The 57,671-nt window shown below is 64.8% G+C and carries 36 protein-coding genes, 2 pseudogenes and 1 riboswitch (1 of these 39 running past the window's edge); of the genes and pseudogenes, 12 read left to right on the forward strand and 26 right to left on the reverse strand.

From position 1 onward, the window contains the following. Positions 1-559: 559 nt before the first annotated feature. Both LL972_RS11920 and LL972_RS11925 read left to right on the forward strand, forming a co-directional pair. The gene (locus LL972_RS11920; RefSeq protein ID WP_228327779.1) at positions 560-2,578 is read left to right on the forward strand and encodes a M2 family metallopeptidase; all 2,019 of its coding nucleotides are present in this window, start codon (positions 560-562) and stop codon (positions 2,576-2,578) included. Between the two features lie 131 nt (positions 2,579-2,709). Then, entirely contained in the window at positions 2,710-4,878 is a 2,169-nt protein-coding gene (locus LL972_RS11925; RefSeq protein WP_228327780.1) for an XVIPCD domain-containing protein, read from the forward strand. Here LL972_RS11925 and LL972_RS11930 read toward each other — a convergent pair. Both LL972_RS11930 and LL972_RS11935 read right to left on the reverse strand, forming a co-directional pair. Continuing rightward, positions 4,764-5,165, reverse strand: coding sequence for a hypothetical protein (locus LL972_RS11930; protein ID WP_016901679.1), 402 nt, complete (start codon positions 5,163-5,165; stop codon positions 4,764-4,766). The two genes, LL972_RS11925 and LL972_RS11930, sit on opposite strands and share 115 nt — an antisense overlap. Before the next feature lie 16 nt (positions 5,166-5,181). Further along, positions 5,182-6,435 (reverse strand): multidrug effflux MFS transporter, encoded by a 1,254-nt coding sequence (locus tag LL972_RS11935; RefSeq protein ID WP_228327781.1) that lies wholly within the window; start codon positions 6,433-6,435, stop codon positions 5,182-5,184. A 255-nt stretch (positions 6,436-6,690) separates the two neighbouring features. Continuing rightward, positions 6,691-6,805, forward strand: a riboswitch (glycine riboswitch). A 98-nt stretch (positions 6,806-6,903) separates the two neighbouring features. On the opposite strand from LL972_RS11935, the gene gcvP reads away from it, so the two are divergent. From gcvP to LL972_RS11955, 4 genes are all read left to right on the forward strand, one after another. Next, positions 6,904-9,837, forward strand: a complete 2,934-nt coding sequence (gene gcvP, locus LL972_RS11940; protein ID WP_228327782.1) for an aminomethyl-transferring glycine dehydrogenase — start codon at positions 6,904-6,906, stop codon at positions 9,835-9,837. A gap of 365 nt (positions 9,838-10,202) precedes the next feature. Beyond that, positions 10,203-11,894, forward strand: a complete 1,692-nt coding sequence (locus LL972_RS11945) for a carboxylesterase/lipase family protein (RefSeq protein WP_228327783.1) — start codon at positions 10,203-10,205, stop codon at positions 11,892-11,894. A gap of 21 nt (positions 11,895-11,915) precedes the next feature. Continuing rightward, positions 11,916-12,770: an aldo/keto reductase gene (locus LL972_RS11950; protein ID WP_228327784.1), complete on the forward strand. Its 855-nt coding sequence runs from the start codon at positions 11,916-11,918 to the stop codon at positions 12,768-12,770. Positions 12,771-12,975: 205 nt separating this feature from the next. Continuing rightward, a complete protein-coding gene (locus tag LL972_RS11955) occupies positions 12,976-15,084 on the forward strand; it encodes a catalase (protein WP_228327785.1) in 2,109 nt (702 codons plus the stop codon). An 828-nt stretch (positions 15,085-15,912) separates the two neighbouring features. Here the strand turns inward: LL972_RS11955 and LL972_RS11960 are convergent. Next, positions 15,913-16,638, reverse strand: coding sequence for an AraC family transcriptional regulator (locus tag LL972_RS11960; protein WP_104582401.1), 726 nt, complete (start codon positions 16,636-16,638; stop codon positions 15,913-15,915). Between the two features lie 125 nt (positions 16,639-16,763). Then, on the reverse strand, positions 16,764-17,231 hold the full coding sequence (locus LL972_RS11965) for a hypothetical protein (protein ID WP_104582400.1): 468 nt from the start codon (positions 17,229-17,231) through the stop codon (positions 16,764-16,766). A 274-nt stretch (positions 17,232-17,505) separates the two neighbouring features. Here LL972_RS11965 and LL972_RS11970 point away from each other — a divergent pair. After that, positions 17,506-17,700, forward strand: a pseudogene (locus tag LL972_RS11970) (hypothetical protein); the annotation flags it as partial. Between the two features lie 475 nt (positions 17,701-18,175). Here the strand turns inward: LL972_RS11970 and LL972_RS11975 are convergent. The 17 genes and pseudogenes from LL972_RS11975 to lexA all read right to left on the reverse strand — a co-directional run bounded on the left by LL972_RS11975 (position 18,176) and on the right by lexA (position 44,931). Beyond that, entirely contained in the window at positions 18,176-18,394 is a 219-nt protein-coding gene (locus LL972_RS11975) for a hypothetical protein (protein WP_228327786.1), read from the reverse strand. Positions 18,395-18,627: 233 nt separating this feature from the next. Continuing rightward, positions 18,628-18,928 (reverse strand): annotated as a pseudogene (locus LL972_RS11980) (transposase); the annotation flags it as partial. A 15-nt stretch (positions 18,929-18,943) separates the two neighbouring features. Then, positions 18,944-19,447 carry a hypothetical protein gene (locus tag LL972_RS11985; protein ID WP_228327787.1) on the reverse strand — a complete coding sequence of 168 codons (504 nt, stop codon included), beginning with the start codon at positions 19,445-19,447 and terminating at the stop codon, positions 18,944-18,946. Beyond that, positions 19,444-22,578 carry an RHS repeat domain-containing protein gene (locus LL972_RS11990; RefSeq protein ID WP_228327788.1) on the reverse strand — a complete coding sequence of 1,045 codons (3,135 nt, stop codon included), beginning with the start codon at positions 22,576-22,578 and terminating at the stop codon, positions 19,444-19,446. The genes LL972_RS11985 and LL972_RS11990 overlap by 4 nt, the downstream gene beginning before the upstream one ends. A gap of 87 nt (positions 22,579-22,665) precedes the next feature. After that, positions 22,666-25,407 (reverse strand): RHS repeat protein, encoded by a 2,742-nt coding sequence (locus LL972_RS11995; RefSeq protein ID WP_228327789.1) that lies wholly within the window; start codon positions 25,405-25,407, stop codon positions 22,666-22,668. A 433-nt stretch (positions 25,408-25,840) separates the two neighbouring features. Next, positions 25,841-27,961: an alpha/beta hydrolase family protein gene (locus tag LL972_RS12000; protein WP_228327790.1), complete on the reverse strand. Its 2,121-nt coding sequence runs from the start codon at positions 27,959-27,961 to the stop codon at positions 25,841-25,843. A 174-nt stretch (positions 27,962-28,135) separates the two neighbouring features. Next, positions 28,136-28,390, reverse strand: a complete 255-nt coding sequence (locus tag LL972_RS21645; RefSeq protein WP_323134214.1) for a carbohydrate porin — start codon at positions 28,388-28,390, stop codon at positions 28,136-28,138. Beyond that, positions 28,339-29,418: a carbohydrate porin gene (locus LL972_RS12005; protein ID WP_266104599.1), complete on the reverse strand. Its 1,080-nt coding sequence runs from the start codon at positions 29,416-29,418 to the stop codon at positions 28,339-28,341. The genes LL972_RS21645 and LL972_RS12005 overlap by 52 nt, the downstream gene beginning before the upstream one ends. Positions 29,419-29,652: 234 nt before the next feature. Then, positions 29,653-32,079: a glucose/quinate/shikimate family membrane-bound PQQ-dependent dehydrogenase gene (locus LL972_RS12010; RefSeq protein WP_228327791.1), complete on the reverse strand. Its 2,427-nt coding sequence runs from the start codon at positions 32,077-32,079 to the stop codon at positions 29,653-29,655. A gap of 301 nt (positions 32,080-32,380) precedes the next feature. Continuing rightward, entirely contained in the window at positions 32,381-33,226 is an 846-nt protein-coding gene (locus tag LL972_RS12015) for a transporter (protein ID WP_228327792.1), read from the reverse strand. Between the two features lie 599 nt (positions 33,227-33,825). Then, the gene (locus tag LL972_RS12020) at positions 33,826-35,796 is read right to left on the reverse strand and encodes an OPT family oligopeptide transporter (RefSeq protein ID WP_228327793.1); all 1,971 of its coding nucleotides are present in this window, start codon (positions 35,794-35,796) and stop codon (positions 33,826-33,828) included. 153 nt (positions 35,797-35,949) lie between these two features. Then, the gene (locus LL972_RS12025; protein ID WP_228327794.1) at positions 35,950-36,438 is read right to left on the reverse strand and encodes a hypothetical protein; all 489 of its coding nucleotides are present in this window, start codon (positions 36,436-36,438) and stop codon (positions 35,950-35,952) included. 151 nt (positions 36,439-36,589) lie between these two features. Continuing rightward, entirely contained in the window at positions 36,590-38,182 is a 1,593-nt protein-coding gene (locus tag LL972_RS12030) for an alpha/beta hydrolase family protein (RefSeq protein WP_228327814.1), read from the reverse strand. 642 nt (positions 38,183-38,824) lie between these two features. Further along, on the reverse strand, positions 38,825-42,076 hold the full coding sequence (locus tag LL972_RS12035; protein WP_228327795.1) for an error-prone DNA polymerase: 3,252 nt from the start codon (positions 42,074-42,076) through the stop codon (positions 38,825-38,827). 166 nt (positions 42,077-42,242) lie between these two features. Beyond that, positions 42,243-43,661, reverse strand: coding sequence for a Y-family DNA polymerase (locus LL972_RS12040; protein ID WP_228327796.1), 1,419 nt, complete (start codon positions 43,659-43,661; stop codon positions 42,243-42,245). Positions 43,662-43,670: 9 nt separating this feature from the next. After that, on the reverse strand, positions 43,671-44,324 hold the full coding sequence (gene imuA, locus LL972_RS12045; RefSeq protein ID WP_228327797.1) for a translesion DNA synthesis-associated protein ImuA: 654 nt from the start codon (positions 44,322-44,324) through the stop codon (positions 43,671-43,673). A 1-nt stretch (position 44,325) separates the two neighbouring features. After that, the gene (lexA, locus tag LL972_RS12050) at positions 44,326-44,931 is read right to left on the reverse strand and encodes a transcriptional repressor LexA (protein WP_228327798.1); all 606 of its coding nucleotides are present in this window, start codon (positions 44,929-44,931) and stop codon (positions 44,326-44,328) included. A gap of 161 nt (positions 44,932-45,092) precedes the next feature. On the opposite strand from lexA, the gene LL972_RS12055 reads away from it, so the two are divergent. Both LL972_RS12055 and LL972_RS12060 read left to right on the forward strand, forming a co-directional pair. Further along, positions 45,093-45,314, forward strand: coding sequence for an AbrB/MazE/SpoVT family DNA-binding domain-containing protein (locus LL972_RS12055; RefSeq protein ID WP_228327799.1), 222 nt, complete (start codon positions 45,093-45,095; stop codon positions 45,312-45,314). A gap of 9 nt (positions 45,315-45,323) precedes the next feature. Then, positions 45,324-45,749, forward strand: a complete 426-nt coding sequence (locus LL972_RS12060; protein WP_228327800.1) for a type II toxin-antitoxin system death-on-curing family toxin — start codon at positions 45,324-45,326, stop codon at positions 45,747-45,749. Positions 45,750-45,836: 87 nt separating this feature from the next. Here the strand turns inward: LL972_RS12060 and LL972_RS12065 are convergent, their stop codons facing one another. From LL972_RS12065 to LL972_RS12085, 5 genes are all read right to left on the reverse strand, one after another. After that, entirely contained in the window at positions 45,837-47,141 is a 1,305-nt protein-coding gene (locus LL972_RS12065; protein ID WP_228327801.1) for a jacalin-like lectin, read from the reverse strand. Between the two features lie 110 nt (positions 47,142-47,251). Next, complete coding sequence (locus tag LL972_RS12070) at positions 47,252-48,571, reverse strand: histidine-type phosphatase (RefSeq protein ID WP_228327802.1); 1,320 nt, start codon at positions 48,569-48,571, stop codon at positions 47,252-47,254. A gap of 277 nt (positions 48,572-48,848) precedes the next feature. Next, positions 48,849-51,746, reverse strand: a complete 2,898-nt coding sequence (locus LL972_RS12075; protein WP_228327803.1) for a TonB-dependent receptor — start codon at positions 51,744-51,746, stop codon at positions 48,849-48,851. Positions 51,747-52,131: 385 nt separating this feature from the next. Then, positions 52,132-53,154, reverse strand: a complete 1,023-nt coding sequence (locus LL972_RS12080) for a FecR domain-containing protein (RefSeq protein WP_228327815.1) — start codon at positions 53,152-53,154, stop codon at positions 52,132-52,134. A 65-nt stretch (positions 53,155-53,219) separates the two neighbouring features. Then, positions 53,220-53,744 (reverse strand): RNA polymerase sigma factor, encoded by a 525-nt coding sequence (locus tag LL972_RS12085; protein ID WP_228327804.1) that lies wholly within the window; start codon positions 53,742-53,744, stop codon positions 53,220-53,222. Between the two features lie 248 nt (positions 53,745-53,992). Here LL972_RS12085 and LL972_RS12090 point away from each other — a divergent pair, with 248 nt between their 5' ends. The 3 genes in view from LL972_RS12090 to LL972_RS12100 are tightly spaced (each overlapping or abutting the next) and all read left to right on the forward strand, a layout consistent with a single transcriptional unit that may run on beyond the window. Further along, positions 53,993-54,568 carry a (2Fe-2S)-binding protein gene (locus LL972_RS12090; RefSeq protein ID WP_228327805.1) on the forward strand — a complete coding sequence of 192 codons (576 nt, stop codon included), beginning with the start codon at positions 53,993-53,995 and terminating at the stop codon, positions 54,566-54,568. After that, the gene (locus tag LL972_RS12095) at positions 54,541-55,629 is read left to right on the forward strand and encodes an FAD binding domain-containing protein (RefSeq protein ID WP_228327806.1); all 1,089 of its coding nucleotides are present in this window, start codon (positions 54,541-54,543) and stop codon (positions 55,627-55,629) included. Before LL972_RS12090 ends, LL972_RS12095 begins: the two co-directional genes overlap by 28 nt. Further along, positions 55,626-57,671: the 5' portion of a xanthine dehydrogenase family protein molybdopterin-binding subunit gene (locus LL972_RS12100; protein ID WP_228327807.1), read on the forward strand. Its footprint extends 252 nt past the window's final position; the window shows 2,046 of its 2,298 coding nt (coding positions 1-2,046); its start codon is at positions 55,626-55,628; its stop codon lies beyond the right edge, outside the window. Before LL972_RS12095 ends, LL972_RS12100 begins: the two co-directional genes overlap by 4 nt.

Consider the following 57,671-nt stretch of genomic DNA (forward strand, 5'->3'; position numbering starts at 1 on the left):
CTGCTGACCAGCGGCCGGCGCTCCCGTGCCCGGCTTCCAGAACGGTCAGAACCCCCTCCAACAACACAGTTGCTACAGGGACGTACTTGCGGCGTGTCCTGCGATGGTGGGCGGGCAAGGGCCCTGCAGCAAGGCCACACATCACCCGCTCTACATCGGATCTATCCGTAAAGCCGTAGATCGGACACTCTGCCATGCGGCACGTTCCGCGATGGTGGGCGGGTAAGGGCTCGTCAAAAACCCCGCAGATCAGCCGCTCTGCAACTGATCAACATGCACCGTTCCATCAATCCACTGCATCCGATATTTCCCGGTCTTAAAGCAGCTGACAACACGTCGCGAGCAAAATCAGCAAACAGGAGTTGAGCCGTCTTATCCGCGAGTTACATGCCGCACCAAGTATCGGCCGCGCCCGGCTGCGGTGAACATGAAATGTGCGCGCTTATTCCGATAAGCACACCTGAATTTGCAGCCGCCCGCGTCGCGTGCGCAGTGACAGTGCTTGCGGTGAACCCCGACGCGCTCTAGCCTGCGTCGGACTTCACCGCAAGGACCACCTGTGAATCCTCGTTTGTTGTGGCTGGCACTGGCCCTGGCTGCCGGCACGCTGTCGTTGTCGGGCTGCCGTCAGGATGCGGCGGTACCGGCCAAGCCCGCTGCGGCCAAAACCGCGCCGGAAGAAAGCGCCGACCAGTTCGTCGCGCGCATCAGCGCCGAGTACAAGGCCGCGTACCCGGAACTCACCGCCGCGCAGTGGTTGTCTTCTACCTATATCAACGGCGATTCGCAGCTGCTGGCCGCCAAGGCCAACGAACGCTCGCTGGCACAACTGGACCGCTGGATCGAACAATCCAAGCAGTACGCCGGCACCCCGATGTCGGCCGACAGCGCGCGTGCATTGCAACTGCTGAAACTGATGAGCGCCCTGCCCGCGCCACGCGACCCGGCCAAGCTGGCGGAGCTCACCCGGATCGCCGCCAAGATGGAAGGCGACTACGGCGCCGGCAGCTATTGCGTGGGTGATGGCGAGCAACGCCGCTGCCGCCAGCTCGGCGAGCTGGAACAAGTGCTCGCCAGCAGCCGCGATTACGCAGAGCAACTGGATGCCTGGCAGGGCTGGCATGGCACCGCAATCCCGATGCGCAAGGACTACCAGCGATTTGTCGAGCTCGCCAACGAGGGCGCGCGCGGACTGGGCTTTGCCGATGTCGGCGTGCTGTGGCGCAGCGGGTACGACATGCCGCCAGCGCAACTGGCCAGCGAAACCGACCGTCTCTGGGAACAGGTCAAGCCGCTGTACGCACAACTGCAGTGCTATGCGCGCGGCAAGCTCGATACGCAGTACGGCAAGGACAAGGGCGAACTCGCCGGTGGCATGTTGCCCGCCCATCTGATGGGCAATATGTGGCAGCAGGACTGGAGCAATCTATGGGATCTGCTGCAGCCGTATCCGGGCGCCGGCGATCTGGACATCACCGGTGCGCTGGAAAAACAGTACCAGGGCAACCTGAGTGCGGTGCTGGCACGCAACACGGGCACAGAAGGCGGCAGCGGCGCACGCTTCCAGGCCGAACGCGAAGCGCAACTGCGCACCGCAAGACAGATGACCGAACGTGCGCAGGATTTCTACACCTCGCTCGGCATGCCCAAGCTTCCAGACACCTACTGGCAACGCTCGCAGTTCATCAAGCCGCTGGACCGCGACGTGGTCTGCCATGCCAGCGCCTGGGACATGAACATGGGCGGCGAGCCGACCCAGAACACCGGCGCGGACGTGCGCACCAAGATGTGCATCAAGCCGACCGAGGAAGACTTCACCACCATCTATCACGAGCTCGGCCACATCTATTACGACCTGGCCTATAACCCGCTGCCGCCGCTGTTCCAGAATGGCGCCAACGATGGCTTCCACGAAGCGATCGGCGACACCATCGTACTGGCGATGACGCCCAGCTATCTGCAATCGATCGGCATGGTGGGCCAACAGCAAGCCGGCCGCGAGGCGCTGATCAATTCGCAGATGCGCATGGCGCTGAGCAAGGTCGCCTTCCTGCCGTTCGGCTTGATGATCGACCGCTGGCGCTGGGGCGTGTTCGACGGCTCGATCACCCCCGAGCACTACAACCAGGCGTGGTGGGAGCTGAAAGCCAGGTATCAGGGCGTGGCGCCGGTGAGCGCACGCGGCGAGGAGTTCTTCGATGCCGGCGCCAAATACCATGTGCCCGGCAATACGCCGTACACCCGGTATTTTCTTGCGCACATCCTGCAGTTCCAGTTCTACAAAGGCCTGTGCGAAGCTGCCGGCCATCAAGGCCCGTTGTACGAGTGCAGCTTCTACGGCAACAAGGACGCCGGGCAGAAGTTCTGGTCGATGCTGCAACGTGGCTCAAGCCAACCCTGGCAGACTACGCTGAAGGAACTCACCGGCGACGAGCGCCTGGACGCCGGCCCGATGCTGGAATATTTCGCACCGATGAACGAGTGGCTGAAGCAGCAGAACCAGGGGAAATTGTGCGGCTGGCAGGCGACCGCACCCGCTGCCGCCAGCAACGCGCCGCCGCCTGCCGCGATGCACTGACGCGCCGCTTTCCCTGCGGCATGCGGCGGCCGTCACCTCGGCCGCCGCATAACATTGATTTGATAAACGCCAAAAACGCCGGCGATATACTGCGCGCCCGCTGCACCGGCGCAGCATGCAGGACGCATCCAATGAACAACGCCTCCACCGGCCCGGACCCGCGCGACGCGGACACCAACAAGCAGGTCATCGACGACGCGAACGACCGCGCGTTCGACCCGACCTACAGCAGCAAGAACAGCGACTATTCGGCGAAGCTGGGTAGCAGCACCATGGAGTTCAGCCCTGAAGAGGGGTCGATCAAGTATTCACACACCAGCGAGCAGAGCAACGGCAGTAAAACGCAGCCACTGGGCGAGAACAGCCTGCGCACCAGCAACTCGCTAGCCTTGGGCAAGCTCAGCGACTCCGACGCAAAGACCACCACCTTCAACCTGGAGGCCGACGCGCGCACCGGCCAGCAGCAAAGCCTGCAGACCAAACTCGGCGACGGCAAGTTGAACATCGAAACTGGCGTCAGTACCGGGCAGCGCATGCGCTACGCACTGACGCTGCCCGGTGCCGACCAGCCTGCAGAGGCTGCCACACGCGTCAATCCGCTGCAGCCGGAGAGCCTTCCGATCGGCGCGCGTGCGGTGATGGACACGCAGACCTACACCCAGCGCGATTCCTCGGCGAGTCTGCAACACCTCAGCATGCAGAGCGAGATCACCGAAGCCAGCGGCCGCAGCTACCTGATCGAGCGCGTGGACGAGCGTCACGTGCGGGTGGTGACCGGGCCCAACGCAGCCATCGAGGCAGTGAACGCCGTTGGCCTGAAGGTGGGACCGGCGCAGGCCCTGCTCGGGCGCGCCGACTCCCTGGGCCAGTCGCGTGTGGAGAGTGCACAATTCGACCTGGCCGATCCGCGTGCGCTCGCGGCCATGGGCCAGTTCGTGCGCGAGGGCACGCTGGCACCCGGCGTGCCCGGCGTCGACGAACAACAGACGCTGGAGCGCATCAACTTCAGCTCGCAGCAGCGGCTGCAGCTGGAATTGGGTCCGCTCAGCGCCGATGTGGCCGGCAACCGCAACCAGGGCAGCCAGGTGCGCATCAGCACACCGGGCCAGGACGGCTACACCGTGGTGCAGCAGCTGCAATACGGCGACAACGTGCCGCTGACGATCGTGCGCCAGTACGACGGCAACGATACCGAACGCGTGCAGGAACGCAGCTACCGCTTCGAGATCGATGGCGACGTTGCCGCGCCGGGGTTGATGCAACGCCTGGGCGGGCGCAACGAGGCCAGCGAGGAAAAGGCGATCGCGCAGAATCTCAACAGCGCGCTGAGCGGCGAGATGGCGGGCACCGGTGCGATCGCGCCAGGGCAGAAGACCACGCTGGCCTTCAGCGAGGCGCAGATGCAGGCGCTGATGGAGCAGACCCAGGCCAGCGTCGAGGCCAGCAAGATCGGCGGCAGCTCGCTGAGCTCGCTGGTCGGCGACCGCAACGCCGCGCCGCAGTCACCCGAACGCTTCGCGCTCGCGATGGCCCGCAATGTGGGCGGCACGCCCTATCCATTCGTCGAGCGGCTGCAGCGCATCGCCGACGGCGCCGATGGGACATACGACGGCCAGTTGCAGCGCATCAATGCCGAGGTCCTCCCGCGTCAGGCAGCGACGGCGACCGCCGCCTCGGATCCGCGCAATCCGGCCAGTCCGGACCATGCGCTGCTGAGCCAATGCACCGCAGCGGTAGCACAGCTGGAGACCGCGCGTGGCCGTGTGCCCGATGCGGACAGCGAGCGCCTGGCAGCCGGCGCGCTGGTGGCCGCGCGCCAGCATGGGCTGCAGCGCGTCGACCACGTGGTGCTCGGCCGCGACCCGGCGCAGGGCTTCGTGGTCCAGGGAGCGCTGGATTCGCCGGCGCACCTGCGCGGACCCTTCGATGCCCAGGCCGCGCAGCAGACGCCGGTGGACCACAGCCTGCAGCGCGCGCAGGCAGTGGCGCCGAGCAGGATCGCAACGCCGCCACGCAGGAACAGGCGCAGCAGCAGGACGTCCAGCGACAGGCACCGGCGCGCTGATTCATCGCACTGGCTGGTACGCAGCCAAGCCCTGGCGCAATTCAGCCCCAACACGGCCCATCCACGCGGAATGGGCCGTGTTCGGAGCCGGCGTCGCCGACACCGCTGCGTTGCATGGCCTCAGTTGGTGCGCGCGGGCACCAGCTTCTGCGCGAACTCGATCCGGAACGCCTCGAAATCCCTGCCGTCGGCGGCGGCCTCGGCATGCGCCGCGTCCTTGAGTGCGTCCGAATAGGTCAGCCGCACCGGCGTGCCCTGGCGTTCGTGCAACTCGGCCGCGCGCATGATCAAGGCCAGCACCTGGGCGGCGCTGGTGCTTTCGCCAGCGATGCGGCCGTCCATGCCGAGCACCCATTCGCCATCGCGGCGGACGATGCCGGCCAGGAGCGTGCGTTGCTGGTCGCGCAGTTCGGCATGCGGCTCGATCGGCGAGACCGGCGCGGGATTGGCGGCGGCCTGGTTGCGCTGGCGCTCGGCGGCGCGCTTGCGGGCGTCGCGGCGCAGCTTGGAATCGGTGGACATGCAGGCTCCTGTGAGGTCAGAGATGGTCGGCCGGCTCCAGAGGCACGGCCTCTTCGGCCTGGCGGCGGCGTAGACGGCGGCCGCTGCGGCGTTCCCAGCGCCAGAATAGCCAGCCCAGCAGGAAAAAACCGGTCATGCCGATCGCTAGATGGCGCGGGTGTTCACTCAGCAGCGGCGACAGCACCCCGGCCACCAGCGTATTGATCATCAGCTGGGTGAAGGCTTGCAGCGAGGATGCCAGGCCGCGCTGATGCGGGTACATGTCCAGCACCGCCAGCGCCAGGATCGGGAAGATCAGCGCCATGCCCAGGCCGGCCAGGAAGATCGGCAGCACCGCCCATGGCAGCGCGATCTGCGCCGCCGTCATGGTGTAGCCCAGGTTCGCCAACGCCGCTACGCCGCAGCAGATGAAGCCGATGCGGATCTGCCGCACCGGGTCCATGCTGCCGGCCATGCGCCCGGACAGGAACGAGCCCAGGGTCATGCCACCGATGGTGGGAATGAACAGCCAGGCGAAGTCGCCCTCGCCCAGGTGCAGGTGGCGCATGATCAGCACCGGCGCCGAGGCGATGTACAGGAAGATGCCGGCGAAGTTGAACGCACCGGCCGCGGCCAGCCGCTGGAAGCGCGGGTTGAAGCCGATCCGCACGTAGTCGTGCAGCAGGCGCTTGAGCTGCAGCGGCGTGCGCGCGTCCACTGGGTGGGTCTCCGGCAGCCAGGTCAGCGTGGCCACCAGCAGCACCAGCCCGAACGCCACCAGAAACCAGAAGATCAGCGGCCAGCCGGCACCGCTGAGCAGGATCCAGCCGCCGATGATCGGCGCGATCGCCGGGGCGATGCCGAAGATCATCGACACCTGGCTCATCAGCCGTTGCGCGTCCGGGCCCTGGAACAGGTCACGGATCACTGCCCGCCCGACGATCATGCCCACGCCTGCCGACAGGCCCTGCAGCGCGCGGAACGCCAGCAGGGTGGGCAGATCCTGCGACAGCGCGCAGCCCACCGAGCCGGCGATGAAGAGCACCAGCCCGCCCAGGATCACCCGCTTGCGGCCCCAGGCATCGGACAGCGGGCCGTGCGCGATGCTCATCAGCCCGTAGACGAGCAGATAGACGCTGATGGTCTGCTGGATCGCCACCTCGTCCACCGCCAGGCTGCGGCTGAGCCGCGAGAACGCCGGGAAGATGGTGTCGATGGAAAACGGGCCGAACATCGCCAACCCGGCGAGCAGCAGCGCCATGCGACGGGTGGAAGGCGTGGTGGGGGTCATGCAGGGATCCGAACGTGGTGCATCGGGGGACGCACGCCGGCGCCGCCCTGGGGGCGGCGTCGGGATGAGCACAAGGGCGTCGATGATAGGCGCTCGCCGTTGCAAGGTTAAGCAACCCCGAGTGCATGAGCCTGCCGCATGCGCTCCGGCGCGTGCGCACGCAGGCTATAATCGGCCGGCAACACGGTGGGAGAAGCGGCATTGCCGCTGCCGAAGGCGCAACAGCCCGTAATCGCTCAGGCCCGATACCATCCGCAGTACAACTCTGGAGAGACCGGCCGATGCCGGCGCCGAAGGGGCACGGAACGCAGGCAGGCCCAGCGCCATGCCGCGTTCTTAAACTCTCAGGCAAAAGGACAGAGGGGCGCGAGGAAGACTGTCGCTGCGACAGGAGGTGATGCGCTGCGCGCGTCACGCCGGTCCGGTGGCCGTCGACCATTCGTCTGCCCCCTGCCCCGGATGCCCGCCATGTCCCAGACCACGTCTTCCTTGCGCGACCTCGAACACCACAGTGCGTTCGTCGAACGCCATATCGGCCCCAACGACGCAGAAATCGCACAGATGCTGGAGGTGGTCGGCCACGCCTCGCTGGATGCGATGACCGATGCGATCGTGCCCGGCAACATCAAGTCGCCAGCGGCGCTGGCGCTGCCCGAGGCGATTACCGAAGAAGAGGCGCTGGCCAAGATCCGCGCCATCGCCAGCAAGAACCAGGTGCAGCGCAGCTTCATCGGCCAGGGCTATTACGGCACCCATACGCCGAAGGTGATCCTGCGCAACATCCTGGAAAACCCGGCCTGGTACACCGCCTACACGCCCTACCAGGCCGAGATTTCGCAGGGCCGGATGGAAGCGCTGATCAACTTCCAGACCCTGTGCGCCGACCTCACCGGCATGCAGATCGCCAACGCCTCGCTGCTGGACGAAGCCACTGCCGCGGCCGAAGCGATGACGCTGGCCAAGCGCTCGGCCAAGTCGAAGTCGGACACCTTCTTTGTGCATGACGCGGTGCACCCGCAGACGCTGGAACTGCTGCGCACCCGCGCCGAGCCGCTGGGCATCGTGCTGCGCGTCGGCACGCCGGAGGAAGCGCTGCAGGCCGAGTGCTTCGGCGTGCTGCTGCAGTACCCGGACAGCTTCGGGCATATCGGCGATCACGCCGCGCTGGCCGATGCGGTGCACGCACAGGGCGGCCTGGTCGCGGTGGCGACCGATCTGCTGGCGCTGACCCTGATCGCCGCGCCCGGCGAATGGGGCGCGGACATCGTGGTCGGCAATTCGCAGCGCTTCGGCGTGCCGTTCGGTTTCGGCGGCCCGCATGCGGCCTTCATGGCCTGCCGCGATGCCTACAAGCGCTCGATGCCGGGCCGGTTGATCGGCGTGTCGATCGATGCCGCGGGCAACCCCGCCTATCGCCTCACCCTGCAGACGCGCGAGCAACATATCCGTCGCGAGAAGGCCACCTCCAACATCTGCACCGCGCAGGTGCTGCTGGCGGTGATGGCCTCGATGTACGCGGTCTACCACGGCCCCGCGGGCCTGACCCGCATCGCGCGGCGTACCCATCGCCTGGCCGCGATCCTGGCCGCCGCCCTGCGCGGTGCCGGCGTCACGGTGGGCGAGCAGTTCTTCGACACCCTGCACGTCAAGGCGATCGATGCCGAGGCCATCCACACCAAGGCCCGCGCCGCCGGCATCAACCTGCGCGCGATCGACAGCGAAGCGGTCGGCATCAGCCTGGATGAAACCAGCACGCGCGCCGATGTGGTCGCGCTGGCCGCGTTGTTCGGCGCGCAGGCAGATGTGGACGCACTCGATGCCGCCACCGCCGACGCGTTGCCGCAGGGCCTGCTGCGCAGCACGCCCTTCCTGACACACCCGGTGTTCAACACCCACCACAGCGAGCACGAACTGCTGCGCTACATGCGCTCGCTGGCCGACAAGGACCTGGCGATGGATCGCACCATGATCCCGCTGGGCAGCTGCACGATGAAGCTCAACGCCACCGCCGAGATGATCCCGGTGACCTGGCCCGAGTTCGGCGCGATCCATCCGCTGGCGCCGGCCGAGCAGTCGGCCGGTTACGCGCAGCTGATCGATGAGCTGGAAGCGATGCTGGTCGAATGCACCGGCTACGACGCGGTGAGCCTGCAGCCCAACTCCGGCGCGCAGGGCGAGTACGCCGGCCTGCTGGCGATCCGCGCCTATCACCGCGCGCGCGGTGAAGCGCATCGCGACATTTGTTTGATCCCCGAATCCGCCCACGGCACCAACCCGGCGTCGGCGCAGATGTGCGGCATGACCGTGGTCGTGACCAAGTGCGATGCCAACGGCAATGTCGATGTCGACGACATCCGCGCCAAGGCAGAGAAGTACTCAGAGCGCCTGGCCGCGTTGATGATCACCTACCCGTCCACCCACGGCGTGTTTGAAGAGGACGTGGTGGCGATCTGCGAAGCGGTGCATGCGCATGGCGGCCAGGTCTATACCGACGGCGCCAACATGAATGCCCTGGTCGGCGTGGCCAAGCCCGGCAAGTGGGGCTCGGACGTGTCGCATCTGAACCTGCACAAGACCTTCTGCATTCCGCATGGCGGCGGCGGCCCGGGTGTGGGTCCGTGTGCGGTGAAGTCGCATCTGGCGCCATACCTGCCTCGTGCCGGCATCCATGCCGGCGAAGGTCAAACTGCCGCCATCCATGGCGGCGGACTCAACTCCGAAAGCGGGAGTGGACACTTCTCGCGCATCGGCGGCATGGTCAGCGCGGCGGCCTACGGCTCGGCCTCGATCCTGCCGATCAGCTGGATGTACGTGACCATGATGGGCAGCGCCGGCCTGCGCAAGGCGACCCAGGTGGCCCTGCTCAACGCCAACTACATCGCCAAGCGCCTGGCGCCGCACTACAAGACGCTGTACACCGGCCGCAACGGCCTGGTGGCACACGAGTGCATCCTCGACATCCGCCCGCTGGAAAAGACCAGCGGCATCGGCGCCGAGGACATCGCCAAGCGCCTGATCGACTTCGGCTTCCACGCGCCGACCTTGAGCTTCCCGGTCGCCGGCACCCTGATGGTGGAACCGACCGAAAGCGAATCGCAGCATGAGCTGGACCGCTTCATCGACGCGATGATCCAGATCCGCGAGGAAATCCGCGCCATCGAAGACGGCCGCCTGGACCGCGACGACAACCCGCTCAAGCACGCCCCGCACACCGCCACCCAGGTGTCGGCCAGCGAGTGGACCCACGCCTACCCGCGCGAACTGGCCGCCTTCCCGCTGCCCAGCCTCAAGCTGCAGAAGTACTGGCCGCCGGTCGCACGCGTGGACAACGTCTACGGCGACAAGAACGTGATGTGCGCCTGCATCCCCGTGGATGCCTACAAGGAGGACGTGGAGGCGTAAGCGCTGCCCTTTCGCGTTGGCGTGTGCATTGAAACCCAGCCCGAGTAATCCCGGGCTGGGTTTTTCGTTTTTAGCGGCTGCAGTGCATCGCAGTGTTCTGGACGCATCGCGCGTTGGTGGCAAGCGCCTGCGCCGTAGGCCACCACAGCTCGGGTTGGGAATATCAAACGACGCTCACGCTCACTACCCAGATCGCCTCGCGAGGTGAATACACGGCGTGGAAGCGTCAGTTGCAGAGAGGATGATCTGCAGCCTAGCGCAGGCTCTTGCCCGCCCGCCATTGCCACGGCATTCGAGAGCGTTTGTCAGTCGCTCTTAATCAGGCAGCCTCCTCGTTTTCCTTCCCTACACGTGCACTCGCGATGATGTGCGTCTGGGATAGGACACAACCGACAGTGATCAAGCGCGACAGAGGTTCATTGAAACGCAACCTGGCCTGCCTGCTGCTTGCAGGCCTTGCGTTGACCGCGTGCGCACCACGCCGCCCTGGCGAGGTGCCGGCGCTGGTGCACGCGGCCGATGCGCAGGCCGAGGTGGTGCAGACCGATGCCGGTGCAGTCCGCGGCGTCACAGGCGCACAGGGGCGGGTGTTTTTGGGCGTGCCGTTCGCCGCGCCGCCGGTAGGCGCGTTGCGCTTTCGCGCCCCGCAAGCTGTGCCAGCCTGGAAGGGCGTACGCGATGCCACGCAGGCCGGGCCGGCCTGTCTGCCGCGGTATCGCTTCGGGCAGAAGCAGATATCGGAGGATTGCCTTACCCTCAACATCTATGCGCCGCCCGACCCGGCGCCGGCGCATCCACGCGCGGTGATGGTGTGGATCTACGGTGGCGCGCTGGAGCTGGGCAGCAATGTCGATTACGACCTGAGTGCCTTGGCGGCGCGGCAGGACGTCATCGTGGTGGCGCCCAATTACCGGCTGGGGGTGTTCGGTTTCTTCGCGCATCCGGCGCTGCGTGGCGAAGGCGAAGGGGCCTATGCATTGCTCGACCAACAGGCCGCGTTGCGCTGGGTGCAGCGCAATATCGCCGCCTTCGGTGGCGATGCCCACAACGTCACCGTGTTCGGTGAATCGGCCGGCGCCTGGAGCATCTGCTATCAGCTCGCCTCGCCGGGCGCGGCCGGTCTGTTCCAACGTGCAATCCTGCAGAGCGGCAGCTGCCTGGCCAGCGATTCCAGCGTGCCGCGCGCCGAGGCCGAGCGCGGCGGTGCGCGCATGGCGCAGACGCTTGGCTGCGCGCATGCAAGCGATGTGGGCGCGTGCCTGCGCGCATTGCCTGCCGATACCGTGGCCGATGCCAAATCCCAGCGCCGTGGCCTGACCGGCAGCGATGCCTGGGCGCCGATGTCTGGCGGTGACGTCTTGCCGTTGCCGCCCGCCGAGGCGATCGCCAACCTGCACCATGTGCAGGTGCCGGCGCTGATCGGCACCAACCGCAACGAGGGGCGGCTGTTTGCGCAGTTGCTGTCCTACGTCGGCAAGCTCAACCTGCGCAGCGGCTATGAAGCACGCCTGCAGCGCATGCATGCCGACCCGACAGCGATCATGGCGCGCTATGCAGACGTTGCCGGGCAATCGCGCTGGGATGCATTCGCCGACATCGTCACCGATGGCGGATTCGCCTGCCCGACGCGTCGGCTGGGCCAAGCCTTGCGTACCCGCACACCAGTGTATGCGTACGAGTTCGACGACCCGCAGGCGCCGTACGGCCTGTGGCGCCTGCCGTTCTCACATCCGCTGGGCGCGTATCACGCCTCCGAACTGGTGTACCTGTTCCAGCGGCCGTGGGTGCTCAGTGGCGAGCCGGCGTTCACTCCGGCGCAACAGGCCTTCGCCGATACGCTGCAGGATTACTGGGGCGCGTTCGCACGCACCGGCGATCCCAATGGGGCTGGGCGTCCGCCGTGGCCACGCTTCGATGGCGACGCTCCGTTGACGCTGTCGCCCGGCAGGATCGGCGCAACGCCCGACTTCGCGCAACGGCATCGCTGCGCATTCTGGGATGCACAGGCAACATTGCCGCACGCGGCAGCGACCTCGGCCCAGTCACCCTCGCATTGATCGCATCATCAGGAGCCCTCCATGTCCGTTTCCGCCTCATCCCCCTGCCCCACGGTGCGCCTGCGCAACGGACGCAGCGTGCCGGCACTCGGGCTTGGCTCATGGAATCTGGGCCAGGGCCGACACGCGCCGCAGCAGGAGATCGATGCGCTGCAGACGGGCCAGCAATTGGGCATGCGCTTGATCGACACCGCCGAGATGTACGGCAATGGCCGGTCGGAGCAACTGATCGGCCAGGCCATGGACAGCGTGCAGCGGCCTTATCTGGTGTCGAAGGTCTTGCCGAGCAATGCCAGCGCACGCGGCATCGCGCGTGCCTGCGAGGCCAGCCTGCAGCGGCTCGGCGTGCGCACACTGGACCTGTATCTGCTGCACTGGCGCGGCGGCAGCGATCTGCGTGAAATGGTCGATGCCTTCGAGGCCCTGCGCGATGCCGGCAAGATCCGCGATTGGGGCGTGTCGAATTTCGATGTCGACGATCTGCAGGATTTGTGGCGCATCGATGGCGGGCAACACTGCCTGGTCAATCAGGTGCTGTATCACGCTGGTAGCCGCGGCATCGAGTTCGATCTGCTGCCGTGGTGTGCAGAGCACGAGGTAACGGTGATGGCGTATTCGCCACTGGGCAGCCGCGCATTGCTGGATCATCCCGTGCTGCACGCGATCGGCGAGCGACGCGGCGTGGCCGCAACCGCCGTGGCGCTGGCGTGGGCGATCCGCAGCGGCCAGGTCATTGCCATTCCCGAATCGGGGACGCCTGCCCATGTGCGCGCAAATGCAGCGGCATGCACGCTGCAACTGGACGCGCAGGATCTTGCCGAACTGGACCGTGCGTTCCCGCCGCCGACACGCAAACAGCCGCTGGACCTGCTGTAGTCAGCTTGCAATGGTTGCGTTCGCTGCCTGCAATTACAGACGGTGATCGCTGCATTGCGTGACCTACGCATCAGCCCGCTGCGATCCAACGCAAGCTTTCGGCTGCATGTGAGTATTCGTTCGCATGCAGACACGTGCATTTAACAGCGCCACTCCCAGGCTCAGCGGATCAGCCCGCATCTCAAGCCCGCCAGAGTGGAGTCCCATGCCCAAGTCCCCCAATAAGTCCGCGCAACTTCCTCCCACCGCTGCTGTCAGCGCAACTCCCGAGACGTTGCGCGGCACGGGCGACGAATTGCATCAGAAGGCCGGCGGCACGCGCCCGCAGCTGACCACCAACCAGGGCATTCCGGTTGGTGACAACCAGAACTCGCTGCGCGCCACGCCGCGCGGACCGACGTTGCTGGAAGACTTCATCCTGCGCGAGAAGATCACCCACTTCGATCACGAGCGCATCCCCGAGCGCATCGTGCATGCACGCGGTAGTGCGGCGCACGGCTATTTCGAGCTGACCAAGTCGTTGAGCCAGTACACCACCGCCAAGATCTTCACCGAGGTCGGCGAAAAGACCCCGTTGTTCACGCGTTTTTCCACGGTCGCCGGTGGCGCCGGCTCGGTGGACACGCCGCGCGACGTGCGCGGGTTTGCGGTGAAGTTCTATACCAAGGAAGGCAACTGGGATCTGGTGGGCAACAACATCCCGGTGTTCTTCATCCAGGATTCGATGAAGTTCCCGGACCTGATCCACGCGGTGAAGATGGAGCCGGACCGCGGTTTCCCGCAGGCTGCCAGTGCGCACGACACCTTCTGGGACTTCATCTCGCTCAGCCCCGAATCGATGCACATGATCATGTGGGCGATGAGCGACCGCACCATTCCGCGCTCGCTGCGCATGATCGAAGGCTTCGGCATCCACAGCTTCCGTTTCCTCAATGAAAAGGGCGACAGCACCTTCGTCAAGTTCCATTGGCGCCCCAAGCTCGGCCTGCAGTCCACGATCTGGGACGAGGCGGTGAAGATCGCCGGCGCCGACCAGGACTTCCATCGTCGCGATCTGTTCGAATCGATCCAGAGCGGCGACTTCCCCGAGTGGGAGCTGGGCGTGCAGCTGTTCACCGAGGCGGAAGCCGATGCATTCCCGTTCGATCACCTGGATTCGACCAAGGTCATTCCGGAAGAACTGGTGCCGCTGCAGATCGTCGGCCGCATGGTGCTCGACCGCTGGCCGGACAACTTCTTCGCAGAGACCGAGCAGGTGGCGTACTGCCCGGCTAACATCGTGCCCGGCATCGACTTCAGCAACGATCCGCTGCTGCAGGGCCGCCTGTTCTCGTATCTGGATACGCAGCTAAGCCGCCTGGGCGGGCCGAACTTCCACCAGATCCCGGTCAATGCACCCAAGTGCCCGTTCGCCAACAACCAGCGAGACGGCCATATGCAGATGGGCGTCCCCAAGGGCCGTGTCGCCTACGAGCCCAGCTCGTTGCAGGCCGATGCACCGCGTGAGGCGCTGCGTGGATTCCCCAGCCATGCGACACCGGCCGAAGACGGTGCCAAGGGCCGCGTACGCGCAGCAAGTTTTGCCGATCACTACAGCCAGGCACGCATGTTCTTCCGCAGCCAGACCGCACCGGAACAGGCGCATATGGCATCGGCACTGGTGTTCGAGTTGTCCAAGGTGGAGACCGCGCACGTGCGCGAAGCCATCGTCGGTCACCTGCGTCACATCGACCCGACGCTGGCACAGCGTGTGGCCGATGGCATGGGCATGACCACGTTGCCGCCGGCACCGCCGGCTGCGGTCGCACCGACCGACATGCCGCTGTCGCCCGCCTTGCAGCTGATCGGCAAGATGAAGGACACCTTGCAGGGCCGCACGGTCGGCATCCTGATTCACGACGGCTCCGATGCAGCGACGATCAAGGCCGTGCGCAAGGCCGCCGAAGCCGCCGGTGCCACGGTCAAGATCGTCGCGCCGAAACTGGGCGGCGCCAAGCTCAGCGACGGCAAGCAACTGGCCGCCGATGGTCAGCTGGCCGGCACGCCGTCGGTGATGTTCGATGCGGTGGCGGTGCTGCTGTCGTCGGAAGCAGCCAAGGCGCTGACACGTGAATCGGCAGCGCTGGATTTCGTCAGCAATGCCTGGGCCCATCTGAAGGCGATCGCCTTCGACGACGGCGCGCAGCTGCTGTTGAAGGCCGGCAATGTCGGCAAGGACGCCGGCGTGATCGCGGCAGCAGATACCAAGGCCTTCATCACTGCCGCCAAGACCCGCCAGTGGGCACGCGAACCGAAGGTGCGCATGCTGGCGTAACCGCATCCGCATAGGCTGCACAGGCTTGGGCGCGAACGACTTCTACGTCGTTCGCGCCCAAGGCGTTTTATGGGGGCAGCAAAGTATCCTCAACAGAAAACCAGCGCATCCTCTGCTACGGCCAGCCTTCAACCCGTCTTTTGGCCGCGTCTCATAAACGACGCTGCGATTTGGAATCCGGCTGTCTTTACGTTGTTGCGCGGCCGTGTCTTTGGGGTGTCGGCGCGCGCGGCCAGGTCGGCATAGAGCCGCGGGCTGCGGTTTGGCTGCAAGGCCCTTGCCCGCCCACCATCGCGGGACACGCCGCAAGTACGTCCTTGTAGGCTCTTACGCGGCATCCATGCCGCGTAAGGTCCCGCGACGGTGGGCGGGCAAGGACCCCTCAAGATGGTCGGTTTGTATGGTTGCAAGCAAGAGCATGAGGTGCGCTGGGCGGATTGCCCTGGGTCTGACCAGCTATTAAAGAATCTCCGTTGCAAGCGGAGTAGCCGACAGGCTTTCAACACGTGACCTACCAACTTCTCTTCTGCCCAGGCTGAGCAACAAGCTTTCAGGAAAACAGCCGACCAACTGTCTGGTGCGGTGCCCTCGCCGATTGCGGGACCGTGTGGCGGCATGGATGCCGCCACCGAGCCTCCATGGACGGATTCACGGCGTGTCCCGCAAGCAGTGAGGGCGCCGCACATTCGACGACCAGGCTTTTGACTGCATCTACCAAACGAAACTGCAACCCGGAATCTCGATGGATTCACGCAGTTCCCCGCAAGCATTACAGAGGAGCCGTGCTCGACCAACTCAGCAACTGAGCAGTCGTCTTGCTCAGTCGCGCTAAGCCGGTTCGGCAGGAAACTGCGCCGCGTTCGCCAGCGCGCGGTACTCGCGTGGCGTCATGCCGACCGCCAGCTTGAACTGCCGTGCGAAGGCGCTCTGATCGCTGAAACCGCAGGCATGCCCGATTTCGGTGAGGCTCTTGTTTCCGTGCAGCAGATGCATCGCCATCTGCAGGCGCAGCTTGGCCAGCACCTGTTGCGGGGTGAGTTGGAACACCTTGCGGAACGAGCGCTGCAGCTTGGACATCGAAAACCCGGTGATCTCCACCAGTGCCTGCATGCGTACGTTCTGCGCGTAGTTGGCGTTGAGGTACGCCAGCGCGAGCCGCAGTTTTTCGTACTGCGATTCGTGCCCATCCTGCGGCCCCAGATCACGCGAGATGCCGATGATGCCCTGCACCTTGCCGTCGACCAGCAGCGGACGTTTGCAGGTCAGGCACCAGCCCGGTTCGCGGTTGGCGAACAGATGCAGTTCCAGCAGGTTGTCGATCACCTCCCCGGCCAGCACTTGCTCGTCCTGGTTGGCGTAGTTGGTGCCCAGACCGCTGGGATAGACCTCGGCAACGCGCTTGCCGATCAGGTCCTTGCGCGATTTCAGTCCCAACCGCCGCAGCATGGTCTGGTTGACGTGGGTATAGCGGCCCTCGCGATCCTTGACGAAGAACAGCACGTCCGGCACCGCATCGAACAACGCTTCCAGATCGGCAGGATCGATGCTCTTCATGCAGGAAATCATGCAGGACTCGGGATCAGGAAAGACGCAGCTGGCGATGACACCTGCCGCCGATGCAGGCCGTAGCGCATGCAGCGCCATGATACGCCGCGCGCATCAGACGCCGCCGCCCGCGCTCAGCGCGGGTTGTCGGCCACGTTGGCCGCGGCCGGCGCGGCCTTGCTGTCCACCGCCGCAGCCGTCGGATTGCCGATGCGATCCAACGGCACCTGCTGCGCGCGCCAGCCACTGACCACCGCCGCACCGGACTGCGAGCCGACCTGCACCTGCAGGCGTGCACTGCCGCCGGGCGCGATGAACTCGACGGCGCAATCGCCGGCGGCCATGCAGCTGTCGGCGGCAAGCGGATCCACCAGCTGCCAGCCCTGCTCCATCACCGCCTGTGCGAATGCGCGGTAGCCCATGCCGGACTTCAGCGTGGCCGGCAGCGGCACGCTCGGGTCGCTGGCCGCGTCGGTACCGGCGACAGTCGCGGGTGCCGAAACGGGCGCACGCGCGGGCACCGTGGGCCGCGATGCGGCATTCAGGGCAGGACTACAGACTAGGGCGAGCGCCCACAATGAGGGGCGGAACAGCGTGCGCATGCGAACGGTCCTTGCGGCCTGCAGGGAACTGGGGAAGTTAAAGAATCGCTATTTTGACATGGCGCGCGTGCGCTGCGGCACTGCTGGCGCCGGCCATTCAGCCGGGCGCAGTGATCCAGGCCAAGTCTATCAGCCACAAGCGGACTCATCCTTCAGGCGTCATCGACCTTGACGCCTACCTGTGAATATCGTCCGGCAGGCAACGCGCGACTGCACTTGCGACGGGGGGGAGATCGAACCATCCCATCCAGGGCGGGCACCGCGCCCGGTCGCCATCCTTGCGAGCGCGTTGCATCGTTGCGGTTTGCGCGTGGAGTACCCGATGCCCGATACCACCTCTCCCGCCTATGCGGTCGGCCAGCTGTGGCGCTGCCGTGGGCGCACCGCGACGGAGACGCCGTTGCTGCTGATCAACCAGATCGATGTGCATCCCCACGGTGGCCAGATCCTGCACGTGAGCATCAGCGACAAGCCATTTTGATCGAGACCAGAAAATTCTTAATAGGCCTTCAATCCCTAATGATGGCAACCACTTCACCCACTGCAACTTTTCGCCCCTCCCACAAATATATTTCCGCCCCGACAGCCAGCCTTGGAATCGCTAGTTCACTATAAAGGAACCTAATTGGCACCTCATAAGTCTGCCCCAACTCAATGCGCCTGCCACTTAGTAAAAGCCGACAGTCGAACGCTTCATTGTTGACAAAAATCGGACAAGCGTACGACTCTCCTTCGACGACCGTTTTACGACCACCCTTCTCAGCCGTGAGGAAACAAACCTTGATTATGGCATCCGGCTTCATTTTCAAAACCCAGTGGGAGGTAGAGGCGAATTATTCATTATACGAGGAACCAATCCAGGTAACCGCTCCGTTGGTATCACCCAGGTTGGTATACGCCAACCTGCTCAAGAAGCTTTTAATGCTTTCGCAAAGCGTTGCAGGCTAAGGCGACATCCCATCCAATTCAACGAGGCATATCTGGTTAACATCGAAAATCATATCCTCACGCCCGATGACTGTTTGAAGCTCAAACTGGTAGCCTACTGCGTCAAGCACCAAATAATCGGAAATATCAGGCAGCTCGACATGACCCAGAAGATGTTGACTGGATGAAAATACGGAGATATCTCCTCGATCTATTAGGAAAAGAGGCATTTTCATCAGAAGCGATCCCAGAACGGTTTATCTGGTGATTTTTTTCGGCTGGCCTGTGCCGCCCGACACCTTTCGCGACCCGACCTATCATTAAAAAGATTCATTTTGTCTCTCCGCTCAGATTTCTGCCCCAAGCCTCATGATTATCCCCAACAAGCGACGCTTCTTTCACACCAATAGAACGCGACCGTATGCAATTTTTATACGCATCGGCAGCCCCATTGTGCAACCTTGGCAACCCCCTTTGTGGTCTGATTCATTTTCAGGTCGCGCGCGCGAACAGCATTTTGTCGAACTAGTCGCAGCTATCAGCCTCGCATCTACGATCGTGCCCTACCGCAAGCTCTAGCCATTGCACGCCAGATGCGCGTCGACCGCCACCAGCATCCGCGCGGCAAGGACATCGATTTTCAGCAGGCGACGAAAGTTGAGAATCATAGTCTCGTCCGGAACGTTGTCCAAGCCACGGAGATGGGCAAAACGCCGCAAGGTCGGAATCTCGTGCAATGCTTATTCCATCGCCGGATCGCTTAACGCATGGCAAGCTCTACGCCTTCACGATAAGCGTTTTTTGACGCCCATAACTACGGAGTATATGTAGCGTTCGCGGGCTGTACTCTGACTTCGTACCAGTTCAAGCAATTTATCAACCTCACTTACAGCCTGCTCCCCAGCAGTAGCAGCATATATAAACATTGCAGGCTCATAGTATCCTGATTTACGACGCATCATCTCATAACACTCTTCAACTTCGAAATGACCGCCCAAGTCAGCCCATGCAATATACTTCACCCAAAAATTAAATTCCGGCTCTCCCGAAAAATTAGATGGCATATCACCCAACATCTCTGCAAGCCTATTTCCTGCGACTAGAACGAAGGAAGCTGGCAATCTCGACGATAAAGAAAATCCATAATCCGTTGATTGCCAATATAGAACTAGAAGATTAATGAATGCCCCCAAATCTTTCGGGCACTCATTTAAGACTCGCTCGTAACACTCTGCAGCTTTGGTAACTTCATTAATACGCTCGAATTCTACCGCTTCATTAAAACTCATTTAACTGCTCCTGCTGGATTAATACCTGCGTTCATAACTTCACCATTACGGACAGTTACCCATATCTGCTGCCCGTTTCGAGCGCTAAACGTGTATGCCGAAACGCCGGCATCAGCAGCCTGTTGACTGATTAAACCTGCCTGAACGGCGTCACCTCGAAGATAATTCGGGTTTGAAGATACTGCTTTAAAAATTTGAGCAAATCGCATCTGAGATGATAAGGTCGAAGGGTTAACATGCCCAGATGCGGCCCTGAATATATGCCCCGTGCGTGCCCAATTAAAAGCCGCACCGACGGGAACAGGTAAAAATTTGAATCCTGCCGAAAAAGCTCCACCTTGAGGCGAGTTAAGAAGAGGAATGCCAACATCATGAGCAATAGCTCCGAAGTCGGTAAGGCTACCTGCACCTGTAAACCAATTTCTCTCACTAATATTTCGATCAAACCAAGTTCGTTCACCAGCTTGATCAGGGGCAGGCGTAGTACCGCCGTATGAAGCGCTTGGTGCTGTTGGCACAGTGGAAGAGCGTGCCGACGTCGCTTGAGTTGTAAGCCCGCCTGTACTCTTACATAATCCATCGCTACCTTCTATGCGCGACCCTGTGCATCGCCCATCAGGATCAACGAATCGATAAGGATTATTTGCCGCGTACATATAACGATTAAACAACGCGCCATTATTTATATCAGCATCTACCGGATCCACGCTCTGGAATCTTCCGGCGCTTGCATCGTAATACCGCTGCTGCATATAAATCAGTCCGGTCCCGCCATCCATTGCATGGCCGGTGTAACCCACGCCATCGACCGTCTTGCCGATCGCCGCGCCGTAGGGTTCGTACTGGGTGCGCTCGACGACTTGGCCTGCCGCGTTGGTCGTTGCCACCGGGCTGCCCAGCGCATCGGTGTGCTGGTAGGTCACGGTCTCGGCGCCGCCCGTGGCCGGGCGGGTGCGCAGGGCCACGACGCTGCCGGCCAGATAGATGTAGTCAGTGTTGATGCCGTTTCGGGCGTCTTGCGTGTAGAGCAGCTGGCCCAGCTGGCTGTACAGCTGGTAATTGCAGGCCGCACTGCCGCAGGCGATCACCCGCCGGCCGTAACCATCGTAGGCGTACCACTCCTTGCTCGCCACCGAGCGCAGCCGGTTACCCTGCGAGAAGGTGTAGGCCTGGCCGTTCTTGTTGGACAGGTTGCCCTGCACGTCGTAGCTCAGCCCCACCACGCTGGCGCCGGTGGCGACGTTCATCAGGTTGGTCAGGCGGTTGGCGCCGTCGTAGTAGTACTCGTAGCTGGTATCGCCAGTGACATGCGTGCGCAGGTTGTCTTGTGCGTCGTAGGTATAGCGATGCGCGCCGCTGCCGCCGAAACTGGGCGATGCGGCCACCCGCAACCGGTCGCGCGCGTCGTACTCCATGGTGCGGCTGTAAGCATCGCCCAGGGTCTGGTCGAGAATTGTGCTGACGTTGCCGTTGGCGTCGTATTGGTACTGGTACTGCTGCGCGCCCGAGTCCGACACCATCGCCGGCAGCTGCCGCGCGTTCATGGCCATGCTGTGTACAACCCCATTGCCATAGCTGAACTGCGCAATTGCCCCATTGGGGTGATAGCTGATTCCTGTGGCATAGCTGCCGACTCTGGTCGGCTGCCCAAGCGCATTCGGGGCGTAGTCCACCGACAGGCCACTTGGATACAGCTGGCTCGCCAAGGCGCCGTTGGCGTCGTAGCTGTAGCCGACGCTCCAGCTTGTCCAGCCCGCCGTTCCTTCACTGGTCAGCAGACGACGGCGGTTGTACTCGTAGGTGTTGACCACCGTGTTGCCGCCACCGTCGGTCGTGGTGGTCTCGATCCTGGCGGGCAGGCCGTCGGGCGTATAGGTCCAGCGCTGGTCTCCATTACTGTCGGGGAAGGAAAGCCAGGACAGCCGGTTGCGTACATCGTAGGTCCGCAACACCACGCGCCCCGAAGCCAGTGCCTCTTCGCGGTTGCAGCTCTGCGCATCCGGTAGCGACAGGCCACTGGCGGTCCAGCTGATGTTGCCAGCCGCGTCGTAGTCGACCACCGTGGCGCCTGTTTCCGGTTCGATGGTCTTGCATAGCCGCTGATACTCGTCATAGACATAGCGACGCGCGATCGACACCGGCGGCGGAACGCGGAACGTGCCGGAGTTGGAGATCAGATCGCTTGCCGCACCGACTGGCGAAATCCCGTGGATGTAGATCAATTGATTGGCATAGCCCTGGCGTGCTGCAGCATCCAGTGGAATCGAAAAGCGGTAGGCAGCTCCCTGGGCGCGACACGTGCTGGCCACTCCAGCTTCACTGGCCTGGTTAGCACTGGCCGCAGCGAAGAAGCTACCGCTGCCTGAAGGTCCGCCAAGATAGGCGTGTACGTCAATCGATGCGTTACGCCCGGTCGAGCACGCCCAACCGGTAATGAGATAGGTGCTGCCCTCGCCGGACGCCACCGCCTCGATATTGCCCACGATGACGGATTGTTCGACAGTGACCGTCAGCGGCGCGGAGGTGGCCTGCTTGCCGTTGTTGTCGGTCGCACGCGCGGTGATGCTGTGGTTGCCCACTGGCGCTTCTGCCCAGGCGATTGCGTAAGGCGCAGTGCCACTGCTTCCGATCGCAGCACCATTGGCGAAGTACTCGACCTGGGTGACGCTGCCATCGCTATCAGACGCGTTGGCGGAAAGACCTACCGTGGCCGGCGCAAAAAAAGGTGCGCCGTTCGCATCATTCAGACTGATACTCGGTGGATTATCCCCCGCAGCCACGACCGTGACCGCAGTTATCGGGGTCGTCGCGGTTCCCCCAAGATTGCTGGTGGCGCGTGCTGAGAACTGATGTGTGCCGGCCTGTACTCCATCGACGACAAAAGAAACACTCTCCTGGCCATTGACGCTCGCGATGACGCCGCCATTCTGATAAAGCGTGATGCTGGAAACACTGACACCGTCGTCGATGGTGCCGGCAGAAGCGCTGACCAAGATGCTTGCGGGCGCGGTCAGCGTCGTGCCTGCTGCTGGAGCATCCAGTTGCACCCAGACATAGGGATTTGCTTCTTGCGCATGGACGGCCGAGGACAGCAGCATCCAGCCGCACAGGGTATAGAGAAAACGCAACATTCGGCTCGCCTTCAATGTATGGCCAACGCGCACCGTTACGCCCATCCAGGCCTAACGGCATCCTGATTCATTTCGATTGCAGCCTTGCTAAAGACCGGGCCCTGAGCGCACCAGCTCCAGAGGTTTGCCGAAGACGTCACGGGTGATCGTGGTCGAAACGCCTTCCGGCTCGTCGATCCCTACAGGTGCTGCATAGCTGGGTTGACCGAAGACCTGGAAGCGTTCGGTGGTCGCGTTGCCGCGCGGATTCGTGGTTTTGCGCTGAAATCCTGAGAGGTATTCGGTGGTGGTTGCCAGCACACCGCCTTCGGCATCGTGCTCCACACGTACCGCCCGTCCCAATGCGTCGTACTGGGTTCGCGTGCCTAGGACGGACTGGTTGTAGGCGGAGATGCCGCGTTGCGGATAGGACTGGAAGGCCAGGCGGCCCGCGCGGTCGTAGCGCTTGACGACCTGCACCGATGTCCCGGCCGGATCGGCCTGATCGACCGTCTCCTCCAACACCGGACGCCAGAGCGCATCAAGATAGCTGGTGACACGTTTATTTCCCTGCGTCGTGATGACGCGCCAGTGCCCGGCAGGAAGTCCCAGCTCGACGCTGCCGACACTGCGGAAATCCGACGCCACCGGATTCCACTCGATACCATCGCCAGCAGGATAGCCGAGACGTGTCAATCGACCCATCGCGTCATAGCTGTAAGAAGCCGAGTAGCCGTTTTCATCGGTGGTTGAATTGATCCAACCCATGTCGTCAACTGCCGCCGACTCGATTGTACCGTCCGCGTAGCGAATGGATTCTGGAATACCGCGCTTCCACGACGGAATCGCCGTCGTGTTACCTGCACCATCGGCCACGCTCGCCACCATGCCGTTGGGGTGGTAGGCAAACGTCTGCTGGAGCTTGCCGAAAACGTACTGTCGTAAGGGCAGCGCAGTGGCGGTGTCGTAGTCCGTATTGCTGGTGACTCTTCCGGTACCGTCATTGCGTTGGCTCAGCACTTGACCCATGACCCAGAGCGAGGGTTGATCCTGGTAAGTCACCGTGTCCTGGCGACTGTATCCCAAGCTACTCCATTGAGTTGTCGTCAATGGGCGAGCCATCACATCGAACGTGTCCACCCTACGATTGAAGACCACGCCATCCAAGGACACGCTCGCTGCATTTTCCGGCCGCAAGTACTCGGAAGAGAAACCGTCGCCCCGGTCTTGCTGCGTGCTTCCGATTCTGGCAGCGAAGGGTTGCCCTTCGAACGGCCACAGGTAGCTGGTCGTTTCGACCTGCTGGATGGCTGCAGGTCCCGAGCCGCGCTCCACCTTGAGAAGCTTTCCTTCGTTGTAGCGGTAGCTATTGCCGAAGGTGTAGCGAACCCAAATGTTTTCCGGCTCGCTGACTTCGGTCACCTGGGTGCCGGAACAGCTCTCCGACTTGCAGACCACGGCTGCACAATCGCCACTGGTGCAGGTGGGACCGGTGCCAGCGGCAAACGATGCGACACCACCATATGCGTAGCTCCATTCCGCCGGATCGATACCAGGGCCGGTCAAGCGCTTTTGGGTAAGCGCGAAACCGTCGTAAGTCATCGCATAGCGCGCGATGTCGTCGTTGGGATTGTTGTTCGGGGTGGTGTAGTTGTTGCAGACACGCGGCACATTCGAACGCCCCCTACCGACCACCGATACCGTGAATTCGCCGACCGCACCTGAAGGGTGAGTCATTGTTCCCTTCGCGTCCGGAGGGCTGACGATAAATCCGGGGTAGCCGCAGGTACGCACGATATCTTCAGGAGAGACAGCCTGCTCGTACCAGATCGCTGCCGACGCCAGTGCTGCCATGTCGAGAGACCAACGACTACCATCCGGAAGATCGATCGCGCTCAGATGGCCGGCTTGAGCCGACGGATACGTGTAGTGGTACGTCCACGTTTGAGTTCCACTGGTGATGCGGGAAATATGCCCACGCTCGTTGTAGGCCAATGCAATCGATCGTCCATCGCTACTTGAGACAGCGTCAAGCCTTGCCGGCGCGTTCGCAGCATTGCTATAGCTATAACTGACCCAGTTACCGAACCGGTCTTCGACACGGGTGGCGTACAGGACTGCCTGCCGCCGTCCCAATGTGTCGGAGCTGCCGCTCGAATCGGGACGCAGCAGGACCGGTTCACTATATTGTGATTGCCAGTCAAACCAATACTTCACACCATCCTGCGTGATCGCCAGGAATCCCTCGCCAGATGCATTCTTCTGTGCGGCGATACAGGAAAAATAGGTGAAATCCGGTGCTATCCAGGTATAAGGCCCCCCATTGGTCGGCCTGGGCAAACTGGTGTTATCCGCCACAAGCATGTCTTGCCTTCCCCGGCCAGGAATGATCAGCTGATTGCCGTGCCAGTACTCGCTGGCAAGGAACAGAGCGCCGTTGTCCGACGTTGCCGTGGCCGGTTGACCGTTTCCGTTATGGGTACATGCACTCGCCCAGCCCGTTGTGTTGGCGAAGACACCAGACAGACGTGGAACTTCGAGGTCCCAGTCGGCAAATGGCAGATCGTTGATGACATAGCCTTGCCGATTGGTAATCGCCAGGCTGCGGCCCAAGCTTAGATCCAACGCATTTCCCGGCAAGCTGACATCGACGGTGGAAAAGCTCAGCGCCCCGCTGTAGAGATCGACTTGGTCGCCGAACAGCGTTGGCCCCAGCGCTGTCACTGCCTGACGGTTGTGAATCAGCTTGTCGTACTCTTCCCAAGGCGCTTTGGCATTGGATTGGGCGCTTGCCCATCCAGAGAAGAAAATTCCCAAGACCAGCGCAATCCCTGCCCGGCTGACATTCATTACGAGCCTCTGACGGCGTCCCTGTTTGCCCGATCATCCAAGCGAAAGATGCACGCTGTCAAGGCATTGCAGATAGACCTTAAATCTTTATCGCGCCGCCGCAGAAACCAAAAAAATGCCGGAAAACACTCCAACTGCGGACAGGAAATATCTTAATCTCTGCGACACCAAGAGAATTCAGCTATTTCAACTGAATTCGCCGCGCAGTGGTTTTTCTTGTTTATCTAGACCTACCAGATCCTATGACAGGCTTTACTTGCGCACGATGGACACATCCACGGGTACGCCAGATGGCGCTGCACCAGACATCACTCGCTTGGGCGTACAGCAAACCAAACGTACTCCGCTCTTTTCAGTCGTTCCCGATCAGTCTGACCCCAGGGTTGCTCCGAGCAACCGGCACGCCGCTCCAGGCGGCGTGCCGATCGCAACTTCACTGGCCGATATGCTGCTTCAGCCAGCCGTTGACGGTGTCGTGCCACAGCACGCTGTTGTCCGGCTTGAGCACCCAGTGGTTCTCGTCCGGGAAGTACAGGAACTTGGAGTCGATGCCCTTGCGCTGCAGCGCAGTGAACGCGGCCAGGCCCTGCTCGACCGGGATGCGGAAATCCTGCTGGCCGTGGATGACCAGCATCGGCACCTTCCACTTGTCCACGTGTAGCACCGGGTTGAACTTCTCGTAGCCGGCCGGGTTCTGCCACGGCGTGCCGCCGTTTTCCCATTCGCTGAACCACAGTTCTTCGGTGGCGTAGCCCATGGTGCGGTTGTCGAACACGCCATCGTGGTCGACCAGGCACTTCCACGGCTGGTTCCAGTTGCCGGCCATCCAATAGACCATGTAGCCGCCATAGCTGGCACCCAGCGCGCAGGCCTTGTCGCCATTGAGGAAGCCGTACTGCTTCTGCGCGGCGGTCCAGCCCTTCTGCAGGTCTTCCAGCGGGCGGTCGCCCCAATGCTGGCTGATCGCGTCGGTGAATTCCTGGCCGTAGCCGGTGGAGCCGTGGAAGTCGATCATCACCACCGCGTAGCCCTGCCCGGCGTAAGTCTGCGGATTCCAGCGGTTGCTCCAGCCGTTGCCGAAGCTGCCCTGCGGCCCGCCGTGGATCAGGAACGCCACCGGGTAGGTCTTGCCTTCCTGGTAGTTGTACGGCTTGACCACATAGCCGTGCACGGTGTCGTTGTTCCAGCCCTTGAACTGGAACTGCTCATAGTCGCCGAACTGCACGTCCGGCAGCAGCTCGCCGGCGCTCTGGGTGATCGCACGCAGGCCCTGGCCCTGCACGTCGCTGACAAACACCTGGTCGCCGCTCTTGAGCGAGTTGCGGGTGAACGCCAGCGTGGTGCCGGCCAGCGTCGGTGCATGCACAACGCCCTCGCCGACCAGTTTGGTCGGGGTGCCGGTGGCGATGTCGATCTTGAACAACGGATGCTCGCCGAGGTCGTCGGCGCTGGTGTAGATGCTGGTGCCGTCATCGCTCAACACGATCTCGCCGGCCGAGCGGTCCCACTTGGGTGCGATCTCGCGCGTCTTGCCGCTGGCCACGTCCATCGCCATCAGGCCGAAGCGGTCGGCTTCGAAACCGGGGCGCTTCATCGCGCGGTAGTACAGCGTCCTGCCGTCGCTGCTGAACACCGGGCCGGCATCCCAGGCCGGGGTGGCCGCGGTCAGGTTGACCGGCGCTGCCTTGCCGGCCGCATCCAGGCGGTACAGGTCGAAGTTGGTCTGCCACGGCTCGTCGTTGCCGGTGGACTTGCCGGCGGCCTTGGCGTTCTTGCCCGCTTCCGGGCCATGTGGCTGCGGGATGCGCACGCTGGCCACCACGCTGGCACCATCGGGCGACCAGGTGTAGTCGTCGTTGCCGCCGAACGGCTTGGACGGCGCATCGCCGGCCAGCGTGGCGCTGATCGCCGAGGCGCCGGCCACGGCCTTGGCGCCGGCAGCCGGCAGCTCGGCGACGAACAGCGTATTGCGGCGGCCGTCGTTCCAGGTATCCCAGTGCCGCACGAACAACTGGTCGTAGACCACGCCGCTGGCCTTGGCGTTCTTGACGCTGGCGAGTTTGGTCTTGGTGCACGCCAGGTCCGAGCCGCAGTCCTGGAACACGCCGGCACTGAAGGCGATGCGCTTGCCATCGGGCGAGAGCTTGTAGCTGTCCACATCCACCGCGAACGCGGTCACTTGCTGCGGCGCGCCGCCGGCCAGCGGCTGTGCGTACAACTGCTGCGTGCCGGATTTACTGCTGAGGAAGTACACCGTCTTGCCGTCCGGCGACAGCGCCGGGCTGTTGACGTTCCAGCCGTCGGGCGTGAGCCGCCTGGGCGGCGCGGCATCGCGGGTACGCAGATTGCGCGTCCACAGGCCGGTGGCCGGCTTGCCGTTGCTGCTCTTGGCCTGCCGCTTGGCAAACACCAGCACGCTGCCGTCGGGGCTGAGCGTGGGCGACGACACCCGGTCCAGCGCGACCATGTCGCGCACATCGAATCCGCGCGCAGCGGCAAGACTTGGCAAGGCGGCCAGCAAACACAGGGGCAATACGGCGTAACGCAGCTTCATCGAGAGTTCCCGCAACGGCAAAACGTCGATGGTAGGCGTTGCTGCAGCGCACGCGCAAAGGTAGGAGGTCATGCGCGCGCAGGCGCCGCACGTTGCTGCGCCCGGCAGCGGCCCGATGCGCGCCGTGCATTGGAGGTTTGGCAACGGCGCACCACGCTGCAGCGCAGCTTGCGCTCAGAAGGTGAGCTTGGCCTGCAGTCCGACCACCAGTGCGTTATGCGTGCGGGTATAGGCGTAGGTTCCGGGGTTGACGATGTATTGCACGTCCGGGCGCAGCATCAGCCACGGCGTGATCTGCGCGCTGTAGGCGAGCTCGTAGAGCTCTTCGGCAGCGCTCAGGCCGACCAATGGCGAATCGGCCGCCACGCCGGCATCGATCAGTTCTGCTCGGCGTGCATCGAGCAGCCGATGATTGATCCGGCCGGCCACATAGCCCAGTGCGATGCGGTCCTGCGTGCGCCAATGCCCTGGTACACCCCACCGACCGAATACCAGCGTGTCATCAACGCACTGTCGTGGTCGCTGGCCATGTACTGGGCGAATCCGGTCAGGCCGATGCTGGCGTCCGCTCCGGGAGTGACCAGCTTCTGTTCGACCAGCAGATAGGCGCCGTCGCGTCCGGTGCTGCGGCTGGTATCCAGCCCACGCCTGGCGACCGTCGAGGAGTCGTAATAGCCACCGAACTTGTACACGCCCGGATAGCGCGAGGCGGCCGGCTTCCAGGTGAATTCGAGCGGGAAGATCGCACCGGTGGTGCCGCTGGCGAACGGCTTGAACGCGTAGGTGTCGCGGGCGCCGAAGCCCAGATTCGGATTGACCTGGAACCAGCCGGCATGCAGGTTGAGCTGCGGGGTCAGCTGCTGCGCCCCTTCGATGCCCCAGCGCGCGGCCGGGTAGTTGTACCAGCCGCTATTGGCCGAAAACGCCAGCGGATGCGCGCAGAACGCGGCATTGACGAAGTTCACCAGCAGCGTGTGCGAGGCGAACTGGTTGCCCATCGCATAGAAGCCCAGTTTCAGATACGTGCCGCCCTGGTGGAAGCTGCGGTCGTAGCTGAACTCGCTCAGGCGGGTGTACTGGCCCCCGTACACTTCCTGGATGGGGAAGCGGTTGCCGACCAGGTCGGCGGAGGTGCTGCGGCCGCGGCGGTCGTTGATGGTGACATGCAGGCTGCCACCGTCCCAGCCGGCGAGTTTGGCCATGTCCAGATCCACGCCCACCCGCAGTTGCTGCGCATAGCGCGCACTGTTTTTTTCGTAGCCGCCGTCCACCACGCCGAACGTCTCGGACACGTAGTCGCCGCGAACGCTCACTCCGTGCTCGGCCCAGGCGGACCGACGCTCGCCCCAGTCGCCGGTCAGCGTGGTGTCGCCCGCGGCGACTGCGGTGGCCGGCAGTGCCAGCAGCAAGGCGTAGCCCAGCGCACTGCGGCGCGGGAAAAAAGTCAGACGATGCATCGTGGTTCTCTGAGTCGGGGCAGCGTGCACCGCCGGCGGTGGCAATGCAGGGCGGTGATGTCCAGGCGCCGCTGCGGTAACGGGACCGTTGGCCGGATGCGCCAGGCACCCGGCCGTCGGGTTGCGCCAAGCGCGGCTGACACGCCGGTGCGCAGCCGTCAGGCGCGCGCGGTGTGTTGGCCGCTCCAGGACCACGCGAGGCAGATGCCTGCATGGTCCTGCGTGGGCGGTGGGTCAGTGCGCGTCGGGCAAGGTGTAGGCGATGACGTTATCGCCACGATCGGGCGACTGCCGCGCACCGCCGGCACTGATCACCACGTACTGTTTGCCCGTCTTGTGCGAGACGTAGGTCATCGGCCCGCCCTGACTGCCGACCGGCAGGCGGCCCTTCCAGAGCTCCTTGCCGGTGCCGCTGTCGAACGCGCGCAGGTAGTAGTCCTGGGTGCCGGCAATGAACACGAGTCCGCCCTGCGTGGACAGCGTGCCACCCAGCGTCGGCATGCCGATCGGGATCGGCAGATGCATCTTGATGCCGAACGGGCCGGTGTCCTGCACCGTCCCCACCGGCACCTGCCAGGCGATGCTGCGCGTCTTGAGGTCGATCGCGCTGAGCGTGCCGTACGGCGGCGCCTGGCATGGAATGCCCAGCGCCGACAGGAAGCGGTTCTTGTTGACCGCATACGGCGTGCCCTTCAGCGGCACGGCACCCATGCCGGTATTGACCGCCTCGTCACCACCGGACGCCTCGGCCTTGCGGGTGTCGGCAGGAATCATCTGCACCCACAAACCCAGGCGCATGTCGTTGGCGAAGATGACGTCATGCACCGGGTCGGTCGACAGGCCGCCCCAGTTCATGCCGCCCAGCGAGCCGGGAAAGCTCAGCGAGACATCGGTGCCCGGCGCGGTGTACAGGCCTTCATACCGCATCTGCTTGAACGCGATGCGGCACAGCATCTGGTCGATCGCAGTGGCGCCCCACATATCCGATTCGGTCAGGTGTTTGGTGCCGATCTGCGGCATGCCGACCGACAGCGGCTGGGTCGGCGCGTACTGCTCGTGTGCAATATCCGAGCCTTTCACCGGCACTTCCCTGACCTCGGTCAGCGGCTTGCCGGTGGCGCGATCGAGCACGTAGATCTGCCCGGCCTTGGTGCCGATGACCACGGCCGGGGTGTGGCTGCCGTCCTGGTTGGGGAAGTCGATCAGGCTGGGCTGCATCGGCAGGTCGAAGTCCCACAGATCGTTGTGCACGGTCTGGTAGACCCACTTCTCCGCACCGGTAGTGGCATCCAGCGCCAGCACCGAGGCGCCGTAACGGTGATCGAGCGCGGTGCGCTCGGCGCCGTACAGATCGGTCGACGGCCCGCCCAGCGGCAGGAACACGGTGTTCATCGCCGCGTCGTAGGACATCGGTGCCCATACGTTCGGCGTGCTGCGCACATAGCTGCTGCCGGCGGCCGGCGCCTGGCGATCGCGCGGATTGCCCGGGTCGAAGGCCCAGCGCTGCGCGCCGGTGACCACATCGAAACCGCGCACCACGCCACCGGGCATGTCGGTCTGCACGTTGTCGGCCACGCGCCCGCCCACCACCACGGTGGTGCCGGCCACCAGTGGCGGCGAGGTCAGTTGGTAGAACGGATCCGGCGCAGCGCCCAGGCCGGCCTTGAGATCGATCTGGCCATTGCTGCCGAAGCCCTGGCAGAACGCGCCGGTGTCCGCATCCACCGCGATCAGGCGACCATCGATGGTGTTGGTGAACAGGCGGCGATGGCAGTTGGCATCCTGCGCCACCGTCACTGCGGCGATCGGCGAGGGATTGGCCACGCTCGGCGCCGGCAACGCGGCATCGGCGTCGAAGTAGCCCAGGCCACGGCAGCGCTGCCACACCGACGAGGTCGCATTGATCTCGCGCCGCCACAGCTGCTTGCCGGTGCTGGCGTCGAGTGCAATCAGATTGTTGTGCGGCGTGCACAGGAACACGGTCTCGCCCACCTGCAGCGGGGTCAACTGGTCTTCGGCACCGTTGCCGTCGCTGTTGGCGATCTCGCCGGTGTGGTAGGTCCAGGCGACCTGCAGTTTGCCGACATTGCTGCGGTTGATCTGGTCCAGCGCAGCGAAGCGGCTGCCGCCATCGGTATTGCCGTAGGCGGACCAGTTTTGTTGCACGCTTCCAGGCGGCACCGCCGTCATGCCCGGCCCCGCGTTGCCTGCGACCGGCGGATGCGGCACGAACATGCCGCCGATCCCGGCCACTACCGCCAGCGCCAGCACCGTCGCCACGCCATAGGCCGTGCGCCCGGTCGGCAACGCCCGGCTGCGCCGCAGCGCTGGCCAGGCCAGTGCCACCAGCACGGCGAACGCCGCAGGCAGCATCAGCCGCGAGACCAGCGGCCAGAACTCCAGCCCCGCATCCCACAGCGCCCACACCAGCGTCAGCGCGAAGGCGACGCCGTACACCAGCGCACCGGCCGGCCGACGCAGCACGATCAAGACACCGGCCACGACGGTCGCCAGGCCCATCAGCAGGAAGTACCAGCTGCCGTCCAGGCTGGCCAACCTTGCGCCACCCAGCAGAAAGATCAGCCCCACCAGCGCGATCAGCATGCCCAGCACCAGCAGCAATGCCCGGCCCGGGACCGGCAACTTCGATTTCGTTTCCACGTTGCAACACCTCGATCAGGAGATTCCGCCCTGCACTGCGCCCGGCATTCCGATCTGGATGCTACAAGGTGCCCGCACGACGGCCAGTAGAGGCAGCATCACTGCCCACTTTCTGTCACTCCCCTCCCCGGCCCGCGTACCTCTGGCGAGACCGGCACCGGCATGCCCGGCAGACTGACGACATAGTGTCGCACCGCGCCGGGTACTTATTACATATCTGAATCGTTTGCCTGCAGAACACTGCAGTCCGCACAGGCGCGGACCGCAGCGGCTTTTGTGTGCGCAGCGCGCGGTGCGCGCATCAGAAGCGGTGCGACATGCCCACATACACCTGCGCGTCCGGGGTGCGGTCGTTGAGGCCGAAGTTTGCGCCCACATCCAGCTGCAGCAGCGGATTGAGCAGGTACGCAGCGGCGATGTCGGCCGAATACTGCTCGATGGTCTGCGCCGGGTCGCGGTTGATCGAGGACCACACTTCCACCGCCATCGACAACTTCGAGGTGAGCGGATGCGCCAGGTTGATCGCGTTGACGATGGCGACATGGTTGCCGCTGCCATCGCTGTCGGCCAACCAATCCACCTCGGGCCCGAAGGTCAGCGAGAAACTATTGGGCAGGGCGAAATTGATCGGCAATGCGACGCCGCCTTCCCACTCGTCGTTGCCCAGGCCAGTGCGCGCGGTCGGTGCCTTGACGAACGGCAGCAACGCCACGCTGGCGGTATCGCTTTCGTAGAAACGCGCCTTCATGCGCAGGAAGATATCGCCGCCGCCACTCAGGCTGCTGCGCGCACCGGTGGCGCGGTCGGTGGTCTTGACCTGCAGCTGCGGCGCCCAGTTGAGCTGCAGATCGATGCGGTCGCTGACGCCGTATTTGAGCGTGGGGTTGGTGAAATAAGAGGTTTCGATGCGCGTGGCGGGCTGGCTGTCGCGGGTGTAGCTGCCGATATCGGTTTCCAGCTGCCAGGCGCCGGTTGGCACGGTACAGGTGGAATTGGCCTTGGTCGGGCGATCGGTACACAGCGCCGCTTCGGTGGCATCTTGTGCCTGTGCCTGCAGCGCGAGGCTGCACAGCACACCGGCCAGGGCAATGCTCAACGAGGGGACGCGGTGTGCGCGGGGGGAAAGCTTGGAGATGGCAGTCAGCATTGCAGTGGTTTCCATGGCAAGACGCTGGACAGGTCGCGTGAACGGTCAGCGTTAGGGAGGGGGGAATGCGCGTGGATGTAGAACGACTGCATGGCCGCCTGACGGGCGGCGTGTTGCCCATCGATCTTATAGGCGTCGGCAGGTCCAAAGTCGCTGCCGGTGACAAAAGCGACCTCAACAGCGCGCGAATGTTGCACAGCGTGATCCGGGTCGCTTTTCACACCCATGGTTGGTGGGGGTTTACGCAGGGTAAGAACGTGCCTCTTGGCGCGTCATCGGAATCGATCGAGGCATGCGGTGGCCGTGGTGCACCCATCGGTGCGGGAGACGGCACGATACGGAGCAGCGGCATAAAGTCGCTATGCACGCGGCCTGCGCGGGGCGTAAAGCCGGCGCAAAGGCACTGCGATGGTGCAGCCGCGATGGCCTGAACGTTGTTCGTGCTTCGCCTGAGCGGCAGGCGCTTGATGCGTCATTCGATTGCAGCCGGCGCAGCGGCACTCCGGTCGCAGCGCCCCAACGAAAAACGGACACGCATCCAGCGATGCGTGTCCGTCCAGAGGCGGCATGCAGGCGCATGCCGCATCGATACATCATCCTCAGGCGGTCTGTTCGCCGCGCTTGCCGACCCGATACAGTAGCCAGCCGACCAGAGCGAGGATCGCCAGTCCGAACCATTGGTTGAGCTGCAGGCTGGCCGGCAACGCCAGCACATCGGCGCGGCTGGACAGCACGATCGGCACCGCGATGGCGATCCCCATCAACGCCTCGCCGGTGATCAGCCCGGCGGCGAACAGCACGCCCGGGCGGTGCACGCGATCGCGGCCGTCTTCGTCCTCGGCACGGATCTTGTGGAAGCGCTCCACCAGGTGCGCGATCAGGCCACCGATGAAGATCGGCACCATCAGCTCCAGGGGCAGATAGATACCAATCGCCGCCGCCAGCACCGGCACGCGGAAGCGCTTGCCGGTTTTCTTCAACCACTCATCCACAGCAATGATCACCGCTCCCACACCTGCACCGATAGCGATCATCGACCACGGCAGCTGCCCGCCGAACAAGCCCTTGGCGACCGAGGCCATCAGCGTGGCCTGCGGCGCAGCGAGCGAATTGGGATGCTGCGGCGTGGCCGGGCCGATGCCGTAGGCCTGCGCGAGCAGGTTCAGCACCGGCGCCATGATCAACGCGCAGGAAAATGCGCCGATGCCCAGCATCAGCTGCTGCTTCCACGGGGTGGCGCCGACCAGATAGCCGGCCTTGAGATCCTGCAGATTGTCGCCGCCCACCGCTGCCGCGCAGCACACCACCGCGCCGATCATGATTGCCGCCACCGCGCCCAACGGCGCGGCGCCGATGCCGACCGGCACCAGACCATCCTTGCCGAGCAGCAGCACCAGCACCGCCGAGGCGAACAGGATGGTGGAGATGGTGATGCCCGAAACCGGGTTGTTGGACGAACCGATCAAGCCGGCCAGATAGCCGGACACCGACACGAACAGGAAGCCGGCCACGATCATGATGATGGTCATCGGGATCGACACGTGCCACTGCTGCACGATCGCCTGGTACAGGCCCAGCAGCGGCAAGGTGCACAGCACCAGCGCCACCAGCATCCACTTCATCGGCAGGTCGCGTTCGGTCTCGGCAACCACGCCGCCACCGCTCTTGCGCGCAGCGGCAAAGCCGCTCTTGACCCCGGACAACAGCGACTTGCGCAGCGAGAACAGCGTCCACACACCGCCGATCAGCATCGCGCCGACACCCAGGTAACGGATCTTCGCGCCCCAGATGGCGAATGCCGCATCGGCCGCCGGCGCACCGACCAGGCTCTGCGCCAATGCCGGGTCGCTGCCCATGAAAAACTGCTGGTACAGCGGAATGGCGATATGCCAGGACAGGATCGAACCGGACAGCACCACGATGCCGACATTCAGCCCGACGATGTAGCCCACGCCCAGCAGCGCCGGCGACAGGTTGGTACCCAGATAGCCGACCAGGCGGCTGCTGCCCAGGTAGGTGGCCTGCGCCCAGGTATCCGGGATCACCCGCAGGCCGCTGGCCGCACCCAGCTTGACCAGCGCACCGATGGCGCCGGACATGGCCAGGATCTTCAGGCCCGGGCCGGGATTCTCGCCGGCCTTGAGCACCTCGGCCGCGGCCTTGCCTTCGGGGAACGGCAGCGGGTCTTCGACAATCATCGAGCGCCGCAGCGGCACCGAGAACAGCACCCCGAGCAACCCGCCCATGCCGGCGATACCGAGCACCCACCAGTACTTGAAGTCCGGCCAATAGCCCATGATCACCAGCGCGGGAATGGTGAAGATCACCCCGGCCGCGATCGACGAACCGGCCGAGGCACCGGTCTGGACGATGTTGTTTTCCAGAATGGTGCCGCCGCCGAGCAGGCGCAGCACGCCCATCGAGACGACCGCAGCTGGAATTGCGGTGGCGATGGTCAGGCCGGCAAACAGGCCCAGATAGGCGTTGGCGGCCGAAAGCACCACCGCCAGCACGATGGTCAGCACGACGGCGCGGAAGGTGAGCTGGCGCGGCTGCGCGTCATGGCTCATGGGCAGTTCCCCTGTGGCAAAAAATCCGGACCACGCTAGCGCCTACACGGGGTTCCGTCCAGCTGCGCCGCGGCGTGACAGTGTGCGTGATGTGGCGGCAGCTCGAACCCGGCGCGGGAGTGCGTGAGCAAGGCCTGCGTGCTGCGGCTGCTTCTACTTCTTGACGCCCTGGGAAAAGGAGACCGTCCCATCGCGTTCGATGAACTGCAACTCGGGTTGGCCTCGATAGGTGCTCAACATGGCCGCTGCACCATTTTGATGCGTGACGACCAGGGTCGCACCTGCCTTTTCGTTGGCCACCACCTTGAAGACTTCCCTGCCATTTCCGGCGCCGTCCAGGGTGAGCAGGGCTTCATCCCCATAATCCACGGTGAGATAGCCACCGCGCTCATTACCATCCGGTCCATTAAGCAAAATGCCGGACGCCGGGGCGATGCGTTTCTCGCGTTTCCCGAGGATCATCGGGCCATCGACTGGCGCGCCGATCTCGACGCGCGGCACGCCAGACGCATCCCGGATCACCAACCCTCGGGCCTGTACAACACGCGATGGGTCATCCGCCTGGTCGGCCTTGTGAAGCGCCAGGCCTGCTACCGCCAGCGCGGCGAGCGAGATGATCGTGTTTAGCGAAATTCCCTTCATTTAATTGCTCCTGATCGATCAGCAAATCGTGGAATACGGGCTACGCGCTATCACTGCCACGATAGCGGTGGCAATGGCCGGCCGGCGAACAGGCCGAGATAGGCATTGGCAGCCAACAACACCGTCGCCGGCACGGTGGCCGCTGCGCGGGCTACCTGGCCTTGGCACCACCCAACGAGGCAGACAGGAAATCCAGCAACTGGGTGTAGAAGGCGCGCCGGTGTGGCTCGGTGTAGAAGCCGTGCCCCTCGGTGTCGTAGTAGAGCGTCTGTACCGGCACGCCCGCCCCGACGAGGGCGGCCTGCATGCGCTTGCTGTGCTGGATCGGCGCGCGTTGATCCTCTCCTCCGGCCGCCAGGAAGACCGGCACCTTGATCTGCCCCGCCAGGTTGACCGGTGAGCGCGCCGCCAGCGAGGCCGGGTCGCCCAGCCACTCTTTCAGGAAGTACTCACCGGAGCGCACCTGCTGGATGTCTCCGCGGTTGTACATCATCGGTAGATCGTAGACACCGACGTAGCCGGCTGCACAGGCGTACAGGCCAGGCTCCTTGGCCACCCCCATCAAGGCTGCGTACGCCCCATAACTGGCGCCGAAGATGCAGATGCGACGGGCATCCGCATAGCCTTGTGCGATCGCCCAGCGCGTGGCGTCGGTCACATCGTCCTGCATGGTGCCGCCCCACTGACGCGCACCGGCCTGTTGAAAGGCGCGCCCGTAGTTGCCGGAGCCCCGGAAGTTGACTTGCAGGACCGCGTAACCGGCCTGCGCCAGCAACTGCGCATCGTCGTCGAATTGCCAACTGTCGAAGATGCCGAAGGGTCCGCCATGCGGCAGGACAACCATCGGCAGGTTCTTCGCGGTACTGCCATGCGGAAGCGTCAGGTAGCCGTGCAGCGGCAGTCCGTCACGGGCCTGCAGTGCGATCGGCTGCACCGTAGCCGTGCGCTCTGGGTCGAACCACTCACGGCGGCTGATGACGTGCTGGGCTTTTTTCTCCTGCGTGTCGAAAACGTAAAAATCGCCGGGATTGTTGCCAGCATCGGCCTGCACCATGACGTAGCGGCCATCCTTGGTGCCGGAGCTTACACGCACAGTATTCCCGGCAAACGCGGCTTCCAGACTATGGTAGATGCGCGCTTCGGCGCCCTGCTCGTCGAAGAATCGGCTACGTGGACGATCGGCCATGAAGATCGCACCGACCGGCACAGAGGTGCCGTTGCGATAGATGATCTCCAATGGATCGGCGACTGCATCACGCAGCACCTGCTCGTGCCGGTTTGCCGCCACATCCCAGGCCACGATCGCATCCGGGCCGGTGGCGCTTTGCACGCGCAGATAAGCGATCCTGTCGTCCTGCGAAAAGCCGATGGGAGTCTCGATACGCCCGCTGATGCGCTGATCGTTGATCAGGCTCCAATCGGCTCCGTCAGCGGCACGGTGATACAGCTTGCTGACATTATCCGCTCCTGCTCCCAGCGCAAATCGCACCTGGCCGTGATGATCGGTGGTGAAGGCCGCCCGCTGGACCGGTGCGCGCGCCAGCGGGATCCGGTGGCCGTTGGTCACGTCCAGCTTTTCGGCGCGGGTGTAGGGCTCGTTGCCGGACAGCGGCCAGATGCCGACAACAACATTGCGGTCGTCCTCTGGCAGCGTATCGGTGAGGTAGGCGGCCACCGCCTCGGTCTTCTTGACCTTGATGTTGGTTCCCAGGCCGCTTCCCTTGGCGCGGTATCCCACCAGCAGCTCGACGCCGGAACCATCAGCATTGATCGCGTAAAGCTCGCCGGTGGGTTGGGGCTTGTCGAGCAGGCCGAACTTTTCGGCGATGGCGATCACCACGCGGGTATCGCTGACCCAGGCGAATTCGCTGACGTAGGTATTCTTGCCGAGCAGGAAGGTGGCACCTACGCTGTTGTCGGCGCGGCGCATGATGGCAAGCGCGGTCTTGTCTTCCATCGGCACGGTTGCGGCAAAATACTCGCCGCCGGGCGAGAGCTTGATATCAGTGAACTTATCCTTCCGGATGAAGGCACCAACATCGACCTGTGCGGCCGCATTGCCCAACGACAACAGCAGCCCCAGGGCGACCGGAATGCTCCATTTCCGCATTGCATCTTCCATGTTTACGCGATGTCAGGCTGCAAGTTAGCAGCAAGTCGGGTTCTCGAGAAAGCCCTTGCGCAAGCGCACTTCACAGGATAAGCCGCTGCGGCCAGCAGCTCAGGGCGCACCAGTCAACGACCGGCAGTCCAGGCACGGCATCTGCCGGATAGACATCTGCGTGGGCAGCGCATGCCGCGCGGTCGGCAAGGGCCCTGGCACTGCACGGACGCCAGTGGGCGGGCATGCCGGCGTGGCAAGCCGACCGCCACCTGCCCCGCCCGCTCAATGAAAATCGCGCGAGGGCAGCTGCATCTCGCCGAGCAGGTCGCTGAGGTCGTACAGATCGCCGGCAATCAGATGCTCCACGCCGTCCACGCGTTCCCAGCGGCCACGCACGGCCAGCAGGCGCGATTCCAGCAGTGCGCGGCGGCGGCGTAGCGCCAGGTGCGACCAGACGATGACGTTGATCATGCCGTGCTCGTCTTCGAGGGTGACGAAGATGGTGCCCTTGGCAGTGGCCGGGCGCTGGCGCTGGGTGACCAGGCCGGCGACATGCACGCCGCTGCCGTGGCGGCGGCCCTGCAATTCGCGCAGGCCGAGGATGCGCCGTTGCCGCATCTGCGGGCGCAGCAGCGCCATCGGATGCTGGCGCAGACTCAGACCGACCGAACGGTAATCGGCCAGGATCTCCTCGCCTGCGCGCGGTGCTGCGAACTCCACCTCGCGTTCCTGCGGGCTGCCCGGCAGCAGCGGCCGGCGCGCTTCCACGCCGGCCATCGCCCAGCGCGCGGCGTTGCGGTTGCCCACCATGCCCTGCAAGGCGCCGGCTTCGGCCAATGCCAGGCGTGCCTTTTCGTCGAGTGCGGCGCGCAGGCATAGATCGCCGATATCGGCGAAGGCCTGCTGCGCGCGTGCGGCGACAATGCGATTGGCCACCACGTCCGATAACCCGGCGACCTGGCGCATGCCCAGCCGGATCGCCGGTTGTTCACCCGGGTCTTGGTCGCTGCGCCAGGGCCGGCCACCGACCAGCGTGTTGTCCCAATCGCTGTGCAACACATCCACCGGCAACACTTCCACGCGCGCGCGCTCGGGACTGCCGCGGCGCGCGTCCTGCACGATCTGGCTGGTCGAGTAGAAACCCATCGGCTGCGCATTGAGCAGCCCGCAGGCGAAGGCCGCCGGCTCGTGGCGCTTGAGCCAGCAGCTGGCGTAGACAAGCTTGGCGAACGAGGCGGCGTGGCTTTGCGGGAAGCCGTAGGAACCGAAGCCCTTGATCTGCTCGAAGATCTGGTCGATGAAGGTGGAGGCGTAGCCTTTGCCCTGCATGCGCTCACGCACCCGCGCGCGGTGCTGTTCCATGTCGCCGCCGCGCCGCCAGGCCGCCATCGAGCGGCGTAGATTGTCCGCTTCGCTCTCGCTGTAATCGGCAGCGTGCATCAGCAGTTCCATCACCTGTTCCTGGAACAGCGGCACACCGAGCGTCGGTTTGAGGATGTCCTCCACCTCCGGCGAGGGATAGTTCACCTCCTCGCGGCCCTGCTGCCTGCGCAGATACGGGTGCACCATATCGCCCTGGATCGGCCCGGGACGCACGATCGCCACTTCGATCACCAGGTCGTAGAACACCGCAGGCTTGAGGCGCGGCAGCATCGCCATCTGCGCGCGCGATTCGATCTGGAACACGCCCACCGTGTCGGCGCGCTGGATCATCTTGTAGGTCGGCTCGTCATCGCCTGGCAGCGTGGCGATGGTGTAATCGCGCCCGCGATGGCCCCGCACCAGCTCCAGCGTCTTGCGGATGCAGGTCAGCATGCCCAGCGCCAGGCAATCGACCTTGAGCAGCTTCATCGTTTCCAGATCGTCCTTGTCCCACTGGATGATGGTGCGGTCGGCCATCGCGGCGTTTTCCACCGGCACCAGCAGCGACAGGGGTTCGTCGGAGATGACGAATCCGCCGACATGCTGCGACAGATGGCGTGGGTGATCGCGCAGCTGCTCGGTCACCGCAAGAATCTTGTTGATCAGCGGATTGGCCAGATCGAACCCGGCCTCTTCGATGCGCTGTTCCATCGGCGTTTCGCCATTGCCCCAGCCATAGCAATTGGCCAGCAACGCGATCTGGTCCGGCGGCAGGCCGAACGCCTTGGCCACATCGCGCACGGCGCTCTTGCCGCGATAGCAGATCACCGTCGCCGCCAATGCCGCGCGTTCGCGGCCGTACTTGTTGTAGACGTACTGCAGCACCTCCTCGCGGCGTTCGTGTTCGAAATCGACGTCGATGTCCGGGGGCTCGTCGCGTTTTTCGGACAGGAAGCGTGCCATCAATAGACGCGTTTCATCCGGGTTGACCGCGGTGATGCCCAACGCATAACACACCGCCGAGTTGGCCGATGAGCCACGGCCCTGGCAGAGAATGTGCTGCTCGCGGGCGAAGCGCACCACGTTCTGCACGGTGAGAAAGAAGGCCTCGTAGCTCTTATGCGCGATCAGCGCCAGTTCCTTCTCGATGTCGGCGCGTACCTTTGCCGGCGTTCCATCCGGCCACCGCTCACGCATCCCCTCCTCAGTGAGCTGTCGCAGATAACTCGCCGGCGTATGCCCTTGCGGCACCAGTTCGCGCGGATAGGTGTATTCAAGCCTGGAGATATCGAAGCTGCAGCGCTGCGCCAGGTCCACCGCGGCCTGCAACAGCGCATCCGGGTAGATGTTGCCCAAGGCACGCCGCGTGCGCAGATGGCGCTCGCCGTTGCGGAACAGGTGCGCGCCGCACTCGGCCAACGGCAAGCCGTGGCGGATGGCGGTCAGGGTGTCCTGCACGATGCGCTCGCGCCGCTGCGCCATATGCACATCCCCGCTGGCCAGAGCGGTCATGCCCAGTTGCTGCGCCAGCAGCTGCAAGGCGAGCAACCGCGCCGCATCGTCCTGTTCGCGGTGCAGTTCCACCGCCAGGAATGCACGCTCGCCGAACACCTGCTGCAGCCAGGCGCCCTGCTCGGCCTGTGGCTGCGCACCGGGCAACCACAGCGCAAACACGCCGGGTTCCACAGCGCGAAACTGCGCCTCTACCTCGGCACGCCCGAGCCGATACGCGCCCTTGCTTGCCGCACGCCGCGCGGTGGTGATCAGCGCGCACAGCTGCGGATAGCCGTGCGCGTTTTCCACCAGCAGGACGAAGCGGGTGCCATCGACCAGGGTGAATTCGCTGCCGACGATCAGGCGCACGCCGGTGGCGCGCGAGGCTTCCAGGCCACGCACGATGCCGGCCAGCGAACACTCGTCGGTGATCGCCAGGGCACTGTAGCCGCAGTGTTGCGCGCGCGCGAACAACTGCTCCGCGCTGGAGGCGCCACGCATGAACGAGAAGTCCGACAGGCAATGCAGCTCGGCATACGCGGGCAGCCCATCGGCAACCATGGCATGGGCGATGTCGTCGTTTGCTGCGCGCAACCGCGCGGCGACCGTCCAGCCGCGCGGCATGCGTCCACCGGGCGTATCGCGGTCCACGCCATCGACGGCGTCATCCCAGCTCATGCGCGCACACCGTCAACTTCGCGCTGCCACCGCACGGGTTTTTCAGTGCGCTGCAGGTCGATGCGTTGCCGTTGCCGCTTCGCTGCGTGGCATCGGGCGCCCGCGCCACCGCTGCGATGACCAGCCCGGCAGGCTATGCGCCAATGCTGCAAGGGCATGCGACCGATCATGCAAACCATCCGTGCAGCATCCAGCCATCGACACGGCCTGGTGCGGCAAACACCCAGGCCTGTCGCCCGCGTGCGGTCTCCACCACGTAGTAATCGCGACGCGCCTCGTCGTCGTCCCACCAGCCGCTTTCCAGCCGCTCCGGGCCGGAGACGATGCGCAGCTGGGTCTCGTGCAGGGGCACCGGTTGCGGCAGCAGCCAGGTCGGGCGTGGCGGACGCGGCGGCGCATCGGTTTCGCGCACCGCATCGCCGATGGCGCGCCGCCAGGCGCGTTCCGGGCGCGGGTCGTCGGCCGGCAGTACGCGATACACCGCCTCATCGCCCAGCCGCGCGCGCAGGCGCTCGCGCAATTGTGGCCACTCCACCGATTGCTGCGCACTTTGATCGAACAGATCGCGCATGGCCGGCACGAACGGTGGCAGCTGCCGCGCCAGCAGGCGCATCGCCACCACCGGCCGCGGGATCTCCACCCGCTCCAGCCGGTTGCGCGCAAGTTCGAACAACAGCGTCGGCGCGCGCTCCGGGGTGAGCAGGCCGATCTCGACATCGGTGGCGCCTTCTTCGTGTTCCAGCCGCAGCAGGAACCGTTGCACGCCGCCATCGCGGATGGACAGGTAGGTGCACAGATCGCCGATCAGGCGCCGCAGCGGGAACAGCAGCGCCGGATGCATTTCCACCTCGTAGCCGAGTTCCACACGCTGGTCGAAATGGTCCGGCGGTGCGTAACACTCCAGGGGGTCGTCGACCTGGCCATAGAGGCGGTCCAGATGCTCGAGCAGGCCCGCACCGAACCGCCGGCGCAGCCCATCGCGCGGCAATGCGCGCACTGCCGCCAGCGTGCGCACGCCCATGTGCTGCAGGCGCTCACCGGCATCGCCCGGCAACGCGGCGCGGCGTACCGGCACCTGGTCCAGCGTGGCGTGCAAGGCCGGCAACTGCGTCACCACCATGCCGTCGCGCAAGCCGGCCAGCACGCGTGCCGCACGTGGTGTGGGCGCCAGTGCAAGCCGGTGCTGGAAGCCCAAGGCCTGCAGTTCATCGCGCAGGCGGCGCTCGAAACGCGGCCACGGCCCGAACAATTGAAAGCTGGCACCGGCTTCCAGCACGATGGCGCGCGACCACTGCTGGCTCACCAGCGAACTGTGCCGGTACGCCCACGCCGCGAGAAACCGCTGGGTGCGCGCCTCGGCCTGCGCCTCGTAGTCGATGGTACGTACATTGGCCAGCAGCGCATGCGCCGCCGACAGCCGCATGCCGGCTTTCAGACCGGCGGCGGACGCCGCTGCATTGACCGAATGCAGGCTGCGCAACTGCGCCGGACCTTCCACCAGCACCAGCGGTGCGTCCGGCTCTTCCAGACGCCGAAGGACGGCGTCCATCGCCAGCTGCGGCAGCAAGATGCAGGCCCACAACATGCGCGCGCCTCAATGCGCCAGCCGCAACGGCTGCGACGGGATCTGCCCGCCGCGGCACTTGCGCACCTGCCAGGCATCGCGCTCCGGCAGAAATTCCAGCCGCAGCGCGGCCGGCGATGCATTGACCGCATGCTTGCGATCGCGCAATGCGAACGCACAGCAGTTGCCACTGTCGGCGGCGACCTGCAGCCGCCGCAATGCGCGCGCATCGCCAGTCTGCGGCCAGCCCAAGACCGCCGCGCACGCGCCACTGCGCAGGCATTGTTCGAACGCCCACAAGGCATCGCGCGGCTCGGCCTGCACCACTTCCAGATGTTCCAGCACCACCCCGCCCGCCTGCCAGGCCGGCGCGTAGGGAATGAACGGCGGCGCCACCAGCACCACCCGGCTGCTGGCGCCGGTCATGCGCGCCAGCGTGGGCAACAGCAGCGCGATCTCGCCCACGCCGTGCGCGGGCAGCAGTAATTCGGTGAGTGCCCGACGCGGCCAGCCGCCATCGGGCAGCAGCGCATCCAGTGCCGCATGCCCGGTAGATTCGCCGCCATGGGCGATGGCGGTGCCATGACCGGCGCGCCATACCGTGCGTGCGGCCAGCAGGGCATCCAGCGGCAGGGCGACTGCCGCGTTTCCGTCCTGCCTGATGCGCGCGGGCTCCTGACTCATCTCAACCCTGCCGGATCAGACCGCAGTACAGTCCTTCGATCGCGAAGTCGGCATCGGCCGCCACCACGATCGGCGCATGCGCGCGATTGCGCGGCAGCAGGCGAATGCGTTCGGCACCACGCTCCAGTCGCTTGATGGTGATCTCGCCATCCACCCGCGCCACCACGATCTGCCCATCGCGTGCATCGTTGCTGCGATGCACGCCGACCAGATCGCCGTCCAGGATGCCTTCGTCGATCATCGAATCGCCTTGCACCTGCAACAGATAGTCCGGGCGCAACGAGAACAGCGTGCGGTCCAGCCACAACTGCCGGTCCAGGCCGATATCCGCCCCGATCGGCACACCGGCCGCCACCCGGCCCAGCACCGGCAAGGCCAGCAAGGCATCGCGCGCGGCCCCGCCCGGCATGCGGATGCCACGCTTCTGATTGGGCAGCAGCTCGATCAACCCGGCTTCGGCCAGCGCCTGCACATGCTTTTGCGCGGCATTGCGCGAGGCAAACCCGAACGCCTGCGCAATCTCGGCCAGGCTGGGGGATACCCCTGCACGGGCCTGCTCCTGCAGGAAAGCCAGCACCGCCTGACGCTTGGGGGAGAGAGATTCCATGGGAGTGCAAGGGCCGGCCGGGACAAGGTGTACATTTGTACACCCGTCGGTCGCAGCAGGCTAGATTGGCCCATGCAGGTTGCTGAGCCGCTTCAGCCAGGACGGGCTTGTGATCGGCTGGAGACGGAGTTATAACTTACGTACTAACGAGGGCGTGGACCATGAAGCTCAAGATCACCTCCATCGGCAATTCCGCTGGCGTCATCCTGCCCAAGGAACTGCTCGCCCGCCTGCGCCTGGGCAAGGGCGACGAACTCTATGCACTGGAAACGCCCGACGGCATCAAGCTGACCGCGTTCGACCCGACCCTGGCCGCGCAGATGGATGTGGCCGAGCAGGTGATGCGCAGCCGCCGCGCGTTGCTGCACAAGCTGGCGCAATAAGGCTCGACCATGATCGTCTGGATCGAGCGGCCACTTGTCCTGGCCATCCACGATCGCCAGCTGGCCGAACACGGCGGCGGCAGCGGGGTGCGCGACGACGCCTTACTCGACTCTGCGCTTGCCAGGCCAAAGCAACTGCTGTCCTACGGCGAGCCGCCACCGGACCTGGCTGCGCTTGCCGCCAGTCTTGCCTACGGATTGGGCCGCAACCATCCGTTTGTCGATGGCAACAAGCGCACCGCTGCCGTCGCTTGCGAAACCTTCATCGTGCTCAACGGTGCGACCTTGGTCGCCGATGATCTTGAACTCTACGGCTTCTACATCGGTCTGGCCGATGGTTCACTCGATGAAGCGGCCTGCGCCGCGTGGTTGCGCTCACGCCTGCACTTGCGGCATCCAGATCGCGTGCACGAATCGGCGCCGTCATATGGGTGACTGGTAGCCCGGCAAGCCTACAGTGCAGCAGCCATCCATGGCGCACATCGCTGCCCTGCCCACTGCCACTGAAAACAGCGTCAGCATCTAGTCCTTCGCATACACCACACCCAACTTGTCGATCTCCTCACCCGCGCGACCGGTGAAACCGGCGATATGCCAGCCGCTGGGAGCGGTCAGCGTGTAGCTCTCGCTGGTCGGGCTGCCCACCTGCACGCTGCGGCCTTTGTTGGTGCGCAGGCTCAGCGAGAACAGGCGGGTGCGGTCGTTGTACTTGCCCACTGTGAAGGTGGCCGAGGACAGCGTTTCGTTGGCACCCAGCGGCAGTGTGGTCGTCTGCCCGCCGCTGCCGCCATGCGCGAGCAGCTTGCCGCTATCCAGGATCACGCCAACGCCATCCAAGCGCGCACCGCCACGCAGGGTCACCCCACTGAGCGGACGCACGCCAGGGTTGCCAGCCAGATCGTTGAACGGAACACCATGCGGCCCACCGAACTGGTCGCTGGTGCGCAGCTGATCGCCCACGGCCCAACCGAATTGCGCATGCAGCGGATAGTGGTCGGACAATGGCTTGCCGGCGCTGTCGTAGAAGCCGCCGCCATCGAGCTGGTAACGGTTGGCCACCAGGGTCAGTTGCGGCGCATCCCGGTACAGGATCTTGTCGACCACTTCGCAGCTGTTGGTGGGCGGCGTGCCGCACAACAGCGGTGTGGCGCCGGCTGCCGGTGCTGTGCCCTTGATCAATTCCAGCCATGGGTCGGTCAGGCCGTTGGAGGCGATCAGCTCGCGGATATTGTCGTCGCTGCGGGTGTAGCGCGTGTTGGAATCCATCATCACCAGCACCGCATTGCCGGCCGACCAGGTCTGGATGAACTGCGAGAGCTGGCCGATATTGGCACGGCGTGCAGACAGATCGCCCGCTTCCACACCGGCATTGGGATGCGCGTTGTAGACGTCCAGCAACACGCCGTCGGCCAGACGCACGCGCATGTAACTGAACCCCTTCGGGGTCAGGCAGTCGGTGCCGTTGCACTCATTCCATTTGACCCGGGTGAAGTCGCTGAAGGGATAGTTGCTGAGCGTGTTGAGCCCGTCGCCGAACGCGGCACCACCACTGGTGGCTGTGCGGTAGGGATGCGCGTCGCCGGCGTAGAGCGTGGCGTGGTAGTTGAAGTCTTCCTGCACGTTGACCAGCCCGTAAGGCGCCAGTTTCGGTGCGAGCAGTGCGGTGTTGGTGGCCGGCGTTCCGCTGGACAGGCCTTCGGGCAGGCCGGCGACGTTGTAGGTCAGTACGTCGAGTACGCCGACGTCCGTTTGCGCCTGGGCGATGCCTGCGCAGGCAAGACCGAGAGTGATTGCGAGACTGACGAGAGTACGTCGCTGGTGGAGCATAAATCGCCTCTTGCAGTGATGAGAAACAGCGGCTGGCACGGTGGCCAGGGAAACGGCGCCGGATGCGCCGATGCAACCACACGCGCCGGTCGCGGCCGGCGCGCGCGGCGTCATTCGCTCAGGTAATGCGGGTCGATTGCGGCGTCGATCAATGTCGCCAAAGTTGGTAGCGGGCAGTCGTACTCCGGGGTGGCGCTGCTGCAGCCGGGAATGAACACCGGCGAGGACGGCGGCGGCGCCTGCGGCGTCAGTGCGCGGCGTTCGCGCAGTTGCGCCAGGGTCTGCGCGGTATAGCGCAGGCGGATCACACGCTGCCCATCGCTGCGGCGCCAGCGCTCAAATACCAGCGCGCCACCGGGCACGGTCTGGTCGGGTTGGTAACCCGGCAATTGCCAGTGCAGATCGAACATGCCGGCCAGCAGGGTCAGCGTGCCATCGTGACCGGACAGCACGACCAGCCTTGCATCGCCACCGATCGGCGTGGCGTGCGATGCATTGCTACTGCCGCTATTGATATTGCTGCCTTGCTGCAATGTCGCCAGCAGCCGCGCCGCCAGCGGCGTACTGGCCATGCGCGCCACCGTCGGCGCACGCAGGCGCAGCGCGAACTCGGCCTGATGCGGGGCGAACGCGCGCAGCAGACTGGCTTCGTCCAGGCCTTGCCATCCCAAGGCGGCAAATTCCTGGCCGTCGGCCCAGCCCATCAGCAGGCTTTCGCTGATGCCGGAGGCTGCCGGTGCCGGGCCTTCGACACCGGCGATTCCATCTTCGGCATCGCCCATGCGTGCGGGCACCGCCTCCAGGCGCTGCCTGCCGGCACCGGCCTGGGTCGGGCACGGCCGCTGCGCGCACTGCAGCAACAGTTGCTGCAAGCTGTCGATCGCATCGTGTTGCGCCGCATTCCAGGCGACCACATCGCCGCCGACGCGGCCGGCGATGGCCGCGCGCATCAACGCCGCCGCAGCGGGTTGCCGCAATGCCGGCGCGCCGTCGAACAGTGGATCGGACGCGTCATCGGCAACGTGGTGCACCGTGTTCGTGCACCCCGGGGTGAGCGTGCTTGCCAACGCATGCGCCGAGGCGATGGTGCGCTGGGTGCGATTGGCCCAGTAGTAGACATTGGCGCAGCCATCGCCATCGAACAGACCCAGCGGCGTGTAACGGGCGCGGTAATAGGCACCGAATAATGCCTCCAGACGCGCACCGTTTGCGGTCAGGTGGCCGGCCGGCACAGCGAAGCGCGGCCAGGAACGTGCGGAATAGCGGCCCAGTTGTTCCGGGCTGGACATCGCCGCACGCACGCCGTGGCGCTTGAGGATGACGACTTTCTCAAGCGTCTCCGACGTAGTGGCGGCATGCGCTACCGGCATGGCCAGGCCGGCCACAACTAAAGCAAAAAACCCGATACAGCTACGAAGCAGTAATGACATGAGTGGTCTCAACACACGTGATGCAGGTGCTGCACATCGCGATACGAGGCGATGTGCCGCTGGCAACAGCGCCACGGCGGAAGCCATGGCCCTTGCAGATGGCGCCTTGCAGCAAGGCGCCCGGTGGCGGCATTGGCTGCCGCCAACAAACTGGATCGGCGATCACGACGGCTGCACTCGTCGCAAGGCCTCCGTGGCGGCATGTCACCCGCAAGCGCAGCGCCCCATGTGCACATCGCACGTCCCTGACAACTACTCGTCAGCTATCCAGCCCTTCTCAAAACCGCGCGCGCAACCCCAGCGACCAGGTGCGGCCGTAGTCGGTATAGCCGCCGAACAAGTGATCGCCAACGAACTGGCGCTGCACTTCGCCAGTGAGATTGATCGCGTTGACGAACACCGACAGCGTGTCGTTGACCTTGTAAGCCACATTGGCATCCAGGCTGCCGAACCGGTCGCTGTTGAGCGTGGCCACATTGGCGGTGCCCACCGCGTTGAGGATGTCGTCGCTCCAGCTGTAGCTGACGCGCGCCATCAACTGCCCCTTCTCGTAGAACAGCACCGCGTTGTAGGTGTTCCTGGCCACGCCTTCCAGGCTGTCGGTGAAGCTGCCGGTGCCGTCGTGATAGGTCGCCTTGCTGTCGGTCCAGGTGTAGTTGAGCTGCATGCCCAGGCCGTCCAGCGGCGACGGCAGGCCGCTGAAGACCTGCTGATACGCCACTTCCGCGCCCTGCACCATCGCCTTGCTGCCGTTGGTCTTGGACGACAGCAGATAGGTCTGGCCTTGGTAGACCAGGTTGGACATCTGGGTCTGGATGAAGCTGGAGATGTCCTTGTAGAACAAACCGCCGGTCAGTGCCGAGGTGCCGTCGATGTACCACTCGAAGGTCAGGTCGTACTGCCACGCTTCGAACGGCTGCAGCGCTGGGTTGCCGCCGTTGGCGGTGAGGCGCTCGCCACTGGAATTGAAGGTGAGCTTGGACGATAGATCGGTCAGATCCGGGCGCGTGATCACCTTGGCAGCGGAGGTGCGCAGCACCATGTCCTCGCGCACGTCCCAGGCGGCATTGAACGAGGGCAGCACATTGGTGTAGCTGCGCTCGAAGTGCACCGGTTGCGCGCTGCCGTTGACGTCGGCATGACCATCGGTGGCCTGTTCGGTGCGCACCACGCGCGCACCGAGATTGCCACGCAGCTCGCGGCCGGCCAGTTCGGTGCCGAAGTTGGTCATCGCGTAGGCCGAGGCGATCTTTTCCTGCACCTCATAGGAATTCTGCAGGTCGGCGCTATTGGGCGTATTGCTCAGATCGGCGCTGGTTGGCCAATTGCCCCAGAACGTGGATTCGATCGGCGCCAGCCATTGCCGCGGCAGGTTGCCGTTGGCGTCCGACAGCATGTCGCCCACCGGCAACGCGGTGAAATAGCTGCCCGGGAAACGGACGCCGGCGATGCTGTTGAGCAGCAGGTCGGCGCGGTCGTAAGTGCGCGAGCGCTGGCGATACTTGGCGCCTAGCTTGAAATCGCGAAAGAAGCTGCCGTCGAGTGTGCGCCTGGCATCGAACTGCAGCGCATCCTCCTTGTCGCGCGCATCGATCTGCCGCCATTCCAGCCGGCGCCCTGCCACGGTGGCCGGGTTGGTCGGATCGAAGCCGTTGGTGAAACGCCAGTCCGGCACGTTGTCGCCGTCGGCTTGCGGCATGTCCACGCGCATCGACAGGTTGGTGCCGCTGCGCAGACGGGTGCGCCGGATCGGGTCGGAGTCGTAGCTGTGCGCCTGCGAGTGGAACGCCACTGCGCCCAGTGTCCATTGATCGCCGCTCCAGGTGCTGGACAGGCGCGCACTGCGATTGTCGTCGGTGATGCCGGAGGTCTCGCGCGAGATCTGCACCTGGCCGTTGCGATAATCGAAGCCGGTGATACCGCCATTTTCCACCCGCAGATTGCTCAGCTTGGCCAGGCTGTCGAAGCCCACGCCCATGCTGTATTCGTCGTAATGCACGGTCTGTCTGGCGTAGAGCAGATCCAGGTTGGTCTCCCACGCCGCGCCGGGCTTCCATTGCAGCGATGCGGCCACACCGGTGCGTTCGCGCTCTTCCAGCTCCAGCGTCGGGCGCAGGCCAGTCGGCACATAACTGGCACCGGGCACGCCCGGCACGCCGTTGCGGTAATAGTCCCAACTCACCTCGTTGACGCGGTCCTGGCGCAGCGTGCGTTGCGCATACGCGCCAGAGATCAACATGCCGAAGGTGCCTTCGGCATTGACCCAGTTGAACAGCCCGGAGACGCGCGGATCGTTGGCTTGGGTGCGCTGGGCCTGGCTGGATTCCATCGATACGTTGGTCAGCGTCTTGCCCAGTTCCAGCGGGCGGAACGTGCGCACGTTGACGATGCCGCCGATGGCGCCTTCGTCCAGATCAGCGGTGGGGCTCTTGATCACATCCAGCCCGGAGACCAGCTCGGCCGGCAGCGTGTCGTAGCGGAATTGCCGCCCGGTCTGGCCGGAGGTGCGCACGTTCTCGTTGACCGCCATGGTCTGGCCGTTGAGCGTGGTGACCTGGAAATTCGGGCCCAGGCCGCGCACGCGCACGTACACGCCCTCGCCGCGGTCGCGCACGATCGACACGCCCGGCACACGCTGCAGCGCCTCGGCCACGTTCTGCGCCGGCAGCTTGCCGATGTCTTCGGCGGCGATCACATCCACCACGCTGTCGGCGTAGCGTTTCTGGCGCAACGCGGCGCTGAGGCTGCCGGCGTAACTGCCGAGCACCTGGATACTGTCCAGTTCCTGCACCGGCGCGTCTGCACGCGGCACCGGCGCCGTTGCGACTGCGGCCGTTGCCGGAACCGCTGGCGGCAGGGCGGGCGCCGGCTCGGCGGTTTCGATCGTCACCGTGGTCGCATCGAGATAGCGGTAACGCAGGCCGGTGCCATCGAGCAACTGCTGCAAGGCCTGCTCGGGTGCGACGCCGGCGGCGGTGGCGCGGGTCTGCGGGTTGCCGGCCACGCCTGCGGCATAGACAAACTGCAGCCCGGTCTGGCGCGACAGCGCATTGAGCGCGCGCGCCAGTGGCTGGGCGGCAATCGCATCGACCGCGACGGTGGCAGCAGCCGTCTGGGCGCCAGCGGTACCGGCGTGCAGGGCGAGAGCAATCGAAAGAAACAACGTACGGCGCATCGTGGAATCCAGTAGGGGAGGAAGCAATGCGCAACACCATCCGCCAGGCGGGAATGCTGCGTTGTACCTGGACTACGAGCATCGACAGCGACGATCGGGCACCGTTTTTTGATGAATTTTCTGTGACATCTGCGGGAGGTACCAAGCGGTGCGCGGGCGCGACGCGCGGTGTACACATTGCGCTGTGCCTTGCACGCACGCGACTACTTACGCTTTTACGTGTGCATGCACGCAGTCGCAGACTGCGACCGGTACGCGCGCCGCGCGATCGCATCGGCAACTGCATGCACTACGCGCAAGACCAGGGCACAGCCGCCTGCGCGATGCGCGAGGGTTGATGCACGCGCCGGCGATGCACACATCGCTACATCGCTTGGCACGATGGCTATCGCGTCACCGTTCCCGGCGCAGGCCGGCTGCTCACGCGCAGCATCCCCGGCGCGCTGACCACGCGCAGGTTCGGCTGGCCATCCAGGAAGGCACGCAGCGCGGCGAGATCGTCACCGCGCAGATTGCCAGTGAGCCGCAATGCACCGGCGGCAGCGTCGTCGATCGACAACCGCGTGCGATTGAGGCGATTGAAGTCTTCGGCCACGGTGGCCAGCGGCGCGTCGCGGAACACGATGCGCCGCTGCCGCCAGGCATGCATCGCGGCAATCTCTTCGCTGGCCAGTTCGACCTGGCCGGTGGTCTCATCGATACGCGCGCTCTGCCCTGCCCCCAGGTTGGCGAGCATCGGTTGTCCATCGCGCGCGTCGCGCCACACATGCACACGGCCCTCGGCGACCTCGATGCGTGCCTGGTGTTGATACAGGGCGATATCGAAGGTGGTGCCAATATCCTCCACCCGCAGATGGCCTGCGTGCACCTGCAAGGGGCGCCGGTCCGGTGCGACCACGAAGCTGGCCTGGCCACGCAGTAGCTGCAGGTGGCGGCTCCACGGCGTCATGGTGGCACGCACGCTGCTCTGCGCATTCAGATGCACCACGCTGCGATCGGCCAACTGCACGCTGCGTTGCTCGCCATGCGCGGTGGCATAGGTCTGCGTGCGTGGCCAGGCCCAGCCGGTCAGGATTGCCACGCCGCAGAGCGCCGCCGCCAGGCCCGTGCGCCAGCTGCGCATGCGTGCATTGGGTTTACGTTCGCTGCGGCGCGGCCGGGCAGCGGGTTGCGGTGCTGGCGGCACTTGTGACCGTAGCGGCAGCGCGATCACGTTGGGCGGCACGGCATCGGCACTCTTGCACCGGTCGGCAGCAAGCAGGGCATCCACGTCCAGGTCCATGCCGCGCATGGCATCGCCCAGATCGCCGGCCACACGCAGCACCGCCATGTATTCGCGCACATGCAACGGCGATGCGGTCAGCCATTGCAGAAAGCCGGCCTGTTGCGTCGCATCCAGCGCCTGCATGCGTTGCAGCGCATGCCAGTGCGCGGCTTCACCGACAACGCTGCGGCTCGGTAACACCGGCTTGCTCACCAGCTGTCCCCGCTGTCGGCAACCACCCGTCTGCAGGCCGACAAGCCACGCACCACATGCTTCTTGACCATATGCGCAGACACCCCCATGCGCTCGGCGATCTGCTTGTAACTGAGCCCGTCGCGGTATTGCATCACCAATACCGCGCAGGTGCGCTCCGGCAAGGTGGCCAGCAGGGCCTGCAGGCGTTGCTGGCGCTGCTGCCGGTGCGCGGCGTCTTCCACGTCGTCACTTGCGGCCAGCAGTTGCGAAAACTGCTCCATCTCGTCGATGCGCAGTGGCGCCTGCTTGCGTCGCGCGGCCTGCTCGCGCGCCAGGTTCAGCGCCACCGTATACAGATACGCCTCGGGATTGGCGATCGCCTTGCCTTGATCCTGATGCGCACGCAACAGCCGCAGATAGGTTTCCTGCACCAGGTCCTCGGCATCCTCGTTGGCGCCGCGACGCACGAAGAAGCCACGCAGCACCGATCCGTGCTGGGTGAACACCTGCGTCCAGGCGCGGGTGGCGTTGGCTTTCATGCAGGTGCGCCCCCCTGTGCGCTGGGCCGGCTAGCCTGGCCACTGCAGGTGACATCACGATGACGTACCGACGATGCCACCGGCCTGCGATCAAGCGATGTCATGCGCAGCGGCGCCGCCACGTTCCTCGCCTGGCCACGCTCACGGTTCACGCAGGCGTGAAAGAGGCATCACTCACCTACACCGCACCTTGACCATGCAGGCATCAAGGTGAGCGTCCTCCTCTCAGCCATCGCCACGGGGTTCGCATGAATGCCACACCCGCCACTGCCACGCATCCGGCGCCGGCCACCGCCACTGCTGCGCCGACCTACCCGGTCAACCTGCGCATCAATGGTCAGCCTTACCAATTGCAGCTCGAAGCCTGGGTCAGCCTGCTCGACCTGTTGCGCGACCGGCTCGACCTCACCGGCACCAAGAAAGGCTGCGACCACGGCCAGTGCGGTGCCTGCACGGTGCTGGTCGATGGACGCCGCATCAACAGCTGCCTGACGCTTGCGGTCATGCAGGACGGCGCCGAGATCACCACCGTCGAAGGCCTGGCCGAGGGTGACCAGCTGCATCCGCTGCAGCGTGCTTTCATCGAGAACGATGCCTTCCAGTGCGGCTATTGCACGCCCGGGCAGTTGTGCTCGGCAGTGGGCCTGATCAATGAAGGCAAGGCGCACGACCGCGACCAGGTGCGCGAGTTGATGAGCGGCAACCTGTGCCGCTGCGGTGCCTACCCGCAGATCACCGATGCGGTGATGCAGGTCATGGGCAAGCCCAGCGACAGCAGCGAGAGCGCCGTCACACCGTGGACGCCAGGGACGGTGCCGGCATGATTCCGCTTACCTATACGCGCGCGGACAGCATCGATGCGGCGCTGACTGCACTGTCAGTGCGCGGCAGCGACCCGCACCCGGTGCCTGCCGAAGCCCCGGTGCGCCTGATCGCCGGCGGCACCAATCTCACCGACCTGATGAAGCTGCAGCTGATGCGGCCGGGCAGCCTGGTCGACATCAATCGTCTGCCGCTGGATGGCATCACCAGCCAACCCGATGGCGGCCTGCGCCTGGGCGCGCTCGCGCGCAACGCCGACACCGCTTACCACCCGGACGTGGAAACGCGTTACCCCCTGCTGAGCGCGGCGATCCTGGCCGGCGCCTCGCCGCAGATCCGCAACATGGCCAGCAATGGCGGCAACCTGCTGCAACGCACGCGTTGCCTGTACTTCTACGACCACGCCACCCCGTGCAACAAGCGCGAGCCCGGTACCGGCTGCTCGGCCATCGGCGGGCTCACCACCTACAACGCCATTCTCGGCGCCAGCGCGCAGTGCATTGCCACGCATCCGTCGGACATGTGCGTCGCGCTGGCTGCGCTGGACGCAGTGGTGCATGTGCAAGGTCCCAACGGCGAGCGCGACATCCCGTTTGCGCAGTTCCACCGCCTGCCCGGCGAGCACCCGGAGCTGGACAGCACGCTGGCCCCGGACGAGCTGATCGTGCATATCGACCTGCCCGATGCGCAGCGCTTCGTCGCGCATAGCGCCTACCTGAAGATCCGCGAGCGGCTGTCGTATGCATTCGCGCTGGTGTCGGTGGCCGCCGCGCTGGACCTGGCCGAGGACGGCAGCATCCGCGAGGTGCGCGTGGCCCTGGGCGGCGTGGCGCACAAGCCCTGGCGCAATCCCGACGCCGAAGCGCAGCTGGTGGGCAAGCCGGCCACGGCCGAGAGCTTCGCCAGCCTGGCCGATGCCTTGCTGCAAGGCGCGCAACCGCAAGGCAACAACGCCTTCAAGCTGCCGCTGGCGCGCCGCGCGATCGTGCGTGCGCTGGACGTCGCCCGCGAGGGCACCATCGACAACCGCGGGCGAACCAGCGCGCTGGAGGAAGCGCCATGAACGCACGCAGCACCGATGTACCGGACAACGACCTGAGCCCGCCGGTTGCCGACAGCGGCACCGGCTATCGCCCCACCGGCACCGGCGTCACCCGCATCGACGGGCGCGCCAAGGTCACCGGCCAGGCGCGCTATGCCGCCGAATGGCCGGTCGCGGACCTGGCCTATGGCGTGGTGGTCAACAGCAGCATCGCCAAGGGCGAGATCGTCGCCTTCCATCTCGACGCCGCACGCGCGGTGCCCGGCGTGCTGGAGATCGTCACCCATGAAAACCGCCCGCATATGCGCGGCATGGACCTGTTCTACAAGGACATGACCGCACCGGCCGGTTCGCCGTTCCGGCCCCTGTACGACAACAAGATCCTTTACAGCGGCCAGCCGATCGCGCTGGTGGTGGCCGAAACCTTCGAAGCGGCGCGCCACGCGGCCCACCTGGTGGAGGTGGAACTGCTGCAGGACCCCCACGACACCAACCTGATGACCAACCTGGACCGTGCGCACAAGCCCAAGGCCATGAAGGCCGGTTTCTCGCCGCCGCCCAAGGACAAGGGCGAGCCGGACACCGCCTTCGCCAATGCCTCCGTCCAGGTGCAGGCCGACTATTACAGCGGAGTGGAACACCACAATCCGATGGAACTGTTCGCCTCCACGGTGATTCGCGACGCCGATGGCCACTTCACCATCTACGACAAGACCCAGGGCTCGCAGAACAGCCGTTGGTACGTCTCCCATGTGTTCGGCTTGAGCAAGCGCAAGGTCACCGTACGCAATCCCTACGTGGGCGGTGCCTTCGGCTCCGGGCTGCGCCCGCAGTATCAGTTGCCGCTTGCGGTGATGGCTTCGATCCTGCTGGACCGCTCGGTACGCGTGGTGCTGACGCGGCAGCAGATGTTCACCTTCGGCCACCGCCCGGAGACGCTGCAGCGGCTCAAGCTCGGTGCCGACCGCGATGGCCGCCTGCGCGCGATCTGGCACGAGGCCATTGCCGAGACCTCGCGCATCGAGGATTACGTCGAAGTGGTGGTCAACTGGAGCGGGCAGCTGTATGCCTGCGACAACGTGCATCTGGGCTACAACCTGGTGAGCCTGGACCAGTTCAGCCCGATGGACATGCGCGCACCCGGCGCCGCACACGGCGTACATGCGCTGGAAGTGGCGATGGACGAGCTGTCCTATGAGCTGGGCATGGACCCGCTGGCGCTGCGCCTGAAGAACTACGCCGAGGTCAACCCGGCCGACGACAAGCCCTACTCCACCAAGGCACTGCGCGCGTGCTACCAGCAAGGCGCCGAGCGCTTCGGTTGGGCGCAGCGCCCGTTGCAGCCGCGCGCACGCAAGGAAGGCAACGAATGGGTGGGCTGGGGCATGGCCACCGGGCAATGGGATGCGATGCAGATGTTTGCGCGCGCGCACGCGGTGCTGCACGCCGATGGCCGGCTGGTGGTGAGCAGCGCAGCCAGCGATATCGGCACCGGCACCTATACGGTGATGGCGATGATCGCGGCCGAAGCACTGGGCCTGCCGCTGGAACAGGTTACCTTCCAGCTGGGCGATTCGACCCTGCCGGTGGCACCGATCGAAGGCGGCTCCTCGCACGTGACCACGGTGGGCTCGGCGGTGGATGGCGTGTGCGGCAAATTGCGCGCGCGGCTGCTGCGGCTTGCCCAGGCGTTACCGAATTCGCGCTTCACCAAGGCCAAGCTGGACGAGGTGGTGTTTGCCGATGGCACGCTGGCGTTGCGCGCCGACGCCGGCACCACCATGGCCCTGACCGAGCTGTTGCGTGCTTCCCAGCTGGAACAGATCGAAGACAAGTTCCTGCTGCTGCCCAATGTGCTCAAGCAACGCAACTACACCCGTGCCACCCATGGCGCGGTGTTCGTGGAAGTGCGGGTGGACGAGGAGCTCGGCACGGTGCGGGTCACCCGCGTGGTCAGCGCCGTTGCGGCCGGGCGCATCCTCAACCCGATCACCGCGCGCAGCCAGATCGTCGGCGGCGTGGTCTGGGGCATCGGCCAGGCGCTGCACGAACACACCCAGTCC

Origin of the sequence: Xanthomonas campestris pv. asclepiadis, assembly GCF_020784175.1 — a bacterium.
Classification (GTDB): domain Bacteria; phylum Pseudomonadota; class Gammaproteobacteria; order Xanthomonadales; family Xanthomonadaceae; genus Xanthomonas; species Xanthomonas campestris_D.

What these genes read in the sequence shown, in the direction of transcription:
- LL972_RS11925 (WP_228327780.1), top strand. Translation starts at nt 2,710, where the DNA reads ATGAACAACGCCTCCACCGGCCCGGACCCGCGCGACGCGGACACCAAC.
- LL972_RS11930 (WP_016901679.1), bottom strand. Translation starts at nt 5,165, where the DNA reads ATGTCCACCGATTCCAAGCTGCGCCGCGACGCCCGCAAGCGCGCCGCC.
- LL972_RS11935 (WP_228327781.1), bottom strand. Translation starts at nt 6,435, where the DNA reads ATGACCCCCACCACGCCTTCCACCCGTCGCATGGCGCTGCTGCTCGCC.
- gcvP (WP_228327782.1), top strand. Translation starts at nt 6,904, where the DNA reads ATGTCCCAGACCACGTCTTCCTTGCGCGACCTCGAACACCACAGTGCG.
- LL972_RS11945 (WP_228327783.1), top strand. Translation starts at nt 10,203, where the DNA reads ATGTGCGTCTGGGATAGGACACAACCGACAGTGATCAAGCGCGACAGA.
- LL972_RS11950 (WP_228327784.1), top strand. Translation starts at nt 11,916, where the DNA reads ATGTCCGTTTCCGCCTCATCCCCCTGCCCCACGGTGCGCCTGCGCAAC.
- LL972_RS11955 (WP_228327785.1), top strand. Translation starts at nt 12,976, where the DNA reads ATGCCCAAGTCCCCCAATAAGTCCGCGCAACTTCCTCCCACCGCTGCT.
- LL972_RS11960 (WP_104582401.1), bottom strand. Translation starts at nt 16,638, where the DNA reads ATGAAGAGCATCGATCCTGCCGATCTGGAAGCGTTGTTCGATGCGGTG.
- LL972_RS11965 (WP_104582400.1), bottom strand. Translation starts at nt 17,231, where the DNA reads ATGCGCACGCTGTTCCGCCCCTCATTGTGGGCGCTCGCCCTAGTCTGT.
- LL972_RS11975 (WP_228327786.1), bottom strand. Translation starts at nt 18,394, where the DNA reads ATGAAAATGCCTCTTTTCCTAATAGATCGAGGAGATATCTCCGTATTT.
- LL972_RS11985 (WP_228327787.1), bottom strand. Translation starts at nt 19,447, where the DNA reads ATGAGTTTTAATGAAGCGGTAGAATTCGAGCGTATTAATGAAGTTACC.
- LL972_RS11990 (WP_228327788.1), bottom strand. Translation starts at nt 22,578, where the DNA reads ATGTTGCGTTTTCTCTATACCCTGTGCGGCTGGATGCTGCTGTCCTCG.
- LL972_RS11995 (WP_228327789.1), bottom strand. Translation starts at nt 25,407, where the DNA reads ATGAATGTCAGCCGGGCAGGGATTGCGCTGGTCTTGGGAATTTTCTTC.
- LL972_RS12000 (WP_228327790.1), bottom strand. Translation starts at nt 27,961, where the DNA reads ATGAAGCTGCGTTACGCCGTATTGCCCCTGTGTTTGCTGGCCGCCTTG.
- LL972_RS12005 (WP_266104599.1), bottom strand. Translation starts at nt 29,418, where the DNA reads ATGCATCGTCTGACTTTTTTCCCGCGCCGCAGTGCGCTGGGCTACGCC.
- LL972_RS12015 (WP_228327792.1), bottom strand. Translation starts at nt 33,226, where the DNA reads ATGCTGACTGCCATCTCCAAGCTTTCCCCCCGCGCACACCGCGTCCCC.
- LL972_RS12020 (WP_228327793.1), bottom strand. Translation starts at nt 35,796, where the DNA reads ATGAGCCATGACGCGCAGCCGCGCCAGCTCACCTTCCGCGCCGTCGTG.
- LL972_RS12025 (WP_228327794.1), bottom strand. Translation starts at nt 36,438, where the DNA reads ATGAAGGGAATTTCGCTAAACACGATCATCTCGCTCGCCGCGCTGGCG.
- LL972_RS12035 (WP_228327795.1), bottom strand. Translation starts at nt 42,076, where the DNA reads ATGAGCTGGGATGACGCCGTCGATGGCGTGGACCGCGATACGCCCGGT.
- LL972_RS12040 (WP_228327796.1), bottom strand. Translation starts at nt 43,661, where the DNA reads ATGTTGTGGGCCTGCATCTTGCTGCCGCAGCTGGCGATGGACGCCGTC.
- imuA (WP_228327797.1), bottom strand. Translation starts at nt 44,324, where the DNA reads ATGAGTCAGGAGCCCGCGCGCATCAGGCAGGACGGAAACGCGGCAGTC.
- lexA (WP_228327798.1), bottom strand. Translation starts at nt 44,931, where the DNA reads ATGGAATCTCTCTCCCCCAAGCGTCAGGCGGTGCTGGCTTTCCTGCAG.
- LL972_RS12055 (WP_228327799.1), top strand. Translation starts at nt 45,093, where the DNA reads ATGAAGCTCAAGATCACCTCCATCGGCAATTCCGCTGGCGTCATCCTG.
- LL972_RS12060 (WP_228327800.1), top strand. Translation starts at nt 45,324, where the DNA reads ATGATCGTCTGGATCGAGCGGCCACTTGTCCTGGCCATCCACGATCGC.
- LL972_RS12065 (WP_228327801.1), bottom strand. Translation starts at nt 47,141, where the DNA reads ATGCTCCACCAGCGACGTACTCTCGTCAGTCTCGCAATCACTCTCGGT.
- LL972_RS12070 (WP_228327802.1), bottom strand. Translation starts at nt 48,571, where the DNA reads ATGTCATTACTGCTTCGTAGCTGTATCGGGTTTTTTGCTTTAGTTGTG.
- LL972_RS12075 (WP_228327803.1), bottom strand. Translation starts at nt 51,746, where the DNA reads ATGCGCCGTACGTTGTTTCTTTCGATTGCTCTCGCCCTGCACGCCGGT.
- LL972_RS12080 (WP_228327815.1), bottom strand. Translation starts at nt 53,154, where the DNA reads ATGCAGGCGCTGGATGCGACGCAACAGGCCGGCTTTCTGCAATGGCTG.
- LL972_RS12085 (WP_228327804.1), bottom strand. Translation starts at nt 53,744, where the DNA reads ATGAAAGCCAACGCCACCCGCGCCTGGACGCAGGTGTTCACCCAGCAC.
- LL972_RS12090 (WP_228327805.1), top strand. Translation starts at nt 53,993, where the DNA reads ATGAATGCCACACCCGCCACTGCCACGCATCCGGCGCCGGCCACCGCC.